Source organism: Microbacterium sp. SWDP-B6 (genome assembly GCF_059803615.1).
In genome coordinates this window covers 1-56,008 of record NZ_JAPFGV010000006.1, presented here as the reverse complement: position 1 = coordinate 56,008, position 56,008 = coordinate 1, and the positions used below count along the sequence as shown (strand labels likewise).

Sequence of the window (56,008 nt, the reverse complement as noted above, 5' to 3'; positions counted from 1 at the left end):
GCGTCGCCACCAACCTCTGGTGGGCGGCATTCACCGAGCTGCCGTTCCTCTTCGTGCTCTGGCGCTACTGGGGAACCTGGTTGCACTATCTCGGCGCCGCGATCGTCGGCATCGTCTACCCGGTGCTCGCCTGGACTTCGTTCAACCTCGGCAGCTTCGAGCTGCCCCTGCAGGTCACGTTCTTCGCCGTGACCCTCGCCAGCTGCCTCGGGGCGACTGCACTCGGCATCCTGATCGCCGACCGCCTGCGCAAGGCCGGCGTGGGAGCACGGCTGCCCCGCTGACCGGGGCAGGACCCCGTCAGGTGCCTGTCGTCCGGACACAGCTTCGGATGCCGACTCGCGGCGTGCCGTGCTCCGGCATCCGGTTCCGGTGCGTCGCTCTTGCCCGCGGAATATGTGCGGAGCGAAGCCGATCCACTCGCCCACGAGCCGACTCGGGGTGGACCCGGCACCACGAGAAAGGGCCCCGGATGCCGACATCCGGGGCCCTTCGAATCTTCGATGCGTCAGCGCTTGCCGACGATCTGACGACCGACGAGGTCGCGCATGATCTCGTTCGTGCCGCCGTAGATGCGGTGCACGCGGGCATCGGTGAAGGCCCGGGCGATCGGGTACTCCATGATGTAGCCGTAGCCGCCGTGCAGCTGCACGCCCATGTCGAGCACCTCCCACTCGCGCTCGGTCGCCCAGAACTTGACCTTCGCGGCGTCCTCGGCGCTGAGCGTGCTGTTCTTGTAGGCGAGCAGTGCGCGATCGATGTACGCCCACATCGCGTCGGTGGTCGCCGCCATGTCGGCGAGCCGGAAGCGGGTGTTCTGGAAGTCGGCGATGCGCTCGCCGAACGCCTCGCGGTCCTTCGTGTAGGCGACGGTCCAGTCGAGGGCGGCCTGAGCGGCCGCGGCCGCGGCGACGCCGATCGAGAGGCGCTCGAGCGGCAGGTTGAGCATCAGCTGGATGAAGCCCTGCCCCTCCTTGCCGCTGATGAGGTTCTCGTCGGGGATGAACACGTCGGTGAAGCTGAGCTCAGCCGTGTCCCAGCCGTGGAAGCCCATCTTGCTGAGCTTCTTGCCCTGGTCGAAGCCCTCCATGCCCTTCTCGACGAGCAGCAGGCTGAAGGCGTCGGGACGGTTGCCCTCGCCGGTCTTGACGAAGGTCACGACGACGTCGGCCGTCGAGCCGGAGGAGATGAACGTCTTCGCGCCGTTGAGGATGTAGCCGCCGTCGACCTTCTTGGCGTTGGTCTTGATGCCGCGCAGGTCGGAGCCGGCGCCGGGGTCGGTCATGGCGAGCGCACCCAGAACCTCGCCGGTGGCCATGCGGGGCAGCCACTTCTCCTTCTGCTCCTGCGTGCCCATGTGCACGAGGTACGGAACAGCCAGATCGTCCTGGATGCCGAAGGCGCCGGCCAGCGAACCCGCGCCGGAGGCGATGACCTCCTCCATCACGACCGTGCGGAATCGGTAGTCCTGCAGCATCCCGGCTCCGCCGAACTCCTCGGGCACTGACAGTCCGATCAGGCCCGCCTCGCCCGCCGCCAGCATGGTCGCCCGGTCGATCTCACCCGCGGCATCCCACCGCTCGATCGCCTCGTTGCTCACGTGGCGCTTGACGAAGTCCTTGACGAGGTCGCGGAATGCCTCGTGATCCTCTTCGTAGATGTCGCGTTCCATTGCGTCCTCCTGAACGTTCGTGCGTCTTTGCTCCGGCGATTCTATGCCGGGTCGCCGACACCACGACAGCCCGTTGTGAGAATGCATCCCACAATCCGTGGGACTGGGTACCGCGATTGTCGGATGCCGCAATCGGGCCGATCCGGACATGCGCGAGACGCGGTCAGTGGGTGTAATCGGGAGCGGCGGGGAGCCCGAAGAACTCCTCCAGCGTGTGATATCCGCCCTGATGGTAGGCGGCCGCGAGCTCGCGTCCGAGGTAGCGCAGATGCCACGGCTCCGGCTTGTACCCGGTGATCCCCGAACCGATCTGCTCGTATCGGACGATGAAGCCGTATTCCCAGGCGTTCGCCGCGATCCACTCGCCCTGCACGGTCGCCCCGAACGACTCGATGGCTCCGCACGACGAGTCGCAGGCCACGAGATCGAGTGCGAGCCCGGTCTGATGCTCGCTGTGCCCGGCACGCGCCGACGAGGCATCCGCCCCCGCCTGGCCGCTGTTGCGCACATGCGATGCGTGGGTCGCGACCTGCAGGTCGTATGACCGGTAGCCGTTGTTCGCGCCGATGCGGCCCGCTCCCTCGGCGGCGGCGGCATCGGCCATCTCTCCGACTGCCGCGGCGACGTCTGTGCGGGCCTGCCCCGAGCGAGTCGTCATCTGCAGCGGAAGGTCGGCGAGGGACGAAGGCGCGAAAGAGAGCGGAGCGAGGGGACGCGCCTTGTTCACGACCACCCAGACATGAGCGGGGTCGTCGAGCGCGATGCAGGGCGCGTTGCCCGCGACGACGGCGGCCCGGAAGCTCTCGCCGCCGCCGAAGCCGGCGATGATCGCCGAATCGTCGGCGACCGCTATCGCCTCGAGCACGCTCGGCTCCGAACACGGATCGGCCGCGGTGGTCGCACCGACCTCGACCGCCGGCACCTCCTGCACCACCAGCGGCTCCGGCATCGCCATCTCCGCGGGCGCGGATGCGGCGATGGGCGCGCCCGCGATCGACAGCAGGACGCCGATCGCCGTCACCGCAAGACCGATGGGCAAGGCGGGTCCGCGGATCGGAGAGCGCTGTGCCGCATGCTGAGGCTGCGGCGGGAAGAACATGCTTCCATTGTCCCTTAAGTCCGATCGAACAGAACTCCCACCCCGGGTTGACGTTCCATCGTAAGTATGTTCGAATTATCGGCATGCGGTGGCAAGGGCAGAAACTCGGCGATGTCGATGACGCCGCCCTGCCCGGCCTCGAGGCACGCACAGGGGTGCTCCGCACGGTGACCACTCCCGACTTCGCGGGCATGACGTTCCATGAGGTGCTGTCGAAGTCCGCGCTCAACCATGTTCCCGGCGCATCGCGCATGCCGTTCGCCTGGACCATCAACCCGTATCGCGGATGCAGTCACGCGTGTGTCTACTGCTTCGCTCGGGGCACCCACGAATACCTCGATCTCGATGGCGGCTCGGACTTCGACTCTCAGATCGTCGTGAAGGTGAACGTCGTCGAAGTGCTGGAGAGAGAGCTGCGCAAAGGCAGCTGGGAGCACGAGACCGTCGCTCTGGGGACGAACACCGACCCGTATCAGCGCGCCGAGGGCCGGTACAAGCTGATGCCGGGGATCATCGACGCCCTCGCCGCGTCGGGCACCCCGATGTCGATACTCACCAAGGGAACGCTGATCCGGCGAGACATCCCGTTGCTGGCGAAGGCGGCCCAGCGGGTGCCCGTCGACATCCAGATGTCGATCGCGATGTACGACGACGAGCTGCAGAAGGCGATCGAACCGGGCACCCCGACGACGCAGGCTCGACTCGACACGGTGCGAGCGCTCCGGGATGCGGGCTTCAGGGTGACCGTGTTCCTGATGCCGATCATGCCCCACATGACGGACTCCGTCGAGGCCATCGACACAGCGCTGCGACGCATCAAGGAGGCGGGAGCGAATCGCGTCATCTACGGCGCTCTCCACCTGCGCGCCGGCGTGAAGCCCTGGTTCATGCAGTGGCTCGGCGAGTTCCGTCCCGACCTGGTCTCGTCGTACCGTGGACTGTATCCGGGCGTCTCGGCCGAGGCACCCAAGGGCTATCGCCAATGGCTCGCCAAGCGGGCGCGGCCGCTCATCAGGCTGCACGGGCTCGACGGCCAGCACGAAGACGACTACCCGGTGCGCGGCATCCGGGCGTCCGCGCCGCACGGACGCCCGGCGCCGGCGTTCACCCCGTCGCCCGCCCCTGCGCAGCCGATGCTGTTCTGAGGGAACAGGACGCGTCGGCGGCCAGCGCCCCGGGCGCGTAGGCTCGGACGATATGGCTATCGGCTCCACCATGCACACGTTCGAAGTCCAACTGGCCGACATGGATCGCGGTGTGTACGACGACTTCTCGCTGCGTGCGGCACGGCATCCGTCGGAGACCGATGCGTACATGCTCACCCGCGTGCTCGCTTACGGTCTCGAATTCGCAGAAGGCATCGCATTCGGCGGCGGGATCTCGCAGACCGACGAGCCGGCCGTCCTCGTCCGCGACCTCACCGGCCAGATCACGGCCTGGATCGAGATCGGAGCGCCCGATGCCGAGCGCCTGCACTACGGCAGCCGACTGGCAGAGCGCACCGTCGTCTACACGCATCGCGATCCCGCGAAGGTCATGGCCCCCTGGGCAGACAAGCGCATCCACCGCTCGGAGGACATCCGGGTCTTCAGCTTCGATGCGGGGTTCATCGACTCCGCCGCACCGCTCATCGAGCGCCGCAACACCATGACGCTCACCGTCACGGAGCAGGTGCTTTACCTCGACCTCAACGGCACGACGTTGACCACAGCGATCCACGAGCACCAGCTCGGCTGAGCGCAGGGCGGAGGGCTGCGCTTCTGGGAGGACGACTGCGCTTCGGGCGGAGGACTGCGCTTCGGGCGGACGACTGCGCTTCCGGCGGAGGACTGCGCTTCGGGCGGACGACTGCGCTTCGGGCGGAGGACTGCGCTTCCGGCGGACGACTGCGCTTCGGGCGGACGACTGCGCTTCCGGCGGACGATTCCGACCGATGAGTCCTCCCGAGGCGCAGATCTCCTCCCGAAGACGTCGCCCCACGCGCCGAAGCAGATCACACGCGCCGAAGAGGGCGGGACCCCACGCCCCGTGCCGCCGATCCGGCGACGCACACAGCCCCGGCGAACCGGACGAACATGACGAAGGCCCTGCCCCCGCGGATGCGGGGACAGGGCCTTCGTCGGCGGCGGATCAGGCCGTGAGGTCTGACGCGGTCGGCATGCGACCGGCGATCTCCTCGATCAGGTCGTCGTTCAGACGAGCGTTCTCGAACGGAGCGTCGATCTCGGCGCGCTGCAGCAGCTCGGTCATGCGACGCTGACGCTGACGCGTGATCAGCGTGACGACGCGGCCCGAGCGACCGGCGCGACCGGTGCGGCCCGAGCGGTGCAGGTACGTCTTGTACTCGTCGGGTGCGTCGGCCTGGACGACCAGATCGATGTCGTCGACGTGGATGCCGCGGGCGGCGACGTCGGTGGCGACGAGCACGTTCACGCGGCCCGACGTCAGACGCTCGAGGTTGCGCGTGCGCTTGGCCTGGTTGAGGTCACCGTGCAGCGAGACCGCGGGGATGCCGGCGTCGTCGAACTGCTCGGCGAGCATGTCGGCATACGCACGGGTGCGGGCGAAGACGAGGGTCTTGCCCGCGCGATCGACCAGCGACGTGAGGATGTCGGCCTTGTCGCGGTGCTCGATGACGAGCACGCGGTGCTCGATGGTGCTCGATTCCTGATCTTCACCTGCGACCTCGTAGACGGCCGGGTCGACGAGGAACTCGTCGACGAGGGCCGCGACCTCACGGTCGAGCGTGGCCGAGAAGAGGAGCTTCTGGCTGCCGTCGGCCGTGTGACGCAGGATGCGCTGCACGGGCTCGACGAATCCGAGCTCGCACATGTGGTCGGCCTCGTCGAGAACGGCGATCCGGCAGTCCGAGAGGTCGAGCTTGCCCTGGTTGATCAGGTCCTCGATGCGACCGGGTGTGCCGATGACGATGTCGACGCCCTTCTTCAGCGCGCCCACCTGGCGGCCCTGGGGCACGCCACCGTAGATCTGCGTGGTGAAGAGGCCGACGCTGCGGGCGATCGGCTGGATCGTGCCGTCGATCTGCAGCGCGAGCTCGCGCGTCGGAGCGAGGATGATCGCGCGGGGCTTGCGGCCGAATTCGCGGCGCTTGCCCGCCTGCGACTGCAGCACACGCTCGACGAGCGGAGCACCGAACGCGATGGTCTTTCCCGAGCCGGTGCGACCGCGGGCGAGGACATCGCGACCCTTGAGCACTGCCGGGATGCTGGCAGCCTGGATCGGGAACGGCGTCGCCGCGCCCATGCCGGCGAGGGTCTCGACGATGTTGGATCCGAGACCGAGGTCGCCGAAGGTCACACCGTCGACCTCGACGGCCGCCACGGACTTCGCCTCGAGGCGCTCGTGCACGACGTCGTCGGTCGGCTCGAACTTCTTGGCGGGGGCCGCACTCGATGTGGCGTTCCAGTCGTTGCGGCTGGGGCGCTCGTTGCGCGACGGCCGTCCACGGGTGTCCGACGTCAGCGGGCGGGGACGATCGGTGCGGTACGCGCCACCGGTCGAGGGACGCGAACGCTCGTCGCGGCCACCCTCGATCGAACGCTGAGTGCGGTCACGGTCGAAGGCACGACGCGCACGGTCGGCGTCGTAGGAGCGCTCAGAACGCTCGGCACCGCCACGGTCATCACGGCGCGGGCCTGCGCCACGGTCGTCGCGACGAGGACGGTCGTCACGGTCGAAGCGGGGACGCTCGGATGCTGCGCGGTCGAAGCGCGGACGCTCGGATGCGCCGCGGTCGTCGCGGTTGAAGCGCGGACGCTCGGAAGCGCCGCGGTCGTCGCGCTGCGGGCGGTCGTCGCGGTTGAAGCGCTGGCCACCGCGGTCGTCGCGGAAGCCACCGGAACGCTGGTCACGGCGGTCGTCGCGACCCGGACGTCCGCCGTCGCGGTGATCGCCATCGCGGAAGCCCTGGCGCTGCGTGCCGGCACCGCGGTCGTCACGGCGCGGACGCTCGTCACGATGGCCGCCGCGCTCATCACGGTACGTGCCGGGACCGGTCGGACGCTGTCCGCCGCGGTCATCGCGGCGCGGACGGTCGAAGCCCGCGGAGGAGCGGTCGTTGTAGCGCGGACGGTCGTCACGGCTGTGCGGTGCCTCACGGCGACCCGACTCGGCACGGTTGCGGATGCCGCGCGACTCGTCGCGACCCGCACGCTCCTGCGACGACCAGCGCTGCTTGGGTGCGGCGCCCTCTTCGGCCGGGCGGTAGCCGCGGTGGCCGACGCTGCGGCTGCCGGGACGACGGTCGTATCCGGCCGCGGGAGTGCGCCGCTCACCGGCATCCGCACGTCCACCGCGTGCATCACGCGAATCGCGGGTGTCGCGCGCGCCGTCACGGCCACCGTTGTGGCGGTCGTGGAACGACGTCTTGTTCGCGCCGTAACGCGGCTCGAAGTTGGCGGAGGGGCGTCCGCCGCGGGGCTTCTTGTTCTTGGGCATGAGTGTGTCCTTCTGAGTTCTCGCCACGAGAACGGCGCCGCGCACACGCGCGGTACCCTGCGCGCGGTGGGATGCGACCACGCGGGGTTTCCGGACTGTCAGCGGCCGGGGCCATTCATGTGATGGTTGATTAGCGTCGAGCGACGCTCACCATCGGCCCCTGGACTCACACTTCTTACACAAAAACGTCCGCGCACTGCGCGGGTGTCCGAAGCCGACGCATCAAGTGTAGCGGTCGCACCTGAAAGACTCCCCTGCCCCATGGCGGATGCGGGTCGCCATACGATTGCGGAGTGAACTCCGCATCCCCCACCGGCACACAGGTGCACCTCCAGCTCGGCGACGTCAGCGCTCAGATCGCGCAGGTCGGCGCCTCGCTCCGCTCCCTCCGCATCGGCGCTGTCGATCTGATCGCTCCGTATCCGCTCGACTCGCCCACCCCCTCCTGCTCCGGCGTGGTGCTCGCGCCCTGGCCGAACCGGGTCAGGGACGGACTCTGGAACGACGAGGGCACCGAGCGGCAGCTGGCGATCACCGAGCCGAAGTTCGGCAACGCGAGTCACGGCCTGCTGCGTTTCGCGGCCTACGACATCGCGGATTCCGCGTCGGCGACGACGCTGAGCGCGACGATCTTCCCGCAGACGGGCTACCCGTATCTGATCGAGACGAGTGTCACCTACGTGCTGCGCGCCGACGGGATCGACGTGACGCACGCGCTGACCAACCGCTCTGCCACCGAAGCACCGGTCGCGCTCGGCACGCACCCGTTCCTCACGATCGGCGACGTGGATCCCCATGACCTCGTGCTGCGGGTTCCGGCGCAGACTGCCATCGACACCGACGAGCGCATGCTGCCCGTGGGCACGCGCCCGGCCGAGGGGGCGCTTCGCGACGGCGTGCGCCTCGGCGACATCACTCTCGACACCGGGTTCACCGACCTCGAGCGCGACGCCGACGGACTCGTTCGTCACTCACTCACCGCACCCGACGGGCGTCGACTCACCCTCTGGCAGGGTGCGGCATTCGACGTCGTGCAGGTCTACACGACCGACAAGTATCCGGGGCAGTCCCTCGCCGTCGCGATCGAGCCCATGACCGCGCCGGCCGATGCACTGAACAGCGGAGTCGGCCTGCGCCGCCTGAATCCCGGTGAGACCTGGACCCTCGAATGGGGCATCACGCTCGACTGAACTCGACTGACCTCGACCGCCCCGGTTCACAACTCAGCAAGAAACGCGCCGATGCCCGCCCGGAAACGCTTCCGGGCGGGCATCGAGCTCAGTCGTGCTGAATCGTGGACGGCGGATGCGGCTACTCGCCGCGCTCGCGAAGCTCGCGCCGCGTCAGCTGGTTCGCGTGCGGCCACTCCGAGGCCGGAGCGGCACCGCCACTGGAGGCACCCGCAAGCGCCAGGCCATCGGCAGGCACGGGCCCGTCCGACGGCTCGGCATCCTTCGTCGGCGCAGACCCGTCGTCACCCGAACCCGCCTTACGGGCCCGGCGTCGCTCTTTCGCACCCTCCACGAGGTTGTAGAGCGTCGGCAGCACGATCAGCGTGAGCACGGTCGACGAGAGGAGTCCGCCGATCACCACGATCGCGAGCGGCTGCGAGATGAAGCCGCCATGACCCGTGATGCCGAGCGCCATCGGTGTCAGCGCGAGGATCGTCGCGAGCGCTGTCATGAGAATGGGTCGCAGACGCTTCTCGCCACCGGCCTTCACGGCGTCGATGGTCGACAGCCCCTTCTCCCGGTACTGGTTCACGAGGTCGATGAGCACGATCGCGTTCGTCACCACGATGCCGATGAGCATCAGCACACCGATCAGCGACGCGACACCGAGCGGCACTCCCGTGACGATCTGCAGCAGGATGGCGCCCGTCGCCGCGAACGGCACCGACACGAGCAGCAGCAGCGGCTGCCGCAGCGACTTGAAGGTCGCGACCATGACGACGTAGACGATCAGGATCGCGGCGAGCATCGCGAGTCCGAGCTGCGAGAACGAGTCGGCCTGCTGCGAGGCGACTCCGCCGACCTCGGCCGATGCGCCGTCAGGCAGGTCGACCGCAGCGAGCGCCTCGGTGACCGACTGGGTCGCCACGGCGAGGTTGTCGGATGCCGGGGGCACCGTGATCGTGGCGGTGCGGCGTCCCTGCTCGGTGGTGATCGAGGTCGGGCCGTTGCGCTCCTCGACGGTGGCGATGTCCTGCAGCTGCACCACACCGGTCGCGCTCGGGACGGCCAGCTCGCGCAGGGCCTGCGCGGTGGTCGGCGGCTCGGACGCCGCGAGGTAGACCGTCAGCGCGGTGTCGTCGATCTCGACGGTTCCGACCTGCTCCGGGCGCATCGTGTTCGAGACGATCGATCCGACGGCCACTTCGGACAGTCCGCGCTGCGCCGCGGCGTCGCGGTCGACGACCACGGCGAGGTAGGGCAGCGCTGCGGCGAGGTTGTCGGTGACCTGTCCGATGCCGTCTCGACCGTCGAGCTCGTCGATGACGGCGGTCGTCGCGGTCTGCAGGTCTTCGGAGTCGGATGCCGAGACCGTGATCTCGATGTCGCTCGAGCCGAGTCCGGCAGACGCGGCGACCGACACCTCTCCGACGTCGGTGAGTCCCTCGATGGCATCCTGCACATCGGCGCGGAGCTTCTCCTGGTCGGCATCCGCGTCGGTGAGCACCGAGTAGGTCACGCCGGCTCCGCCGGAGAACGCGTCGCGCAGAGCGGATCCGCTCGAGCCGATCGAGGCCTGCACGTGGGTGATGCCGTCGATGTCGAGCAGCGCGTCCTCGACGGCGATCGCCGCCTCCGACTTGGTCTCGAGGCTCGCGGTCGGACCGAGGTCCTGCGTGACGGTCATGGTGTTCTGGCCCGAGTCGCTGAGGAAGTTGATCTTCATCAGCGGTGCGGCGGCGAGCGTCGCGCCGAGTACGACGACCGCGAGGATCACGGTCAGCCCGGAGTGCTTCAGCGTCCACCCGAGGATCGGGCGGTATGCCTTCTGGAGCCGCGTCGGCGGCGCGTCGGGGTCTTCCGGGTCGATCTGCACGCCGTTCTCGTCGAGCAGCGGCTTGCCCGGGCGGAGGAACCAGTAGGCGAGCACCGGCACGATGGTCAGCGACACCAACAGTGAGGCGACCATCGCGATCGACACCGTCATGGCGAACGGCCGGAAAAGCTCGCCGACCATGTCACCGACGAACACGATCGGCAGGAACACGGCGACCGTGGTGATGGTCGACGAGGTGACGGCCATCGCCACCTCGCGCACGGCCAGCCGGATCGCGTCTCCCTTGTCGGCATCGCCGACGTAGTGCCTCTTGATGTTCTCGATCACGACGATCGAGTCGTCGACCACGCGGCCGATCGCGATCGTGAGCGCGCCGAGGGTGAGGATGTTCAGCGAGTACCCGAACGCCTGCAGACCGATGAAGGTGATCAGCACGCTGGTCGGGATGGAGATCGCCGTGACCAGCGTCGAGCGGATCGACATCAGGAACACGAGGATGACGATCACGGCGAAGACGAGTCCGAGCAGGCCCTCTGTGGCGAGGGTCTCGATGGACTGCTGGATGAAGGGCGCCTGGTCGAAGATGATCGTGAACTTCGCGTCGGGGAACGCCTCTTCGAGCGTGTCGAGCGCGGCGATGACCCCCTGCGACACCTCGACGGTGTTCGCCGCCGGCAGCTTGGTGATCGAGATCGACAGGGCGTCCTTGCCGTCGACGCGCGAGATCGACGAGACGGGGTCGGTCTCCTGCACGACGGTGGCGACATCGCCGATCGTCTCGCTCGTGCCGACGAGCGGCAGCGCCGCCAGCTCATCGACAGACGTGATCTTCGCACCGGTCTGCACGGTGAGCGTCTGACCGTTCTCGGTGATGTCGCCGCCGGGGAACAGCGTGCCGTTCTGCTGCAGCGCCGTGGTGATGGCCTGCGTGCTCTGACCGACCGCCGCGAGCTTCGCGACGTCGGGCGTGATCGTGATGCGCTGGCCGACGCCGCCGATGATCTCCGCGGCGTTGACGCCGTCGACGTCCTCGAGCTCGGGGATCGCGACGTTCTGCAGCTCCGCCTGCGCGTTCTCGGCATCCTCGAAGCCGGTCACGGCGACCTGGATCACCGGGAAGTCGTCGATCGACACCGTCAGCACCTGCGGGCTCACGTCTTCGGGAAGCTGACCCGAGATGCGGTTGATCGCCTGCTGGATCTTCTGCTCTGCCGTCGCGAGGTTCGTTCCGTAGGCGAACGTCGCCTGCACGATCGAGGCGTTCGTTGTGCTGGTGGCAGTGGTGCCTTCGAGGCCCGGAACACCCTGGATCGCCGACTCGATGGGCGTCGAGACGTCGTTCTCGACGACCTCGGGCGAGGCGCCGGGGTAGGTCGTCATGACCATCAGGTTGGGCAGCTCGAGCGACGGGATGAGCTCCTGCTTGAGGTTCGTCAGAGCGAGCCCGCCGAACACGGCGGCGACGATCGTGATCAACGCGATCAGTGCGCGGTTCTTGAGGCTCAGGACGGCGAGGTTCGACAAGGCGGGTTCTCTCTCTGCTGATCAGGCGGATGCTGCGGCGGTGGATGCTGAAGTGGACGCCTGAGGAGTGAGGATCCCGGCGAGGGCGTCGCGGATGAGCTCTTCGTCGAGCGGCTCGTCGTGGATCTGAGAGTGCCAGAGTACGCCGTCGATGAAGACGGCTGCGGCCCTGGCCCTGTCCACTCCGTGAACGGGGGCGATGAAGCCGACGATCTCGTCGGACCAGAGCCGGGCGAACTGTCGGACGCGCGGGTCGTGCACGGCCGCGGTGACGACGGCACGGTCGGCCTGCACCGCACGCGCGTCGTCGAGCCCTCGGCGCACCAGGCGGGCGATCCCCTCGGGCGTCACTCCCTCGATGATCACGGCTTGCCGGGTCGCGTCGATGCGCGCCTCGATCTCGACGGCCAACGCCCCGATCGCCGCCTCGCGCAGGTCGTCGAGGGTGGCGAAGTACTGGGTCGTCGAGCCGAGTGGAACCCCGGCGCGCGCGGCGACCTTGCGGTGGGTGAGAGCGTCGACGCCGATCTCGACGATCAGCTCGGCGGCCGCGGTGACGATCTCGCGACGGCGCGCTTCAGGGTCGCGGCGGCGGCGCGTGCCATCGCTCATTCCGGACCCCCAGCGATCACCCCTGTACGGGCGTACATGTACTTTTGTACATTCTGCATTCCGAACCTGAGGGTTCGCTCGGGGCGCCGCTGGTGCGACAGCTGCCGCTCGCGCCGCCTACTCGACCTGGCCGCGCTCGAAGTAGGCGACGAGGTCTTCGTCCAGCTGAGGGACCGTGATCGCCGAGCCGTCGCCGCGCAGCGACTCGGTGGCGAGGATCCCGGCCGCCACCGCTTCGCGCGCGGCCACCGGCGAGGTCTCGGTGGCTCCTCCGTCGCGCACGAAGCGCAGGAACTCGGCGACGAGCAGCGCGTCCGCCCCGTCGTGCCCTGCACCCTCCGACTCGGGGACGAGGAACGTCTCGTCGGCGTCGGCCGCACCGCGGTGACGGCGGTTCCACAACCTGACCTCGCTGCCGGCGGTGTCGCCGACGTTCTCGATGCGCCCCTCGGTGCCGATCACCGTGTAGTTGCGCCAGTAGTCGGGTGTGAAGTGGCACTGCTGGTACGAGGCGAGGATGCCACCGGACAGCCGCATGTTGACCATCGAGATATCCTCGACGTCTATCACCGGGTTGAGCCCGGTGAGCGACGTGGGCGGCCAGTTGTCGACGCTGAACCAGTCGGGCATGCGCTCGCCCGTGCGATCCCGCCGGTCGGTGATGTCGCCGTAGACACTGAGCTCGCCCATCGCGGCGACCTGCTCGGTGTAGGCACCCGCCAGCCAGTGGATGATGTCGATGTCGTGCGCCCCCTTCTGCAGAAGAAGACCTGTGGTCCGGCGGCGGTCGGCGTGCCAGTCCTTGAAGTAGTAGTCGCCTCCGTGCCCGACGAAGTGGCGCACCCACACGGCCTTGACATCACCGATCCGGCCGTCCTGGATGAGTCCGCGCATCAGCGTGATCACCGGCATGTGCCGCATGTTGTGGCCGATGTAGAGGCGGCTGCCCGTGCGGCGGGCGGTCTCGAGCATCGCGTCGGCGTCGGCGAGGTCGATCGCGAGCGGCTTCTCGCAGAACACCGCGACGCCCGCCTCGAGGGCCCGGATGCTGAGCGCCGCATGCGTGTCATCCGGCGTCAGCACCATCACGGCGTCGACACCCGAGGCGAGCAGCTCGTCGAGCGAGTCGGTGATGAGAGCATCCGGAAGGAGGCGTCGAGCGTCGTCGCGGGCGCGCTCCGACGGGTCGCAGACCGCGGTGATGCGCGACCCCTGGCCGGGGCGGTGCACCTCCTCGCGCAGTGTGGCGCGCGCGCCGAAGCCGATGATTCCGATGGTGAGATCCACGGTGGTCCTTCTGGGAGTCGAGATGTGCGCGCAGACGGCGGCGTCAGCGCGAGTGAGCGGAGGGGGCGTCGAGGTCGGTCGACGCCCCGGGAAACAGCGACCAGGCGAACTCGTGCAGCTGCCCGGGAGAATCGTCTGCGGCGAGCGCGCGGTCGATGATGATGCGCGCCTGCCTGTCGTAGAACTCGGTCGGGCCGACCGTGGTCAGCGTGGGAGCGACGAGCTGCGCGTCAGGGGTGTTGCCGACGCCGATCACCGCGACGTCGTGCGGCACACGGAGCCCGAGCATATGCGCCGCGTTGATCGCCGCGATGGCCGCGAAGTCGGTGGTCGCGTAGATCGCAGAAGGCCGGTCGTCCTTCGACAGCAGCTGTACGGCCGCCGCGAACGCGCTGGCCTGCCCCTCGGTGTATGTGACGGTCCAGTCCGGATCGACCTCGAGGCCGGCACCGGCCATCTTCTCGAGGTACGGCGTGTATCTGGTGACCTGCGTCGGCGCGAGGCGCACTGCACCCTCGGCGGCGAGACACCCGATCGCCGTGTGCCGCTCGAGCAGGTGCTCCATCGCGAGCTCGCACCCCGGGATCGCATCCGACCGCACGACGTCGAAGCCCGCGGGTTCGAGGTGCTCCGAGAACACGACGAGCCGCTGCCCGCGCTGCACGAGGTCGGCGAGCTTGCGCTCGGCATCCTCGTCGATCCCGACGCCGTCGAGATAGGCGACGTCGCTCTCGACCCTGTCCAGGGCCGCATGCCAGTCGCCGTCGGCGAGGATGAGCGTCGTGAGACCGTGCCTGTTCGCCTCGGCGTTCACGGCGTCGGCCACCGCGAGCGACCACGGGTCGCTCAGCATGTGCAGCGAGAGCTGCACCATGCCGCTGCGCCCGGTGCGGATCGTCCGCGCGGCGATGTTCGGTCGGTAGTTGAGCTCGTCGGCCGCAGCGAGCACCCTGGCCGCGGTGGCCTCGGCGACGCCCGCCCCCGATGCCGCGCCCGAGCGCCCCGAGAACACGTACGACACCGTGGCCGTCGAGACGCCTGCGCGCTCTGCGACCATCTTCAGGGTCGGCCGCCGTGCGGTCGCCGACTGCTGCCTGCGCTCTGCCATGGGTCAGCCCTTCGATCCGCTGAAGGCGATGCCCTGGATGAACTGCCGCTGCAGGATCATGAAAGTGACCAGCATCGGCAGGGTCGCGAGCAGCGCTCCTGCCATCAGCACCGGGTAGTCGGTGCCGTGGATGCCGACGAGCTGCGAGAGCCCGACCGACAGCGGCATCTTGGCGGGGTCGGTCGTCACGATCAACGGCCAGAGCAGATCGTTCCAGGACCACAGCACAGTGAACACCACGAGAGCGATGATGCCAGGCTTCGCGAGCGGAACCATGATCCGCCAGAAGGTCTGCCACGGATTCGCTCCGTCGATGCGGGCCGCCTCCTCGAGTTCGGCGGGCATCGACATGAAGAACTGGCGCATCAGGAACGTGCCGAATGCACTGAAGATGCCGGGCACGATCAGCGCCTGCAGGGTGTTCAGCCACCCGAGCGCCTGGATGATCTCGTACTGCGGCAGCAGGTACAGCTGCGAGGGGACCATCAGCACCGACAGGAAGACCACGAACAGGGCGTTGCGGCCGGGGAAAGGGATGCGGGCGAAGGCATAGCCGGCCATCGTGCACAGCACGACCTGCCCGACCGTGCGCCCCACAGTGAGCAGCACCGAGTTGGCGAACATCTGCGCGAAGGGCATCGACTCGAAGACCTCGCCGAAGTTCGTGAACACCCACTCGCGCGGCAGCAGGCTCGGCGGCACCTGCACCGAGTCGGACAGCGTCTTGAACGAGGTCAGCAGCTGCCAGATGAACGGGAAGACCATGAGGATCGCGCCGACGAGGAGCACGACGTGGACGATCCAGAGCCCCCTGTTGCGAGGCTTTCCGGGACGGGCGGCCGAGCGACCGGTCGGAGCGCCGACGATGGCACGCGTGTCGAGCGAGACGTCACTCATAGTGCACCCACTTCTTCTGCAGACGGAACTGCACGACCGTGAGCACGAGGATGATCACGAGCAGCAGGAAGGCGATGGCGGCGGCGTACCCCCGGTCGTTGTCGAGGAACCCCGCTTCGTAGAACAGGTAGACGACCGTGCGGGTGTTGGGCATGGCCGGGTTGCTGCGGCCGAGCATCATGTAGATGAGGTCGAACACCTGCAGAGCGCCGATCACGCTGATGACACTGACGAAGAAGATCGACGGCGACAGCAGCGGGATGGTGATGGAGAAGAACTTGCGCACCGGACCCGCGCCGTCGAGGTCGGCCGCCTCCATGATCGTGTCGGGAATGCCCTGGAGGCCGGCGAGGAAGATGACGATGTTGGTGCCGAGACCCGCCCAGATGCCGACGACCGCGATGGCGACGAGGGCGGTGTTCGGGTCGGTGAGCCAGCTGCGGCCCTCGATGCCGACCGAGCCGAGGGCTGCGTTGAGCACGCCGTAGTCGCCGTTGTAGATCATGCGCCACACCAGCGCGATCGCGGCGGGCATCGTCACGACCGGGATGAAGTAGAGCGTGCGGTAGGCGCTGCGCCCCTTGAGCCCCGCGGTGTTCAGCAGCGCGGCGATGCCCACGGCGAGCGGGATGCCGATGAGGGCGATCACCGTGTAGAGCGCGGTGTTGCGCAGGGCGCCGATCAGCTCGGGGTCTTGGAGCAGGCGGGCGTAGTTCTCCATCCCCACCCATTCGGAGCCGCCGAAGGGGCCGGACTTCGTGAAGGAGATGATGAGCGTGCGCACCGTCGGCCACAGGTAGAAGACGGCGATGCCGAGTGCGGTCGGCCCGAGGAAGACGAGAGCCCACCACGGGGAGGCACCGGGATTGCGTCGCCGGCGGCGGATGCCGGGGCTCGAGGCCTCCGGCATCCGCTCTGCCTGGGCGCGCGCGGGTGACGCGACGACGGTCATGTCCGGTTACTCCTGCTCGGCGTCCAGCGCGGTCTGCATCTGCTCGGCCAGGTCCTTCAGGCCCTCTGCGGGGGCGACGGCGCCCGACCACACCTGCGAGAGCACCTCGCTCTCGATGCTGGTCCACGCGGACGTGTTCTTCGAGACCGGGTAGGGCACCGCGGAATCGAGCGCGTCGATGTAGACCTGCAGGTCGTACTGCGGCAGTGCGTCGACCCACCCCTGCTGGGTGCCGTTGAATGCGGGGATCACCGTGCCGGTCTCCGCCTGGATCTCGGCGGCCTCTTCGCCGCTGGCGAAGGCCGCGAACGCCTTGGCCTCTGCGACGTGCGGGCTCTTCGCGTTGGCGACGTTGCCCACGCCGTGGATCACGCTCTGGTTGCCCTCGGGGCCCTCGGGCAGCGGCGCCACGTCGACCTTGTCGGCGATGTCGGCGTTGCCTCCGTAGGCGATGGCGGCCCACGAACCGTTCTGGAACATGGCGACCTTGCCCGAGAGGAAGAAGTCCTCGGGGTTGGTGTCGGTCATCTGCTGCGCTGTCGGCGAGGAACCGGCCTCGATGAGGTCGGTCCACAGCTCGATGCCGGCGAGCGCCTCGGGCGAGCCGTAGCCGCTCTCGGTTCCGTCTGCCGAGATGACCTCGCCACCTGCCTGGGCGATCGAGTTGTAGAAGTTCTCCTGCCCGTACTGGCTGGCTGCGACACCGAACTGCCCCGCGGCAGGGTCGGTCAGCGCGGCGGCCGCGGCGGTGAAGTCATCCCAGGTCCAGCCTGCGCTCGGGTACTCGACGCCGGCCGCGTCGAAGAGCTCCTTGTTGTACCAGAGGGCGACGGTGTCGAAGTCCTTGGGAGCGCCGTAGAGCTTTCCGTCGAAGGTGTAGAGGTCGATGAGGCCCTGCGGGTAGTCGGCGGCATCCACCCCCGCATCGTCCAGCGGCGCGAGCTGGCCGTTCGAGGCGTAGAGCTGGAAGTTCGGGCCGTTCATCCAGAACACGTCGGCCGCGGATCCGCCGGTGGCCGCGGTCTGGAGCTTGGTGAAGTACTCCTTGTAGGGCGTCACCTGGATGTCGATCGTGACGTTCGGGTTCTCCTTCTCGAACGCCGCGGCGATGTCCTCCATGGCGGGCTTCTGGTTCTCGTCCCAGATGGCGTAGCTGAGGGTGACATCGCCGCCGGACGAGCTCGCGCCCCCGGCCGACGACGAGCAGGCGCTGAGCGCGAGGACGGCTGCCGCGGAGGCGGCGAGGGCGCCGAGGGCGCGGGGGGAAGTGCGGGGCATCGGTGTCTCCTTCGACGGGTGCAGGGGATCGTCACTGCGTCGGATTCTTGTGTTAAACGATTAGCAGTTAAACGATTAGCAAGGAGACTAGCCCGGTGCGGACGATCGGGTCAAGCATCGATCTCAGCGCGAGGCGGGCAGACCCGCGTCGTCGTCAGAGCATCGAGCCGAGCGCGATCCCCAGCCCTGCCGCGAGCAGACCGAGCAGCAGCATCCCCACGGCATTGAACGCGGATGCCGTTCGCTCGCCGTCGCGCCACAGCGCGACCGTGTCGAGCATCGCCGTGCTGAAGGTGGTGTATCCCCCGAGCAGACCGGCTCCGAGGAGGAAGGCGCCGTCAGGAAGCGCCGCGGTGATGACGCCCAATGCGAACGACCCGCTGAGGTTCACGAGGAGTATGCCCCACGGGAAGCGCCGACCCGCGACCCTCGCGACACCGAGGTCGACGAGATGGCGCAGCGCTGCTCCCACGCCTCCGGCGAGTGCGGCTCCGATGAACAGCAGCGGGCTCATGCGGCTGCTGCTCCGTCGAGGCGGGCGGACGGACGAGGTCGGCCGAGACGCAGCCCCGCCGCGGCCGCGGCAAGGCCGAGAACGAGACTGGCCGCGGCGTAGACGAAGGCGAGCAGCGGAGCATCCGCCCAGAGTTCCACCGCACCGGTCATGAACGCGCTGTAGGTCGTGAAGCCGCCGAGCACACCGGTGCCGAGGAACACCCGCAGGCCCGTGGTCTGCGGCAGCCGAGCGGCGAGGATGCCGATCAGCAGTGCCCCGAGCACGTTGACCGCAAGGGTGGCGACCGGGAAGCCTCCGGCATCCGGAATCCAGAGCGCGACCGCGAGCCGCGCCGCCGTGCCTATGCTGCCTCCCACGAAGACCAGTAGGAGGCTGCGGAGAGTCACGCGACAACTCTAGCCGCGCCGATGCAACGCATCCGCTGATTGTCAACCGGGTGTGGTTGCGCGGCGTCTGGGCGAAGACTGACGCCATGAAGCCACTGTGGAAGCTCGACCGGACCCCGCCCATCGGCACACCGTTCGATCCCGGCGCACGGCACGACGTGATCATCGTCGGTGCGGGCCTCACCGGCCTCACCACCGCAGTCATGCTCACGCGCGCGGGGCTCGACGTGGCGGTGATCGAGGCGGGGGAGGTCGCCGAGCTGGCGACCGGCGGCAACACCGGCAAGCTCACCCTGCTGCAGGGCAAGCGGCTCGCCGAGATCCGCAGGCACCACTCCGCTTCCCTCGTGCAGGCGTACGTCGAAGGCAACCGCGAGGGCATGGACTGGCTGGTCGGCTTCGCCGACCACTCAGGCGTCTCGTACGAGCGGCGAGCCGACCACTCCTACGCGCAGGATCCGAACGGCGTCGACTCGGTGCGCGAGGTGCACGAGGCGGCGCGCGAAGCGGGCCTCGCGACCAGGATGCTCACTCGGGAGGAGCTCTCGGAGGCGGCCTTCCCCGTCGTCAGCGCCGTCGCACTCGACGACCAGGTGACCATCGACCCTGCGCTCGTGACGCAGGCGCTCGCCGAGGAGTTGCTCGCGACCGGCGGCACGTTGCACATGGGAACCCGGGTCACCGCCACCCACGTCCTTCCCGAGCCGCGCGTCGAGACCCCGGTCGGGCCCATGTTCGCGGAGCACATCGTGATCGCGACGGGCTATCCGATCCTCGACCGCGGGCTGTACTTCGCGAAGATGCGCGCCTTCCGGTCCTACTGCGTCTCGTTCCGCGTCGCAGGCGACGTGCCGGAGTCGACCTTCATCTCGCTCGACTCCCCCAGCCGGTCGATCCGTCCGGTCTCGCCCGCCGACGGCCCCGGCGGCACGGCGCAGCTCATCGTCGGCGGCAACGGGCATCCGGTCGGGCGCTCCGACAGCGAGGCCGCCGCGGTCGACGATCTCGTCGAGTGGACGAGGCAGTACTTCCCCGACGCCGAAGAGACCCACCGCTGGTCGGCGCAGGACTACGAGTCGCACAACCAGATCCCGTTCGTGGGGGCGATGCCACGAGGATTCGGCAGCATCCGCTTCGCGACCGGCTACGCCAAATGGGGGCTGTCGAACGCGCCGGCCGCTGCTCTGCGTCTGACCGCAGAGATCCTCGGCGCCAACTGGCACGATCGGCCGTCGTGGATGGTCAAGCTCGGCACGAGGCTGACGGTACCGGCCGATCTCGCCCGAGGAGCCGCAGAAGGAGCGAAGGTCGCGGCCGCCGCGACGAGCGGATGGGTCGAGGCCGAGCGCAACCCCGTGCCGGTTCCGAAGCCGGCGGAGGGCGAGGGTGTGGTCGCCAACCGCAGCGGACGCCCGGTCGGAATCTCGACGGTCGACGGAGTCACCCGCGCGGTCTCGGCCGTCTGCCCGCACCTCGGCGGAGTGCTCGACTGGAACGATGCCGAGTGCACCTGGGACTGCCCGCTGCACGCCTCTCGGTTCGCCGCCGACGGCACCCGCATCGAGGGCCCGGCGCTGCAGGATCTGAAGGTCCTCCCCCGCAAGAGCGGGGGCTGACGCTCAGCTCGTCGGCGGGGCGCCCGCACCCGGCGGCGGCGCGTCCCAGCCCTGCTGGGGCTGGTCGCAGTTCTCGCGGAACACGTACTGCGACGCGAGCTTGCGCTGGTGGCTCGACCAGTCGATCGCCGGGCGGCGCTGCTCGGGTGGCAGATAGCCGAGGCGGTAGACGGCCATGAGCTCGAGGTCATCTGGCACGCGCAGCAGCTTCACGATCTCGTCCCAGCGACCAGGCACCTCCATCGGGAAGGAGATGAACTGGATGCCCATGCCGAGCTCGACCGTGGTGAGCCAGACGTTCTCCATCGCCGCGCCCATGCTGAAGACCGAGTAGAACGATGAGAGCTGGCCCGGTCGGTACTCGCTGCGATCGAGCATCACACCGAGCAGCAGCGGCGAGCCGCCGACCAGCTTGTGGTTCTCCTCGCCCAGGGTCTTGGGCACCCCGAACGTGTTCATCAGCTTCTGGCCGCGCTTGGTGAACACCTGGCTCGTGAACGGGCGGAGGGCTGCAGGGAGCTTGTCGAACAGCATCCCGCTGCGCTTCTCCTCCATCTCGGCCTGGCTGAACCGGAAGTACGGCTTGTAGCGCTCGAAGAACGTCCCGTTCGACATGGCCTCGGTCATGCTCTCGCCTGAGATGCGCGCGATCTGATCGATGGTGTCGCGGTTCTCGATGACCACGAACCGCCACGGCTGGCTGTTCAGCTGCGAAGGGGCACGACCGGCCGCCTCGAGCAGGATGCGCTGATGCTCCTCCGACACCGGGTCGGGCAGGAACGGCCCGTTCGTGGTCTTGCGGCGGCGGATGGCGTCGAGCAGTTCCATGCGTTCACTTCCGGTCGGTGGCGAGGCGCGAGCAGATGAGGCCCGCGACGATGAAGGGGCCCGCGGCGAGCGCGACGAGCGGATGCCGTCGGCTGTGCGTGCCCAGGTAGGGGATGGCGGCGAGCGGAGCGGCGGCGGGCGCGAGCGCCAGGGCGGCGCGGCGGCTCGCATGCTTCGGCCGGCCCCAGATGATCGCCGAGAACGCAGCGGCAGCGGTGGCGCAGGTGGCGACGTAGATCGCATGGTGCAGCCAGCGGAAGTTGCTCGTGTCGATGACCTTGGCGGCGACCGCCGTCCCGAGGGCGACGTTCGCGGTGTAGGCGACGGCCGCCGCGGCGAAGAGCGGCGCGGCGTCGGTGCGTGTGCGGCGGTGGCCCATGACCCGACCCTACGCCCACCCCCGGCATCCGCTCTCGGCCTTGCCCTGGTGTCTCGATCTGTGCAAAGCGGGGCGTCTCGTCGCGCCCCGGTCGTTGAGCGAGCACGGCGAAGCCGAGCGAGACGAAACGCCCCACCGAAACGAGACCGGCCCACTACATTTCGTCTCCGTCGACTCCGTCGTCGTCGCTCAACGACCGGGATGGGTCACAGGTTGCCGTCCGCGTAGATGCGGAGGGCGTCGCGGACGAACTCCGCTCCCTGCGCGCCACCGGCCGACGTCGCGTAGTTCGCGCCGAAGCGCGGGTCGGCGACGTACATCTCTCCGAGCCCGATCACGTATCCCTTCACGTCACCGCCGGGAACGGCGGCGGGGGTTCCCGGGATGCCGGTGAGCCAATCGACGTGGCGACGAGCGACATCCTGGGCCTCGGCGGATGCCGGGTCGATGCCGCTCTCTGCGGCGGCGATCCAGTCGCGACCGAGGTCGGAGACACGCTGCTGCCAGTCGGCGCGCTCGGCATCGGTCATCCCGCGCCACCAGCGGTCGCTGTCGGCGTAGGCCTTGCGACCCCAGCGCTCTTCGACCTCCTCTTTGTACTGGGTGTAGTCGAAGCCGTCGAACATGTTCTCTGCCATGAGTTCTTCACCTCCTTTCAGTGCGTTGATGGTGTTCTCGACCGACGCGATCTGCCGCGCCAGCCGGTTCTGCTCCTCGCGCAGCAGCGCGAGGTGTGTCTCGAGAGCGGACTCCTCGCTCTGCCGCGCATTCACCGGGTTCAGCACCTCCGCGATCTGCGGCAGACCGAGTCCGAGCTCACGCAGCAGCAGGATGCGCTGCAGGCGCACGAGCGCGGCCTCGTCGTAGTGGCGATAGCCGTTGTGCGCGATGCGCGAGGGTCGCAGCAGACCCACGTCGTCGTAGTGACGCAGCGTTCTGCTGGTGGTGCCTGCGAGTCGGGCGATCTCCTGGATCGACCAATCACGACCGGTCATCGAGTCCTCCTTCCGTGGATCCGTTCTTCGATAACTCCACGGTAGAAGTTGACGTTGCGTCAAGGTCAAGCTTGCTGCCCAACCGATATTCTTCATCCGCGCGTCACACGAATCGGCTCGTCGCTCGCTACGGTCGTCTCGTGCCCGAATCACACTCCCCTCTGCATCCGCTCGCCCTCGCTCCCGTGATCGCTCCGCCGAGCACTGCGGATGAGTTCGTCGAGCGCTTCCTGCACAACCTCAACTTCGACCGCGGCGTCGCGCTGTCGGCATCGAGCGCGAATGACCGCTATCTCGCGCTCGCCCACACCGTGCGCGAGTACCTGATGGCACGCTGGCTTGAAGACGTGCGGCACCAGAAGGAGGTGCAGGCGAAGGGCGTCTGCTACCTCTCGGCCGAGTACCTGCTGGGCCGTCAGCTCGAAAACAACCTGCTCGCGGCCGACCTCACCGAGGTCGCCGGCGAAGCCCTGGCGTCGTGCGGCGTCTCGCTCGACGAGCTGCGCGCGCACGAGGTCGAGCCGGGTCTCGGCAACGGCGGACTCGGGCGCCTCGCCGCCTGCTTCATCGACTCGCTCGCCACGATGGCTGTGCCGAGCATCGGCTACGGCATCCGCTACGAGTACGGGATCTTCCGTCAGACGTTCGTCGACGGTCAGCAGGTCGAGCAGCCCGACGCCTGGCTTGCGCTCGGCTCCCCGTGGGAGTTCGCGCGACCCGAAGACGCGCAGACGATCGCGTTCGGCGGCCACACCGAGAAATACGACGACGACGGCGTCACGCGCAGCCGGTGGGTCCCCGCGTGGAACGTGCAGGCCGTGCCCTACAACTACATGGTCCCCGGATTCCGGAACGGCCGCGTCAACACCCTCCGGCTGTGGAGCGCGGTCGCCACGAGCGCCTTCGACCTGCGCATCTTCAACTCGGGCGACTACGAAGAGGCCGTGCGAGCGCAGACGTTCGCCGAGAACATATCGAAGGTGCTCTACCCCGAAGACTCCACCCCGCAGGGCAAGGAGCTGCGCCTGCAGCAGCAGTACTTCTTCGTCGCGGCATCCATCCACGACTTCCTCGACAACATGCTCGCCGACGGCTTCGACCTGGCGAACCTCCCCGAGCGCGTGATCTTCCAGCTCAACGACACCCACCCGGTGATCGCGGTGCCCGAGTTCATGCGCATGCTCATCGACGAGAAGCATCTCGAGTGGGATGCCGCGTGGGCGATCACTCAGCAGTGCTTCGCCTACACGTGCCACACTCTGCTTCCCGAGGCGCTCGAAGTCTGGCCGGTCGAACTGCTGGGCCGACTGCTGCCCCGCCACCTCGAGATCATTTACCGCATCAACGACGAGTTCCTCGTGGCGGTGCGCGAGCGCTTCGGCGACGACGAGATGCTCGTGCGCAACATGTCGATCATCGCCGAGCATCCGGAGCGCTCGGTGCGCATGGCGTACCTCGCGACCGTCGCCGGCGCGAAGGTCAACGGCGTCGCCGAGCTGCACTCGCAGCTGCTTCGCGAGAAGGTGCTCAGCGACTTCGACGCGTTCTTCCCCGGCAAGTTCACGAACGTCACGAACGGGGTGACGCCTCGGCGCTTCCTGCGCCTCGCCAACCCGGAACTCTCTTCGCTCGTCACCGCCGCGATCGGCGACGGCTGGACCACCGACCTCGAACGGCTGCATGAGCTCGAGCCGTTCGCCGAGGATGCCGAATTCCGCACCGCCTTCGCCGCGGTGAAGGCCGCGAACAAGCGCCGCCTGAGCGAGGTGCTGCGCGAACGGGACGGCGTCGAGATCAGCGACGGCCACATGCTCGACGTCATGGTCAAGCGTCTGCACGAGTACAAGCGCCAGCTGCTGAAGGTGCTGCACATCGTCACCACGTACGAGGGCGTGATCTCGGGGCGCATCGCCGTGTCTGACGTCGTGCCGCGAACGGCGATCTTCGGCGCGAAGGCGGCGCCCGGATACGCGATGGCGAAGCGCATCATCCACCTGATCAACGCCGTGGGCGAGGTGGTGAACACCGACCCACGACTCGAGGGCAGACTGAAGGTCGTCTTCCCGCCGAACTACAACGTGACTCTGGCCGAACGCGTGATCCCCGCCGCCGACCTGTCGGAGCAGATCTCGCTCGCCGGCAAGGAGGCGTCTGGCACCGGCAACATGAAGTTCGCGCTGAACGGCGCGCTCACCATCGGCACGGATGACGGGGCCAACGTCGAGATCCGCGAGCTCGTCGGCGACGACAACTTCTATCTCTTCGGCATGAGCGAGCCCGAGGTCGAGGCGCTGAGCACTCGCGGCTATCGGCCGCAGGAGTTCTACCAGGCCGATGACGGCCTGCGTCGGGCGATCGACCTGATCGCCTCCGGCGCCTTCTCTCGCGGCGACCGCTCGGTGTTCGAACCCGTCGTCTCGAACCTGCTCTACGAGGACCGCTTCATGGTGCTCGCCGACTACGCGTCGTACATCACCGCGCAGGATCGGGTGGATGCCGCATACGCCGACCAGGATTCCTGGACCCGCTCCGCGATCCTCAACGTCGCCCGCACGGGGTTCTTCTCGTCCGACCGGTCGATCCGCGACTACATCGACCGCATCTGGCACACTCCGCCCCTCGTCTGAGGTCGCCGTTTCCGCACCACACCCGTGCCGTTTGCAGGACCGACGCACGTCTGCAGGACCATCTCCCCCGAACCGTCCTGCCAACGTGCCCGGATCCTGCAGACGGCCCGTCACCGAACACCTTTGACAAGATCGAGATATATCGTGTTACTCTTGCCGCACACGATATATCGTGTTCCCTCGAACCAGGAGAAGCAGACATGACCGAGAAGTGGCTCATCGCCCCCGGCGAAGAACGCGTCATCGACATCGAGAACGTCACCCGGCTGAAGATCGGTCTGGTCGGCGGTCAGGTCGACGTCATCGCACACGACGACCCCGGCATCCGCATCGAGGTGCACGGTGTCACCACCAAAGACCTCCGCATCGAGGCGAACGACGGCGAGGTCGAGATCGACCACCCGCAGCTCGGCTGGGACAACTTCCTCGAGGTGTTCCGCAACTTCGGCTCGGGCGGCCCCAAGGCCGAGGTCAGCGTCGCCGTGCCCCGCTCGATCGCCCTGAACCTCGGCGTCGTCAGCGCCGGAGCTCTCGTCTCGGGCATCCGTAACGACGCCCGCCTCAACACCGTCTCGGGTGACCTCATCGTCGACACCCTCATCGGCGACCTCACGGTCAACTCGGTGTCCGGCGACGTGCAGGTGCGCGGCCTCACCGGCTCGATCAACGCGAACAGCGTCTCAGGAGATGTCGCCGTCACCGGCACCATCCGCCGCGCCACTGTCGACATCGTCTCGGGGTCGACGCTGGTCGACGCCGCCGGCGACGTGAACGCCATCAACGTCAACTCGGTCTCCGGCGGCACCACCGTGCGCCTCGACGAGTCACTCGCCGCGAACTACGTCGTGCGCTCGCTGAGCGGACGACTGCTGATCGACGGCGTCGAGCGTGGCTCCTCCGGGATCAACAACTACACCGGCTCGACCGGTGAGCTGGCCGGACGTTTCGTCGACCTGCGCGCGAACTCCGTCTCGGGCGGCGTCACGGTCCTTCGCCGCACGCCCAGCTCGATCGAGAACGACCCCGAATGGGAGGAAGCATGAGTCCCGCAGTGTTCTCCCACGGCGATCTCAGGCTCTACCTGCTCTCGCTGCTCGCCGAGGCGCCCCAGCATGGCTACGGCATCATCCAGGCTCTCACCGATCGCACGGGAGGCACCTACACGCCCAGCGCCGGCACCATCTATCCGCGGCTCGCGAAGCTCGAGGAGGAGGGTCTGGTCAGCAAGACCGTCGACGGCCGCACCACGATCTACGCGATCACGGATGCCGGACGCGCCGAGCTCGCGTCCCGCGAGGGCGACCTCGCCGGCATCGAGGCGGGTCTCACCGACTCGGTGCGACTGATCGCCAACGAGGTGCGTCAGAGCGTCAAGGAGGCCATGAAGAGCCTTCGCGCAGACCTGGCCACGGCTGAGAAAGACGACCGCGCCGCATCCAAGTCCCGCCCGCGCACCGCGGGCGACGACGAGCGCACCGTCACTCGCGAGGAGCTGCACCGAGCGGATGCCGTCATCAACGCCTTCCGCGCGCGCGTGCGCACCGACCTTCGCACTCACGTGGCGAAGGGCGGCACCCTGCCGGCATCCGTCGTCACGCAGCTGGAGGACGGGCTGGATGCCGCGGCCCGAGGGATCACGACCGCTCTGGCATCGCTCGGGCGCTGACCTCACCCCGTCGCACGTCCGAAGCCCCTCCCGTCACTCGACGAGAGGGGCTTCTGTCGTGCGGTGGGCTGGCGATCGACCAGCCATCCGAACCGGAAGGAGTCGAACGAGACCTACTCGGTCCAGATCTCGGGCTGAGTGTCGGGAACCGGGTCCTGCAGGGGCACGACGAGCACGGGCCTGTGCTGGCGATGCGCGAGGCGGGCGGCGACGGATCCCGTGAAGAACTCGCGGATCGACTCGCCGATGCCACGTTTGCGTGTGCCGACGACGATCAGCTGGGCGTCGAGCTTGGTGGCGAGCTGCTTGATGGCGAGGGCAGGGTCGCCGACGAGCTGGCGGGCCGTCCACGTCAGGCCTGTGCCGTCGAGCGCCGCAGTGGCTTCGGCCTGCACGGCCTCGAACTCGGCTGCTCCGGCGTCGATGTTGATGTCGATGGGCGCCGAGTGCACATAGCCATCGGGATCTTCGTAGGTGACGAAGCGGGTGACGTCGACGTGGGCCACCACGAGAGGCACCCGGAGGAGCCGCGCGAACCGCGCTGCTTCTTCGATCACCCGCGTGGGCTGCCCCGGCTGCATCCCGACGATCACGGCCTTCTGCAGTGTCGCGTTCTGTGCGGCCTCGTCGGTGGGCGTCGAGGTGTTGTCGGTCATGAGGATCGCTCCCTTCACCAGCTGCCAACGGGCCAGTGCGGTCTGGCCGCGTGCTATTCTGAATGCTACTCTTACCGGCCCTCAGCCGGTGTCGTGAATGACTCGGGCAGATGGTTGCCCGCAGCTTAACTCGTGAGGGGGTCTCAGGCATGGGCCGTGGCCGTCAAAAGGCGAAACACACCAAGATCGCCCGCGAACTGAAGTCGTTCAGTCCGTCGGTGAACTACTCGGCGCTCGAGCGCGAACTCGCGCACCCGAGCGACGCTGAAGACGCATATGTCGACAAGTGGGCCGACGAGTATGCAGACGAAGACGAGGACGAACTCGAAAAGGCCTGACCGCCGATTCGATCGTCGTCGACTCCCCCGTGCGATGCACGGGGGTTTCGTCGTGCCCGGAATGCCGGAACCCGTCGCTGCCGATGTCCTGTCGGTGACGGACGGACCCCTAACAGCCTGAGAGGATCTCCTCATGGCTCGTGTCGTCTCGCTCTTCCATCACCCGATCAAGGGCTTCACTCCCGAATCCGTCGATTCGCTGACCGTGCAAGCCGACGGCCGGATCGCGGGCGATCGCGTGCTGGCGTTCCGCTTCGCCGAGGCGACGGCCCCGGAGCACCACGACGGCCTCGACCACTGGCCGAAGGCGAAGGGCCTCTCGCTGCAGGACTTCCCCGGGCTCGCGGCACTGCGCACCGACTACGACGATGCTCGGCAGCGCGTGCGGATCGAGCACGCCGGAGCAGTGCTCGTCGAGGCGGGACTCGATGACGCCGGCCGTGTGGAGCTCGCGGATGCCGTGACCGAGTTCGTGCTCGCAAGCGCGGAGGGCCGGCGCATCCGACGCCCAGGACGACTGCCGCTCGTGCTGGTGGGCGACGGTGTGACGTCGAGGTTCCAGGACCGCGCTCGCGGATACGTCTCGGTGCACAGTCGCGGCAGCGTCGACGCGCTCAGCGACGCCCTCGGCTTCGACATCGATGACCGGCGATTCCGCTCGAACGTCGTCGTCGATGACGTCGCCCCGTGGTCCGAGCTCGACTGGACGGGTGAGCTGAGCATCGGTCGGGTGTCGTTCCGCACAGCGGGCCCGATCGTTCGGTGCCTGGCGACACACGCCAATCCCGACACCGGAGCCCGTGACGCGAAGGTGCTCAAGACCCTCACGAACGACCTCGGACAGGATGAGCCGACGCTCGGCAGGCTGCTGCTTCCGCCGCGTGCCGCGGCCGACGGATCCGCCGAGTGGGCCGGCGGCACCATCAGCGTCGGCGACGAGGTGCGGGCGCACTGAGGGCGCGCTGAGGTCGCACCGGTGCCGTGACCTCGCCGCGAGTCACCAGCGACCGTGCCGGCGCTCCCAGTCCTCTTCGATGGTGCGACGACGACCCGCGATCCACCCGGCGGGGATCACCGCGATCAGAACGCCGACGAGAAGCCAGAGCGGGATCTGCCAGCTGTCGGTCATGTCGTGCAGCAGACCGATCAACAGCGGGAACACCGCGGCGACCGCGTATCCGATGCTCTGCACGAACCCGCTGAGCGCCACGGCGCTCTCCGGCGTGCGCGCGCGGATGCTGAGCAGCACGAGAGCGAGCGGGAACAGCCCTGGCGCGAGGCCGAAGAACACGACCCAGATCGGCAGCGCCACCGTCGGGAGGAAGATGAATCCGAGGAGTCCGATGAGGCCACAGGCGATCGAGATGACGAACACGGGTCGCGTGGCCTGGAACCGGACGATGAGGATGGGCACGAGCAGGGAGCACGGCAGACCCATCAGACCGAACAGTGAGAGCAGCAGCCCCGCATTCGCCGGCGTCACCCCACCCACGTCGATCATGATCGAGGGCAGCCAGGCGAAGGAGACGTAGGCCAGCGTCGACGACGCCGCGAACACCAGCGCGATGGACCATGCCATCGGCAACCGCCACAGCCGGCCGAAGACCCGGGGGTTCGCAGGCGTCGTCGCGATCGGGCCGGTCGCCACGGATGCCGCGTCGTACCCGTCGCGCTCGACCTCGGTCGAGGCGGGATCGACGCGTGTCTGCGCGGCGGCGACGGCATCCGCTCGGCTCGTGACCAGCATCGCCACCCACGGCACCAGAGCGATCGCGGCGAACACGCCCCACAGGCCGAGCGAGACCCGCCACCCCGCCGAGTCGGCGAGCGGCACCGCGACGAGCGGCGGCACGAACGTCGACACGGCCATGGTGGTCGAGTACACGGTCATCATCAGACCGAGTCGATCGGGGAAGTACTTCTTGACCAGAGGCGGCAGCAGCACGTTGCCCGAGCCGACACCCGCGAACACCACGGTCGTCGCGGCGAGCAGCGACGTCGAGTCGACGGCGAGGCTGCGCAGCAGCAGCCCGGTCGCGATCAGCGCGATCGCGACCACGGCCACGCGCTCGAGCCCGAACCGGCGCTCGAACAGCGGAGTGAGCAGACCGAAGACGGCGAAGCACACGGGCGGCGCGGCACCGATCAGACCCACGACGACCGACGAGACCGCGAAGTCCTCGGCGACGTGGTCGAGCACCGGTGACAGGGATGCCACTGCCGAGCGCAACGAGAAGGCGACCAGCACGATGCCGATCAGCGCGAGGGCGCGACCACGCCAGAGCGGCTGCGCACCCGAGGTCACGAGGTCTGCGACCCCTCCACCCACGCGAGGTACTCGTCGGAGACCGTGCCGGTGACGTACCGGCCGTCGAAGCAGCTCATGTCGAGATCGTTCAGCACGGAGCCCTCGGTGATCGCAGCCTTGAGGTCTTCCACCTCCTGGTAGACCAGGTGGTCGCAGCCCAGCTCGGTGGCGATCTCGGGGATCGTCCGTCCGTGGGCGATGAGCTCATGGCGCGACGGCATGTTGATGCCGTAGACGTGCGGGTATCGCACGGGCGGCGCGGCAGACGCGAACGTCACCGAGGTGGCACCGGCATCCCGGGCCATCTGGATGATCTGCTTCGACGTCGTGCCCCGCACGATCGAATCGTCGATCAGCAGCACGTTCTTGCCCTGGAACTCGGTCGACATCGCGTTCAGCTTCTGACGCACGCTCTTCTTGCGCACGGCCTGGCCGGGCATGATGAAGGTGCGGCCGACATAGCGGTTCTTGTAGAAGCCCTCGCGGTATTCGATGCCCAGCTTGCGGGCGACCTCCATGGCCGCGGGGCGAGACGAGTCGGGGATCGGCATGACGACGTCGATCTTGTCCATCGGCACGTGCTTGGCGATCGTGTCGGCGAGCTTGTCGCCCATGCGCAGACGCGACTCGTAGACGGAGACGCCGTTCATGACCGAGTCGGGACGAGCGAGGTAGACGTACTCGAACGCGCACGGCGCGAGCACGGGATCCTTGGCGCACTGCCTGCTGTGCAGTTCGCCCTCGTTGGTGATGAAGATCGCCTCGCCGGGCTCGACCTCGCGGACCACCTCGTAGTCGGCGTTCTCGAGCACGAGCGACTCGCTCGCGACGACCCATTCGTCGCGGCCTTCCGCGCCAGGGACGGTCGAGGGGCGACGACCGAGGATGAGGGGGCGGATGCCGAACGGGTCGCGGAACGCGAGCAGGCCGTAGCCCGCGATCACGGCGATGACGGCATAGGCGCCCTCGATGCGCTCATGCGTGCGCTCGACGGCCTCGAACACCCGCTCGGCGTCGAGGTCGACCGTCGACGTCGTGTTCTGCAGTTCGCCGGCGAGCACGTTGAGCAGCAGCTCGGTGTCACTCGAGGAGTTGAGGTGACGGCGGTCGCGCTGGGCCATGTCGGCCGTGAGCTCGCGCGTGTTCGTCAGGTTGCCGTTGTGGATGAGGATGATGCCGTACGGCGCGTTCACGTAGAACGGCTGCATCTCCTCTTCGTTCGACGCCGTGCCCTTGGTCGCATAGCGCACGTGACCGAGCCCGACGTTCCCGAGGAGCCCGCGCATGTCGCGGGTGCGGAACGCCTCGCGGACCATGCCCTGCGCCTTGGCGTTGTGCATGACGCCGTTCGCCTCAGCTGTCGCGATTCCCGTCGCATCCTGGCCGCGGTGCTGCAGCAGCAGGAGTGCGTCGTAGATGTCCTGATTGACCGGGGCAGAGCCCACCATTCCGACGATGCCGCACATGGGCTCTTACTTCGCTCCGTCCGCATAGGCGCCGACCAGGCGCACTGCTCCACCGTCGACGCCCTTGGCGCCCTGTTCGAACTCTCCTGCCGGACGCGCGCCGAAGCCCACGGTTCCGACCTGCCACGCGGGCATGCCGTCTGCCGCGAGCGCCGCGATGGCGGCATCCTTCTTGTCGGCCGCGACGATCGCAAGGAATCCGATGCCGAGGTTCCAGGTGCCCTCGGCGGATTCCAGCGTCGACCCTGCGATGTCGCTGAGCACGCGGAAGACCGGGCTCGGCGACCACGTGCTGCGGTCGACCTCGGCCCAGCTGCCCTGCGGGAGCACACGGGCGAGGTTGGCCGCGATGCCGCCGCCGGTGACGTGGCTGAGCGAGTGCACTCCGCCCGCGCCCGTCGCGCCGCCGAGCTGCTCGATCAGACGAAGCAGCGGAAGCGTGTAGAGGCGCGTCGGCTCGAGAAGAGCCTCACCCCAGGTCTTGCCGAAGTCGGCGGCGTTGTCGCCGTAGCCGATTCCGGCGTTCGTGACGATGTGGCGCACGAGCGAGTAGCCGTTGGAGTGCAGTCCGCTGGACTCGACGGCGAGCACGACGTCGCCGTCCTGCACGCGGTCGGCCCCCAGGATGCCGTCGGCCTCGACGACTCCGGTCGCGGCGCCTGCCACGTCGTAGTCGCGCGGGCCGAGGAGCCCGGGGTGCTCTGCGGTCTCGCCGCCGATGAGCGCGGTGCCGGTGGCGGTGCACGCCTCGGCGATGCCGCGCACGATGTCGGCGATGCGCTGCGGGAAGACCTTGCCGCAGGCGATGTAGTCGGTCATGAAGAGCGGCTTCGCGCCCACCACGACGATGTCGTCGACCACCATGCCGACGAGGTCCTGGCCGATCGTGTCGTGCTTGTCGATGGCCTGCGCGATGGCGACCTTCGTGCCGACGCCGTCTGTGCTGGTCGCGAGCAGCGGGCGACGGAAGTCGCGCAGCGCACTCGCGTCGAACAGTCCGGCGAAGCCGCCGACACCGCCGAGCACTTCAGGGCCGTGCGTAGCGCGCACGGAAGACTTCATCAGCTCGACGGCGAGATCGCCTGCAGCGGTATCGACGCCGGCTTCGGAATAGGGATTGGTGGGGGAGGCAGCCACACCTCCAGCCTACCGCCCGCGGGGCCCTCCTCTCCCCGCCCGCGATCTCCTACGATGGGGCCATGGCCGACAAGCCGCAGTGGTTGATCCGCGAGGATGCGAGCGTTCCAGTGCTCGTCGCGCTCGCGCTGCGTCAATCCCTCGGCATCCGGGCCCCCGAAGACCTGCCGAGCCTGCGCGATCTGCCCGTCAGAGCGCCGGATGCCGTCGAGGTGACGCCCGAGCTCGAGAAGCAGTGGCGCGACTTCTGGGACATGACGGTCGAACCTCGGGCGCACCCCTCCGGCGTGCCGCTCGAGCTCGTCGACGGCTTCGACACGCTCGTGGCCCTGCCTGCGACCGGTGCCGAGCAGCTCGCCGACGCGATCGCGCCGCACGCGGAGTCGGCGATGCACTTCGCCCGCGTCGCGCACGACCGCTACGTCGCGTCGATCCGCAGCTCGATGGCGAGCCGGTCGGGCAACGGCAACATCGGCGGCGAGGCGTACCGTGCCTATGCGAGCGCGATCGCCGAGTTCGAGCGCGAGATCGGGCGCCGAGCGCATTCGTTCGAACTCAACGTGCAGGTGCTGCCGTTCTCGCAGCGGGGGATCTGGTGGATCGGCGCTCTCACGGTCGCGGTGACCGACGGGCTGCGCCGCGACGTGGTGTCGTTCGACGCGGCGATCCGGCCGATCATCGCAGAGCTGGCCTGACGCGGCCTGCTGCGCACCGACCGGGTCAGTCGTTCTCGATGATCGTCTCGTGCTCGACCGTGACGACGTGATCATGGCGGCGGGCGAGCCGCTCGAGGATCAGCGCGACGATGCTCGCGAGGGCGAAGCCGATCGGCACCGTCCACAGCAGAAGGAACCCGAACACCTGCCCTGGCGGGTAGACGACGCCGACCGCGTCGGAGGGTTCGTAACTGCCCATCATCGTCAGGATGCCGGCGGCGATGATGCCGAGCACGACGCCGATGCCCATGAACACGCCGAAGCGCGGCACGCGGCGGACGGTCGCCTCGACCGTCTGGGAGGAATCGTGGGAGGACATGCATCCATTCTCCCACCGTTGCCTGTGGGTCGCTCCCCCGTCTTCCGAGCATCTCGACGTCGCTCTGGTGGGGCCCTCGACCTGAGGGTCCTGCGGGCGCTCAGGGTGCTGCGAGTGCTGCGGTCAGGGACGCAGCGGCAGGACGTCCGAGAGGTCCGCGCGGGTGCCCGATGCGCTCACCCGGCCCGAGCCCGCGGCATCCGCCCAGTGCTCCGTGCCCGTGGCGACGGCGATCCAGGTCGCCGGGTCCATCTCGACGACGTTCGGAGGGGTTCCGCGCGTATGCCGAGGGCCCTGGATCACCTGCACGGCGCCGAACGGCGGCACTCGCACCTCGACGCTGTTGCCCGGAGCCTTCTCGTCGAGCAGCTGCAGCAGATAGCGCACGGCAGTGGCGAGCGGGGTGCGCTGCGGCTTCTCGCCCGCGGCATCCGCTCTCCTGACCTCATCGAGCGCCGCGCGGCCATCGATGATGTCGATCTTCCTGGAGGGCATGGGAACAGGGTACGCCGAGCGCAGCACTGCCCTGGAGGCTCTTCGCAGGCATAGGCTCGAGGCGATGAGCCAGAATCCCGACACCCTGCACGGCGCGAGAGCCGAGCTGCTCGCCGCGGCGAAGCGCAGTGAGGGCTGGACGGGGCCTGTGCCACCGGTCGACGGCAGCGCGCATCCGGCGTCCGTGCTCGTGCTGTTCGGCAAGCTCGACAGCACCCCGGCTCAGACCGACGCCACGACCATGGCCGCCGACCTCGACGTGCTGCTGCAGCGCCGAGCGGCCACGCTGTCGTCGCACCCCGGCCAGGTGTCGTTCCCCGGCGGCCGGGCCGAGGATGCGGATGCGGATGCCGTCGCCACCGCCCTGCGCGAGGCCGAAGAGGAGACCGGTCTCGACCCGGCCGGCGTCGAGATCCTCGCCACTCTTGCCGAGATCCCGCTCGCCGCGAGCAACCACATGGTCACCCCCGTGCTCGGCTGGTGGCGTTCGCCATCGCGCGTCGCGGCCGTGGATCACGCCGAGACGGTCGACGTGTTCCGTGTGCCCGTGGCACAGCTGCTCGACCCCAAGACCCGGTTCACATCGACCATTCACCGCATGGGTCGCACCTGGAAGGGGCCGGCGTTCGACGTCGACGGCACGATCGTGTGGGGTTTCACGGCGATGGTGCTCGATGCGCTGTTCGACGCCGCAGGCTGGACCATGCCGTGGGACCGGTCGGCGGAGCGCCCGGTCGAGCTCTGAGCCGCAACCCGCCGAAACGCGCGCGTCCGCCTCGGTAGTCTGGACGGGTGAAGATTCTCGTCCTCGGTTCCGGTGCCCGTGAGCACGCGATCATCCTCGCCCTGCGAGCAGAGACCGCGGAGCACGAGATCTTCGTCGCCCCCGGCAACGCCGGGATCGCGCAGGACGCGACGCCCGTCACCCTCGACATGCTCGACGGCGCCGCGGTGACCTCCTTCGCCAACGAGCACGCCGTCGACCTCGTGGTGGTCGGCCCGGAGGCCCCGCTGGTCGCCGGTGTCGCCGATGTGCTGCGCGCGCACGGCATTCCGGTGTTCGGCCCCGGCAAGGCTGCGGCGCAGCTCGAGGGATCCAAGTCGTTCGCCAAGCGGATCATGGATGCGGCCGGCGTGCCCACCGGACGAGCGGTGCGCGCCACCACGACCGCCCAGGTCGAGGCCGCGTTCGACGACCTCGGAGCCCCCCATGTGGTGAAGGCCGATGGACTGGCGGCAGGCAAGGGCGTCATCGTGACGTCCGACCGCGCCGAGGCGCTCGCGCACGCCGAGCACTATCTGCCCTCGGGCCCCGTGCTCATCGAGGAGTTCCTCTCGGGCCCCGAGGTCTCGCTGTTCTTCCTGAGCGACGGCGACACCGTGCGGGCGCTCAGCCCCGCGCAGGACTTCAAGCGTGCGCTCGACGGCGACGCAGGTCCCAACACCGGGGGCATGGGCGCATACTCGCCGCTGCCGTGGCTGGCCGACCAGTTCGGCAGCGAGCAGGCCTTCGTCGAAGAGGTCACGCGAGATGTCGCCCTGCCCGTGATCCGTCAGCTCGACGAGGAGGGCACCCCGTTCATAGGCCTGCTCTACGCCGGGCTCATCCTGACTCCCGCCGGTGTGCGCGTGATCGAGTTCAACGCCCGCTTCGGCGACCCCGAGACCCAGATCGTGCTGCCTCGTCTCGTGACGCCGCTGTCGGAGCTGCTGTTCGCCGCGGCATCCGGCACTCTCGAAGACCAGCCCGAGCCGGTCTTCAGCGACGATGTCGCCATCACCGTCGTCCTGGCCAGCGAGGGCTACCCCGAGGCTCCGCAGACCGGTCGCCCGATCGAGGGCCTGGCCGACGCCGCGGCCGTCGAGGGCGTCCGTCTCGTGCACGCTGCGACCGCGAGCCCCGATGCGCCCGGCGGCTCGCTGATCGCCACCGGTGGGCGCGTGCTGAACGTCGTCGCTGTGGCATCGGACTTCCGCACCGCGCGCGACCGGGCATACGAGGCCATCGGCCGCATCTCTCTCGAGGGTTCGCACTTCCGCACCGACATCGCGGCCCGCGTCGCGGAGTAGCTCGCCCCTTCGTCGTTTTCCTGCCGACTCGCGCAGGTACTCCGCCTTTCCGGACGCGGACTCTTGACACCAACAACTTTCTTCAAGAAAGTGACTGGATGCCGCTCCGCTCCGACTGGTCGACAGCCACGTGTCCGATCGCCCGCTCCGCCGATGTGCTCGCCGACCCGTGGGTGCTTCTGATCCTGCGCGAGCTGTTCTCGGGTCGCACCCGCTTCGATGAGCTGCGCGATGCCACGGGAGCCGCCGACTCCGTGCTCGCCCGGCGCCTCGCCTCGATGACCGAGGCGGGCCTCGTGCGGCGCGACGACGAACGGGGGTATCTCCTGACGGAGGTCGGCCGAGAGACCCTCCCGATCCTCCACGCCTACGCGAGATTCACGCGCGTCACCGATCCCGACGGCCCCTGGGGGCTGACCGTCAGCTGCGGGCGCTGCGGCGAGCTCGCGGCATCCGCAGACTGGTGCACGACCTGCGCCGCCCCGCTCGACGCAGACACCACCCGGTGGTCGCGTCGCAGCATGGGCGGCGAGCCGTTCGCGCTCGCATCAGGCACCGCCGCATGACCGCCGAATCGGTCGAGGAGCCGACCGACCTTCCGACACCCACGCCGCCAGCGATGCCGCAGCGCCGCATCCATCCCGCATGGATCGTCGCACTCGTCGCGCTGATCGCACTGATCGGAGCCGCCGGGTTCCGTGCTGCACCAGGGGTGCTGATGCTGCCTCTGCAGGACGAGTTCGGCTGGACCACGGCCGAGCTCTCTCTCGCCGTCACGGTCAACCTGCTGCTGTTCGGCCTCACAGCGCCGTTCGCCGCCGCCCTCATGCAGCGCTTCGGCATCCGCGCCGTCACCGTGACCGCTCTGTTCGTGATCGGAGCGGGTGCTGCGCTGAGCGTCTTCGTCGCCACCCCGGCGCAGCTCATCCTGACGTGGGGCGTGCTCATCGGACTCGGCACCGGGTCGATGGCGCTGGTGTTCGCGGCCACGATCACCGATACCTGGTTCGCGACCAGGCGCGGCCTGGTGTCGGGCGTGCTCACGGCCGGAAGCGCCACCGGGCAGCTGATCTTCCTGCCGGTGATCGCCGCGGCGGCCGAGGACATCGGCTGGCGAGGGGCATCGCTGATCATCGCCGGGGGTGCGCTCGCGGTCGTCCCCCTGGTCTGGATCTTCGTGCGCAACCGTCCGAGCGATCTCGGCGTCAACCGCTACGGCGACAGCGGACCCGTCACCGTGACCGCCCGACCGAAGGGCAGCGCGTGGGGAGCCGCTCGACTCGCGATCACCACACTCCGCGACGCTGCGCGCACCAAGACGTTCTGGGCGCTCGCGATCGGATTCGCGATCTGCGGCGCCACGACCAACGGCCTGATCGGCACCCACTTCATCCCCAGCGCGCACGACCACGGGATGCCGACGACGACCGCAGCCGGGCTGCTCGCCGTGGTCGGGATCTTCGACATCGCCGGCACGGTGTTCTCGGGCTGGCTGACCGACCGGGTGAACCCTCGCATTCTGTTGGCCGCGTACTACGCGCTGCGCGGCGTGAGCCTGCTGTTCCTGCCGAGCCTGCTGTCGGCCGACGTGCAGCCGAGCATCGTCGTGTTCATCGTGATCTACGGCCTCGACTGGGTGGCGACGGTTCCGCCGACCATCGCACTGTGCCGTGAGGTCTTCGGCGATCGGGGTCCCCTCGTGTTCGGCTGGGTGTTCGCCTCGCACCAGATCGGCGCCGGCATCGCCTCGTTCCTCGCGGGCATGGTGCGCGACCACACGGGCCAGTACACCGTCGCCTGGTTCGCCGCCGCCGGCCTCTGCGCCGTCGCCGCGCTGGTGAGCGCCACGATCCGCCGGCATCCGGCCGCGGTCACGTCGCCCTGATCGCCCGACGACGAAGGCCCCCACCCGGAATCGGGTGGGGGCCTTCTACACCGGAAGACGCTCAGAGGACCTTCGAGAGGAAGTCCTTCAGGCGCTCGTTCTTCGGCGCGCCGAACAGCTCGGCGGGCGGCGCCTCTTCGACGACGACTCCGCCGTCCATGAACACCGTGCGGCCCGAGACCTCGCGGGCGAAGCCCATCTCGTGCGTCACGAGCACCATCGTCATGCCGCCGGACGCGAGGTCACGGATCACCTGCAGCACCTCACCGACCATCTCGGGGTCGAGCGCGCTGGTGGCCTCATCGAAGAGCATGATCTCGGGGTCCATCGCGAGCGCGCGGGCGATCGCCACGCGCTGCTTCTGACCGCCCGAGAGCGATGCCGGCTTGGCATCCGCCTTCTCGGCCAGGCCCACGCGATCGAGCAGAGCGAGCGCCCGCTCCTTCGCCTCTGCCTTCGACAGCTTGCCGAGCTCGACCGGCGCCAGCGTGATGTTCTCGAGCACGGTCATGTGCGGGAACAGGTTGAAGTGCTGGAACACCATGCCGATGCGCTGGCGCACCTCGTCGAGCTTCACGCTCTTGTCGGTCAGGTCGACGCTGTCGACGATGACATGACCCGACGTCGGCTCCTCGAGCTTGTTGAGGCAGCGCAGCAGGGTGGACTTTCCCGACCCGGACGGACCGATGACCGCGATGACCTCGCCGTCTTCGACCGTCAGGTCGATACCCTTGAGCACGTGGTTGTCGCCGAACGACTTGTGCAGGTCTCTGACCTCGATCTTGCTCATGCGTTGAACTTCCTCTCCAGGCGGTTCGCGAGCAGCGTGAGAAGCGTGATCACGACGAAGTAGATGATGGCGACGATGGTCAGCACCTGGGCCGACAGGTACGTCGAGGCGATGATCTGGCGAGACACGAACGTGAGCTCGGCGAGCCCGATCACGCTGATCAGCGAGGTGTCCTTGAGGGTGATGATGCCCTGGTTCACGAACGACGGGATCATGATGCGGAACGCCTGCGGCAGCACGACCTTCTGCATGGTCTTCCAGTGCCCGAGGCCCAGCGAACGCGACGCCTCGGACTGACCGGGGTCGACGGCCTGGATGCCGCCGCGGATGATCTCGGTCATGTACGCACCGGTGTTCAACGAGAGCGTGATGGCACCCGCGACGAACGGGTTGAACGTGAGCCCGGGGAACAGCTGCGGGATGGCGAAGAACACGAAGAACGCCTGCACCAGGATCGGGGTGCCGCGGAACACGTAGACGTACGCCGTGGCCACCCAGCGGAACGGCGCGAAGGCCGACACCCGGCCGAAGCCGAAGATGAGCCCGAGGATGAACGCCGCCACGATCGCGACCAGCGTCGCGAGGATCGTGAGCCACAGGCCCTCCATCAGAGCGGGCCAGTACTTCACCGCCACGGAGAAGATGTCGGTCGCCTGCGTGCTCTCCTCGCCGCCTGCGAGGTAGCTGTCGACGATCTCGTCGTACTCCCCCGAGGCCTTGAGGTTCTCGAGACCCGCGTTGAACATCTCGACGAGTTCGGGGTTCTGGCCCTTGTTGACCGCGAATCCGTATTCGCCGCCGAGTTCCGGCTCGCCGATCAGGCGGAAGCCGGACCCCTGCTGGATGCCGTAGGCGAGCACCGGGAAGTCCTCGAAGTAGCCGACGGCCTGGCCGGCCTTGACGGCATCGACCATGTCGGTCGTGTCCTGGTACGGCGTGATGCGGAAGCCGAATTCGTCCTGGTTCTCCTCGGCGAACGTCTGCCCCTGGGTGCCGGTCTTGACCGCCACCGCTTCGCCGTCGAGGTCGTCGAGCGACTGGATGTCGCTGGACTCGAGCACTCCGAGCTGGATGCCGCTGGTGAAGTACGGCTCGCTGAAGTCGAACGTCTTCTCGCGCTCTTCCGTGATCGACATGCCCGCCATGACGGCGTCGACCTGGTTGGCCTGCAGAGCCTGCACCGCGGCGTCGAACCCGAGCTGGCGGATCTCGACCTCGAAGCCCTGGTCGTCTGCGATCGCGCGCAGCAGATCCATGTCGATGCCGACGAGCTCGCCCTCGGGAGAGGTGAACTCGAACGGCGCGAACGTCGTGTCGGTGCCGATGACATAGGTCTCGGAGTCGTCGGCCGCGGCGGCCGCGGACGCGCCGCCGAGCAGCGCACCGGCCGCGATGAACGCCGTGAGCGCCATCGCCCCGACGGTGCGTCCGAACGCGCGCAGGCGCGCGGAAGCAGGAGAGGGATGTGGGATCACGACGGGTGCTCCTCGGATCGGATGGGCGACAGGATGCTGCCACCGGGATGGTCGTCGACCATCCACCCTAACCGGCGACGGCGTGTCGCCGTGATCCGAGGGCGGTCCGCGCGCTCGCCTCTAGAGGGTGATCCAGTATCGGCGGAGCATCGCGTGTCCCCGCGCGGACTGGTCGCTGACGTCCTGCAGCACGCCTCCGGCACCCTCGATCGTGCGATACGAGCCGACGTTGTCGTCGTCGCAGGTGACGAGCACGCGCTCGAGGCCGATCTCGCGAGCACGTTCGAGCCCGAGACGCAGCGCCGCAGAGGCGTAGCCCTGTCGGCGGCGAGAGGCGCGCACCGAGTAGCCGATGTGGCCGCCCGCCTCACGGAGCCATTCGTTCAACTCGTGCCGGAAGGAGAGGAAACCGACGACCTCGCCGTCGTCGACGATCCAGTACAGATCGTTGTGCACGGCGTCGTCGGGCAGGTCGGCCGTGGTGTCGGCGAGCAGCGTCGACTTCTCGATCAGGGCCTCGAGCGTCGCGAGATCCGGGGTGACGGGTGCCTGCAGACCCGAACCGTCGACATGACCGTCGCCGAATTCGGCGACGGCAGCCGCCCAGGAGTCGAACAGGTCGGTGGTGGGCCTCGTGAGCTCGATCGTCATCGCCCGATGACATCACAGGGGGGTTCCCGGCCGCAAACCGGGCATTCCCCACGCGTGTGCGGAAGGCCCGGCTCGCAGGCAGGAGAGGCTCACGCCGCAGGCGCGGGCGCCTCCGTGGGAGCCGACGCGACAGCATCCGCCCTGTCGTAGCGTCCGAGGAACAGCGAGGCGACGAGGGCGACGACCATCACGCACGCGGGAAGCAGGATCGCCTGCGACATGCCTGCGGCGAACCCCTCGGCGACCTCGGGCGGCAGCGAGCCGCCGCCGCTGATCCCCGACGGGGCATCCGCGAGACCGGGCAGGTTCGCCTCGAGACGAGACTGCATGAACGTGGCGATGGATGCCGAGCCGATGACCGATCCGATGGTCCGGGTCGTGTTGTAGATGCCCGCGCCGGCGCCCGCCTGGCGCGGCGGCAGCTTGCGGGTCGCGGTGGTCGCGAGCGGCCCCCACATGCCCGCATTGCCGATGCCCATGAGCGCCGACGGCAGCAGGAACATCCAGATGTCGGTGCCCATGTTGATCAGCGTCGAGTACCAGACGAGGGCGACGACGACGCAGAGGAGCCCCGGGATCAGGATGATGCGCGGGTCGACGCGGTCGAGCAGCTTGCCCGCGAACGGGGCGAGCACGCCCGAGAGCACGGCCATCGGGATGAGCAGCAGAGCGGCCTCGGTCGGGGTGAGGCCGCGAGCGGTCTGCAGGAAGAACATCATCGGCAGCGACATGCTCGTCACCGTGAACCCGACCGCGGCGATGGCGACGTTCGCGCCCGAGAAGTTGCGGTCGCGGAAGAGGGCGAGCGGCACGAGGGCCTCACTGCGCGTGCGCGCCTGCTGCACGATGAACAGCCCGAGCACGATGAGGCCCGTGATGATCAGGCTCCACACCGAGATCGGGCCCCAGATCACACCCCAGTCGAACTTCTCGCCTTCCTGAAGACCGAAGACGATGAGGAACAGCGCGACCGCGCTCAGGATGACACCGAGGACGTCGAAGCGGTGCGGACTCGTCTGCAGCTTGGGCACGAGACGCCAGGCGAGCACGAAGGCGACGATGCCGACGGGGATGTTCACGAAGAAGATCCATTCCCAGCCGAAGCCGTCGACGAGCAGTCCGCCGACGAGGGGTCCGACGAGCGTGGCGACACCGGCGGTCGCACCCCACAGGCCCATGGCCGCACCGCGGCGCTCGGGCGGGAACGTGCGGGTGATCACTGCCATGGTCTGCGGCGTCATGAAGGCGGCGCCGAGCCCCTGCACGGCGCGCGCCGCGATGAGCATCTCGAGCGAGCCCGAGAGTCCGCACCAGAGCGATGCGAGTGTGAAGATCGCGAGGCCGATGAGGTAGATGTTCTTGGGACCGAAACGGTCGCCGAGGCGTCCGGTGATCAGCAGCGGCACGGCGTATGCGAGCAGGTAGGCGCTGGTGACCCACACCACGTTGTCGAGGTTGTTCGTGGTGGGGTCGAGGGCCGCCTTGATCGCCGGGTTCGCCACCGAGACGATCGTCGTATCGACGAGGATCATGAAGAAGCCGATGACCAGCGCCCACAGGGCGGGCCACGGGCTGGCGGGTCGGTGGCCCGCCGCGAAGGTGCCGGTCGAGGGACCGGATGACGAGGATGCCACGGGCGTGCGTCCCGTCGAGGGAGAGTCGGTCATTGCTGTGCAGCCTTTCGCTGAGCGAGGTAGCGGTCGGTGTTCTCGAAAGCCGTGGGCCCCCAGGGGAACGCCTCGGCCTCGAGACGATCGAGGAGCGAGTCGAGCCAGCGCAGCTCGGCGTCGAGCAGCACCTCCTGACGCTCGAATTCGACGAGCACCTGCTCGGGGGCGCCCTTGCGGCGGGCGCCGGTCAGTCCGTCGCGGTGCAGAGCATGCCCTTCCGCGAGTGCGACGCGACGGATGCGGAGGCAGTCGACGACGTCGGGGCGCTCGAGGTTGTGCGCTTCCGCGAGTGCGATCCGGAACTCGGCGGGGCGGTCGATGATCGACAGCTCGCGGCGGAGCCAGCCGATGAGCGCGTCACGACCGGCATCCGTGAGCGTGTAGGTGGTGCGCTCGGGGCGATTGCCCTCTCGATCGGTGCCCACCTCGTCGATGAGTCCGCCACGCTGCAGACGACCGACCGTGTGATAGAGCGTCCCGTTGGTGACGGCGAGCAGACGCTCGTCGCGGCGAGCGCGCATCAGACGCACCATCTCATAGGGGTGCATGTCGCCCTCGCGCAGCAGCGCGAGCACCATCACCCCCATCGGGGTCAACCGCTCCGCAGGTTCCTTCGACACGTGTTCCACCTCAAATAGTCCACGTGGACTATACGCTCCTTCGGGCCGGTCGACAAGACGGATGCCGACTGCGGCCGACCTACGCGAGGGCGGCCGCGAGCTGTTCCGGCGTGAGCGGCCGATCCGCGTACACGAGCCGCACCACCCGGGGGTCGGGGTTGCCCGCGTCGGGCGCACGATGCACGAGGTCGAGTCCCAGCTTCCCGGCGACGCGAGCAGAGGCATGGTTGTGCTCGACGAGGTAGGCGATCACGGGCTGATCCGGCGCGATCGCCCTCGCTCTCTCGACTCCGGCCTGCGCCAGCTCGGTCGCCAGCCCCTGACCGTGGTGGTCCCCGGCGATGCGATAGCCGATGTTCCACACCGCTCCGCCGAGCAGGGTGCACCCGCCGTTGCCGACGACCTCTCCGGTGTCGCGCAGACGGGCCACCCACGATCCGAGACCGGCTTCCGACCAGCTGCGCTCCCACCGCTCCATCATCCGGATCGTCGTCTCGGGGTCGGTGTGACGCAGGCTCGGATAGTGCGTCCACACCCGCGGATCGCTCTGGATCGCGAAGACCTCGTCGAGGTCGGCGGCGACGGGGCGCGACAGGCGCAGGCGTGGGGTCAAGGTGTCGTCGGTCACGAGTCCAGGCTAGGCACCCCCGCAGACACCGGGCGCCGCCCTCCGGGGTCGCTCAGCTGCTCAGCCTCCGCAGCGCCGAGCCCTTGTGCGCGGCCTTCTCGCCGCTCTTCTCAGACTTCACGATGTACGCCGGCTCATCGTCCGAAGCCGTGAAGCTCTGTCCGGCGAATCGGAAGTCCTTCGTCCGCTTCTCCTCCACCGTGCCGTGCGTTCGCCCCTGGGGCGTGTTCCAGCTCACCCGGTCACCCGTAGACAGGTCCTTCGTCATGACTCCTCCGCTCCGTCGATTCGAGCGTCGCCGATGCCGCGCCGTTCGCACCAGCCCTTGACACGACACCGGCGCCGTCTACCGGGATAATGGGCGGGTGAGCACTCCTTCGGACAGCACCGCGCAGACCATCCCCGGCTGGCGCCACATCTACTCGGGCAAGGTCCGCGACCTCTACGCCTCGGATAACGCCGCCGACACCCGCATCCTCGTCGTCGCCTCCGACCGGGTGAGCGCGTTCGACTTCGTGCTGTCACCGGGCATCCCCCAGAAGGGCGCGCTGCTCACGCGTCTCAGCCGCTGGTGGTTCAGCCAGCTGAGCGACGTTCCGAACCACCTCGCCGAGGGCGACATCCCGGCGAGCGTCGCCGACCGGGCCATGCTCGCGCAGTCGCTCGAGATGCTGCCGGTCGAGTGCGTCGTGCGCGGCTACATCACCGGCTCCGGCTGGGCCGAATACACCGAGAGCGGCACCGTGTGCGGCATCCCGCTGCCCGCCGGTCTGGAGAACGGCGACCGCCTGCCGGAGCCGCTGTTCACTCCGGCCTACAAGGCGCCGATGGGCGAGCACGACGAGAACATCACCTTCGAGCAGACCGTCGAGCTCGTCGGCGCCGACCGCGCAGCCGAGTTGCGCGACGTCTCACTCGCCCTCTACACGCGGGCCGCTGCGATCGCCGAGGAGAAGGGTCTGATCCTCGCCGACACCAAGTTCGAGTTCGGGACGGATGCCGACGGCGTGCTGCACCTGGCCGACGAGGTGCTGACGAGCGACTCGTCGCGCTACTGGGATGCCGAGGCCTGGCGCACCGGCTCGACCCCGAGCGAGCGCATGGCGAGCTTCGACAAGCAGATCGTGCGCGACTGGCTGGCCTCGAACTGGGACAAGCAGGGCGAGCCGCCCGTGCTTCCCGAGGACATCGTCGAGCGCACCGCCGCGCGCTACCGCGAGCTGATCGAGCGCCTCGGGGCCTGACGCGCGCACCCTCTCGGGAGGGAAACTGCGCCTCGGGAGGAGAGATTCTCGGGAATTCCCCTCCCGAGGCGCAGAAGTCCGCCTGAAGGAGCGACCGCGCGCACCCAGGGAACACTCAGGAATCGGTAGTGTTGCTCCAGCACTCCCACTCCCCCCGATCCTGAGGAGCCCGCATGCCCCTGTGGAAGACCCACGGAAACGGCCGCACGGTCGAACCCGGCGCCGTCGTCAAGCCCGAAGAGCGCCTGAACTGGCCGGCCACGATCGCGATCGGCGCCCAGCACGTCGTCGCGATGTTCGGCGCCACGTTCCTGGTGCCGACGCTGACCGGCTTCCCGGTCTCGACCACGCTGCTGTTCAGCGGTCTCGGCACCCTCATCTTCCTGCTGATCACCAAGAACCAGCTGCCCAGCTACCTCGGATCGTCGTTCGCGTTCATCGCGCCGATCACCGCCGCGGTCGCCGCCGGCGGCACCGGATCCGCCCTGGCGGGAGTCGTCGCGGTCGGCATCCTGCTCACCGTCGTGGGCCTGGTCGTGCAGTTCGCCGGCCTGCGCTGGGTCGACGCGCTGATGCCTCCGGTGGTCGCCGGTGCGATCGTCGCGCTCATCGGCTTCAACCTCGCCCCCACCGCGTGGAACAACTTCCAGCTCGACCCCGTGACCGCGACCATCACCCTCGTCGCGATCATCCTGTTCGCAGTGCTCTTCCGCGGATTCCTCGGGCGCATCTCGATCTTCCTCGGCGTCGCGGTGGGCTTCATCTACGCCGCCTTCACCGGGTCGTTCGAGGTGCCCAACGCGCTGCGCGGAGGCAAGACGCCCGCAGAGCTCATCGCCGACGCGCCGTGGGTGGGCCTGCCCGAGTTCCAGCTCCCCGACTTCGTCGCGCCCGGCACGTGGTCGACCATCGCCATGTTCCTGCCGGTCGTGCTGGTGCTCGTCGCCGAGAACGTCGGCCACGTGCGCGGTGTCGCCACGATGACGGAAGACCCCGCGATCAACAGGCACACCGGCCGCGCCCTGATCGCCGACGGCGTCGCCACGACGATCGCCGGCGGCTTCGGCGGGTCGGGCACGACGACGTACGGCGAGAACATCGGCGTCATGGCCGCGACCCGCGTCTACTCGACCGCCGTCTACTGGGTCGCCGGCCTCTTCGCGATCCTGCTGGCGTTCTCGCCCAAGGTCGGCGAGGTGTTCAACTCGATCCCCGCGGGCGTGCTCGGGGGTGCGACGACCGCGCTCTACGGCCTGATCGGCATCATCGGCATCAAGATCTGGGTCGACAGCAAGGTCGACTTCTCGCGTCCGGTGAACCAGTACACCGCCGCGGTGTCACTCGTGATCGGCATCGCCGGGTTCTCGATGCAGCTCGGCGACTTCGCGTTCGGCGGCATCGTGCTCGGCACGGTCGCAGCTCTCCTGATCTACCACGTGGGCAACGCGATCGCCCGCGCGCGCAAGACCGGTGCCGACGACCCGAGGCCGCTCGAGGCCGTGGGCCCGCTGGGCGGCGACCCCGCATAACCACGCTCGACCCGCGAACCCGAAGATCCCGGATGCTGCAGCTGCGGCATCCGGGATCTTCGCCGTCCGGCGGCGATCGCGATCAGGCGGCGATCGCGCTCAGTCGATGACGGCGATGACTCCGTCCGGCGCGATCGCCGCGGAGAGCTCGGCGCGGTGCGACAGGACGCCGGCGCGATGAGCGGCGACCGTGGTCTCCATCTTCATCGCGTCGAGCACGGCGACCGGATCGCCCTCGGCGACGTGCGCCCCGTCATCAGCGAGCCAGCGCACGAGTGTGCCGGGCGCCGGCGAGCGCAGTTCGGCCGGGTCGGATGCGGAGGGCGCGGGCCCGGCATCCGCCAGCCCGCCGAGTCCCGCGAGCAGGGCGATCGGCAGCCCGAGCACGACCCGACGTCCGTCGATCTCGACGGGGAAGCGCTGGAGCGCGGCATCCGGGGCGGGAGCCGGGCGCAGCTGAGGCTCGAGCCTCGGCAGCAACGTGCTCTCGATCCACTGCGTGTGCACTGCGAAGGTGTCGGTGGCGAACGCCGCGTCGTCGAGCGCGAGCAGATCGAACGGGATGACGGTGGCCGGCCCCTCGACCACGAGCTCGCGCAGCGCCCGTCGTGCCCGCACGAGTGCCGCATCTCGGCTGTCGGCGTGCACGATGAGCTTCGCGATCATCGAGTCGAACGCCGGCTGAACAGCATCGCCCGCCTCGATCCCGCTGTCCCAGCGCACACCGGGTCCGCCGGGGATCCGCAGCGACTCCACACGACCGGGACTCGGAAGGAACCCGCGACCAGGGTCTTCCGCGTTGATGCGGAACTCGAAGGCGTGCCCTGTCGGCGTCGGGGTCTCGGTGAACGAGATGCCCTCTCCGAACGCGATGCGGAACTGCTCGCGCACGAGATCCGTGCCGGTGACCTCTTCGGTGACCGGGTGCTCCACCTGCAGGCGGGTGTTCACCTCGAGGAAGGAGATCGTGCCGTCTGCGGCGAGCAGGAACTCGACGGTTCCCGCACCGCGGTACTGCACCTCGGCGCAGATCGCCCTGGCCGCGTCGTGGAATCGCGTGCGCTGGTCACTCGACAGCCCCGGCGCCGGGGCCTCCTCGATGAGCTTCTGATTGCGTCGCTGCATCGAGCAGTCCCGGTCGCCGACGACCACGATGCCGCCGAGTCCGTCGCCGAGCACCTGCACCTCGATGTGACGCGGGCTCTCGAGGAACCGCTCGACGAAGCACTCGCCGCGGCCGAAGGCGGCGATGGCCTCCCGGGTCGCGGCGTCGAAGGCATCGGCGACCTCCGACAGCTCCCGCACCACCTTCAGGCCTCGCCCGCCACCGCCGAATGCCGCCTTGATGGCGATCGGAAGCCCGTGCTGCTCGGCGAAGGACACGGCCTCCGCAGGGCCGGCGAGGGGCTGGTCGGTGCCGGCCGCCAACGGTGCTCCGACGCGCTGCGCGATCCGGCGCGCGGTCATCTTGTCACCGAGCGCGTCGATGCTGTCGGGCGATGGTCCGATCCAGACGAGCCCTGCGCCTTCCACGGCTCGCGCGAACTCCGCGCTCTCCGAGAGGAATCCGTAGCCGGGGTGCACGGCATCCGCCCCGCTCTTCCGCGCCGCAGCGAGCAGCGCCTCGATGGAGAGGTACGTGGCGGCAGCGGTGTCTCCGCCCAGACCCAGCGCCTCGTCGGCGAGTCGCACGTGCAGGGCGTCGGCGTCCTGATCGGCGTAGACCGCGATCGACGTGTATCCGGCTTCGGCGCAGGCGCGGATGACGCGCACGGCGATCTCTCCGCGATTCGCGATCAGCACCTTGGTCATGAGGTCTCCTTGACGATGAAACGAACTCGCGCACCGGGCGGCAGCTGCCCGGCGAGGTCGAGGCTGCGATCGGTGAGGGCGCCGATGATCGGATACCCGCCGGTGAGCGGATGGTCGGGCAGGAACAGCACGGGCTGACCGTCCGGAGGCACCTGGATCGCCCCGGTGACAGCACCCTCGCTGGGCAGCTCCCCGCCGACCGACCGTTCCAGGGGCACGGCTCCCTCGAGCCTGATGCCGACCCGATCCGAGCGCGGGGTCGCAGTCCACTCCTGAGCGGCGAGGGTGGCGAGCGCTGCCGCCGTGAACCAGTCGTCGCGAGGACCGAGAGTGATCTCGAGCTCGACCAGCTCGCCGGGTGCGGGAAGCGCCCGCGGCATCGCATCGGGCTCGACGGGATGCGGTGCGCGATCGCCGACACGGAGCACGTCGCCTGCGGCGAGCGCCGCCGGGCCGAGACCGGCGAGGGTGTCGCTCGCGCAGCTGTCGAGCGCGGGTTCCGCCGCCACACCGCCGCGGACGGCGATGACGTAGCGCAGCCCGCTCGCCGGGTGCCCGAGAGTGAGCTCGTCACCGTCGACGGTGGCGAAGGGCACTCCATGGGCGATCTGACGCGCGACGCCACCGGCATCGATCAGTTCGAGGGAGCCGACGGCACCCGCGACGGCGGCGACCCCGGCACCCCGGAAGCGCAGCACCGCGCCCCCGACGCTCTCGAGCACGGCGGCACCGGTCTCGTTGCCCACGGCACGGTTCGCGTCTCGCATTGCACGACGATCGGCGACGCCTGACGCCGAGACGCCGAGCGCCGCGAAACCCGGGCGACCGGCATCCTGCACCAGCAGCTGCAGTGACGGCCGCACGATCTCGACGGCGGCCGGCATGGGAGAACCCGGGTCCGGCGCACCGGCGACGGCGGGTCGATCGGCGACACCTCGCTCGTCGGCCCGTTCATCTGCGTCGCCCGACGTCACGACCTGCTCGCGCACACGTTCGAACCGCACGGTCGTGCCCGGCGACAGCAGCGCAGGCGGGTCGCGGTCGATGTCCCACATCAGGGCATCCGTGCGACCGATGAGCTGCCACCCACCGGGACTCTCACGCGGGTACACCCCGGTGAACTGCCCGGCGAGCGCCACGGACCCTGCGGGCACACGCGTGCGGGGCGACGAGCGGCGCGGCACGTCGAACAGCGGATCGCTGCTCACCACATAGCCGAAACCGGGAGCGAAGCCCGAGAAGGCCACCTTCCAATCGGCACCGAGATGACGGTTCACGAGCTCTGCCGCCGACACGCCCAGCAGGGCTGCGGCCTCGTCGAGGTCTTCGCCGTCGTACCGCACCGGCACCGTGACCTCGCCGGTGACCGGCAGGTGAGCGGTGTCGATGTCCGTCGCCGCGAGCGCCTCTGCGAGATCACCGGCCGAGACGACGAGCGGATCGAAGCGCACGAGCACGGTGCGAGCGCCGGGGATGCGCTCGACCACACCGCGCACTCCGTCCCAGGCGAGGTTCAGGCGCATCGCCTCGTCGAGGTCGGCCGCCTCGACGAGAAGCGCGTGATCGGATGCGGTGAGGATGCGCATCAGACGAGGTACTCGGCATCCGGCACGTCGGTGATGAACATGTACCCCGGTGCATGGGTGATGGCGAACGGCGGCTTCGAGGCCATGATCGCGGCCTGAGGGGTGACGCCGCAGGCCCAGAACACCGGCACTTCGCCGTCGCGCACCTCGGGGGCATCCCCGAAGTCGGGCCGGGCGAGGTCGAGGACTCCGAGGGATGCCGGGTCGCCGACGTGCACCGGAGCACCGTGCACAGCGGGGGTTCGGCCCGAGATCTGCACGGCATCCGCCACTCGGTCCGCCGCGATCGGCCGCATCGACACGACCATCTCACCGCTCAGGCGACCCGCCGGTGCGCAGGGCACCGAGGTGCGGTACATCGGCACATTGCGACCGAGCTCCTGATGACGGATCGGGATGCCGGCCTCGACGAGTCCGGACTCGAACGTGAAGCTGCATCCGATGAGGAACGAGACGAGGTCCGGATGTTCCGCCCAGGCCGCCGTCGCGTCGGTGACCTCTTCGGCCAGTTCGCCGTCGCGCCAGATGCGATACCGGCCGATGTCCGTGCGGATGTCGCTGCCCGGCGCGAGCCGTGACTCCACCTCTCCCTGCTCAATGACCTCGAGCACGGGGCACGGCTTCGGGTTGCGCTGTGCGAAGAGCAGGGTCTCGAAGGCCCAGTCCGCGGGCACGGAGATGAGATTGGCCTGTGTCAGCCCGACCGCGACCCCGCTGGTCGGCTCGGCGTGCCCTGCCCGGATGGCGGCACGGGCCGCGCGCGCGTCGGCGAGCTGGGCTGCGGTGGCGAGGACGGTCATGTCAGACGCCCGCGAACGGTGCGATCGTGATGCCCGCTTGCTGCAGCATCCGCTTCGTCTCTGCCGCCATGGCCACCGAACCAGGGCTGTCTCCGTGCACGCAGATCGACTGCGCGCTGACGGGCACGTCGGTGCCGTCGATCGCGCGGATCACTCCTTCGCCGGCCAGGCGCACCATGCGCTCGGCGACCGCCGCGGGATCGTGCAGCACAGACCCGGGCTCGGTGCGCGAGACGAGCTGCCCGTCGGGCTGATACGCCCGATCGGCGAAGGCCTCTGCCGCAGTCTGCAGCCCCGCCCGCTCGGCGACGTCGAGCACGACGCCTCCGGCCAGGCCCAGCAGCACGAGGCTCGGATCGATCGCGCGGATGGCTGCCACCACGTCCTTCGACTGCCGCTCATCGCGGGCGATCGTGTTGTAGAGCGCTCCGTGCGGCTTGACGTAGGCGACCTTTCCGCCCACCGCGGCGGCGAGACCGATCAGCGCCCCGAGCTGATACTCGACGTGGGCCTGCAGGGTGGCCGAATCGATGTCGACCTTCGTGCGGCCGAAGTTCTCGTAGTCGCGGTAGCTGGGGTGCGCGCCGATCACGACGCCTCCGGCCACCGCGCTGGCGAGGGTCGCGCGGATGCCCTCGGGGCTGCCCGCATGGAAGCCGCACGCCACGTTCGCACTCGTCACGAGGTCGAGCATGCTCTCGTCGTCGCTGACGATCCGGTCGGCGACGTTCTCGCCGAGGTCCGAGTTCAGGTCGATCGATGCCATGGGGTCACGCTCCGGTTCCGAGGAAGGCGAAGATCGGGCCGACCGAGACGATGCCCATGTACCAGGTGAGCAGCGTCACGACCGTGCCCGCGATGAGCAGCCACAGCGGGTACTTCTTCGAGCCGAGCAGGTCACGACGGAACCAGCCGATGTACATGAAGACCGTGAGGCCGATGGGGAGGATGAGGCCGTTGAAGCCGCCGACGAACACGAGGATCGCAGCCGGCGCCGTGCCGATCGACAGGTAGACGATCAGCGACACGACGATGAAGGCGACGGTGGCCAGCTGCAGCGGCCAGCCGCCCCTGAGCTTCTTCGTGAAGGTCGAGAGGAAGGTCGCCGACGTGTATGCGGCGCCGATCACCGAGCTGATGGCCGCGGCCCAGAAGATCGCACCGAAGATGCGCAGCCCTGCGTCGCCGAGCACGGCGCCGAAGGCCTGCCCTGCCGGGTTGGCGGCCTGGCTCGACAGGTCGAGCGAGACGCCGGAGGCGACCACACCGAGGATCGCGAGGAACAGCACGTAGCGCATGATGCCGGTGACGAGGATGCCGTTCGCCGCGGCGCGCATCACCGGGCCGGCCTGCTCCGGACCGGTGTGTCCGGAGTCGAGGTAGCGGTGGGCGCCCGAGTAGGTGATGTATCCGCCGACCGTTCCGCCGACGATCGTGGTGATCGTGGCGAAGTTCAGCTCGTCGGGCACGAACGTCTGTCGCAGGGCCTCGCCGATCGGCGGCTGGGCGATCACCGCGACGATCACGGTCATCACGATCATGCCCACGCCGAGCACGATCAGCACGACGTCCATCACCGGGCCCGCCTTCTTGACGAGGAAGATGATGATCGCGAGGGCCGCGGTGAGTGCGCCGCCGAGCTTGGGATCGATGCCGAGCAGGGCGTTGAGGCCCAGTCCGCCACCCGCGATGTTGCCGATGTTGAAGGCCAGGCCGCCGATCACGACGAGCACGGCGATCAGGTGTCCGGAGAACGGGATGGCGCTGTTGGCGAGCTCTCCGGCGCGCTTGCCCGATGAGGTGATCATGCGCCAGACGTTCAGCTGCACTGCGATGTCGATGAGGATCGAGACGAGGATCGCGAACGCGAAGGCGGCCCCCATCGTCGCGGTGAACGTGGCCGTCTGGGTGATGAATCCTGGGCCGATGGCGCTGGTGGCCATCAGGAAGATCGCGCCGATCACGGCGCTGCGGCCTGCCCGCCTCTTGGCTCCGGCGAGGCGGACTTCGTCTTCTGCGGACAGCGGGGCTGCGGTGTTCTCTGACATTGCGGGGGATTTCCCATCGTCGTTGGTGGGTGTCGAGTGACATCCAGTGTAGAACGGATCGAGCAATATTGTTCAACAACTTTGTTTCAGCTGTGCTACGACCGAGTTGCGTTCGCGTGATGCCGCGGTCGCCTCCTCGAACGATCCGCCGCGCCCGCCGCCTACGATAAAGGCATGAACCAGCAGGGCATGCTCGCCGATGCGCTCCGTCAGCAGATCATCGACGGCGCCTTCGCCCCCGGTTCACGGCTGTCGGAATCGGCCCTCGCCGAGCACTTCGGCGTCGCGCGCAACACGCTGCGAGAGGCGTTCCGCGCGCTCTCCGAGCAGGGTCTTCTCGAGCACGTGCCGCACCGGGGCGTCTCCGTCGCGTCGCCCTCGATAGCCGACGTCATCGACATCTACCGAGCACGCCGCGTCATCGAGTGCACGGCGCTCCTGCATTCCGAGCCCGAGCACCCCTCGGTGCAGCGGATGCAGCAGGCGGTGCTCGCCGCCGAGAAGGCCGCCCAGGATGCCGTCCACGACGACGCGGGCGCCTGGCGCGAGGTGGGCAGCGCCAATATGGCATTCCACGTCGCCCTGGTCGATCTCGCCGACAGCCCCCGCCTGGCCCGCACCTATCGCGACCTGGCGGCCGAGCTGCGGCTGGCGTTCCTGAAGATCGACGATCCGCGATCGCTCCACGAGCCGTTCGTGCGCAAGAACCGCGCGGTGCTCGACACCTTCCTCACGCAGGGTGCGCAGGAAGGCGCGGCCGAGCTCGAGCGCTACCTCGTGCAGTCGGAACGCGTCGTGCTCGGTGCGTTCGCCCGGATGCAGCTGGGCTGATCCCGACCCTCGCCGATCGATGTCGGTGCCGGGGTCATTCCTCCGCGCGCAGCGCGCCGGACGCTCTGGTCCTCGCGTCGGGGTCCCGCGGGGCGAGCTGGAGAGGAAGCGGCGCCTGCGGCTCGGGGAGCCCGTAGAGCCGGTGCATCCAGCGGCGAGCGTCTTCGAGAGGATACGTGTCGCCGTAGACGGCGTACTTCATGAAGATGCCCTCGAGGGTGCTGCGCAGCATGATCTCCTCGAGCGCCGGATCCGCGGCGCCGCGTTCGCGGAAGACCCCGCGAACGATGTCCTCCGACGCCCTCGCCTCCTCCGCGTGGCGCTCTTCGGCCTCCGCATACAGGCGGTGGGTGGTCGGCTGCTGCTGCATCGCGAAGACCGCGCGCTGCACCGGAAGGGCGTAGCCCGTGGCGGTGAGGGCGCCGTCGATGATGCCGGCGAGACGGTCGTCGGCCGACCCCTCGGCCTGGGGGATGCCGAACAGCGTCTCGAACCACCGGTCGAGCACTGCGGCGATCAGCCGCTCCTTGTTCCCGAAGTGATAGTTCGCGAGGCCCTGAGCCACTCCGGCTCGCCGCGTGATCTCAGCGATGCTCGCGCCCGAGACGCCGCGCTCGGCGAACAGATCGACCGCTGCCCGCAGGATGGCTTCGCGGGATCGTTCACGCGCCGCCCGGTTGTGTTCGTCTGAACGTGCCATTCGTGTCCCGCTCCCCAGCATCGGACGACTTCGATTTCTCCCCCCGGACGCTATATATTAGCGACTGAATAGCTGTTCAAGCTATGAGCTACGCCAGGCCTCACCCTCAGGAGTGTGATGAGCGCGACAGGATGGTTCATGCGACCCCAGAGGCTCGCACCCTCCGAGCTGTACTCCACGGATGACACCGAGGCGAACGAGATCGCCCTGGGCCTGCTGCAGATCAGCAGCCTGCCGTCCGGCCCGTGGAACGACCCGACGGCCCCCGGCCTCGGAACCGAGGAGAAGTCGCTGCTCGCCGAGCAGTGGGGCATCCACGATCGCGCGGACTGGCTCGGCATGATCGACCACCTGACCACGGTGCGACGACGACGTCATGCCTGGATGCTCCATCTCGCCGTGCGCAACGACCTGCACACAGCCCTCGGGCGGGTGCCGACAACGGAGGAGTGGCTCGCCGCGATCGCCGATGAGGGCGGGGACCGACGCGACGCACGACCTTTCGTCCGCGGCATCGAGCACATCGAGCAGGAGGTGCGCAGGCGAGTCGTCCAAGACGTCGTGACGCCCGACCTCTACGTCCGCACCCTCGACGCGTACGCACTCGGCCAGGCCGTGGTGATGACGACCTGGGGTGTGGCGCTCGGATACGCCGACGTCGCCGAGGCGCGTCGCATCATCCACCGGATCAGCGTCGACACCCGCCCGTCGTTCGTGTCGTGGGCCGATTTCGGCCTGAGCTACATCGCCGGACGCGTCATGCACTGGAGCGACGGCGATCTCGACGAGGACTCGTTCGAGAAGTACGGCGATTCGTCGCCCGTCTTCGCGAGTGCATCCACCGCGAAGCGGAACGGCCCGTGGGCGACGATGCCGTGGCCCGCGGTCATCGATCAGCGGTCTCGGCGCCGTCACCAGTACCGGATCACCTGACCGACCCAGACCCACGGATGCGGGCCGACCTGGAGGGGCGTATGGTCCGCATCCGTGTTCACTTCCGCGCCGGCGGAGACGCGGATCGCGTGGAGCGGCTACGACGAGGCGCGCACCACGAGCTCGGTCGGAAGGATCGTCGTGTGCGCGGGGTCGCGACCGGCGAGGCGCGAGAGCAGCACTCCGGCCATCGCCTCCCCCTGCGCATACATCGGCTGTCGCATCGTGGTCAGCTGCGGTTCGGTGCTCAGCGCGACGGAGGAGTCGTCGAATCCGACGAGCGCGACGTCTTCGGGAACGCGGATGCCGGCGGAGCGCAGCGCCGTCAGGGCGCCACGGGCCATGAGGTCGCTGGCGACGAAGATCGCGTCGGGGCGGCCCTCGGCGAGGA

General features: G+C 68.7%; 54 protein-coding genes (1 of these 54 cut by a window edge). 19 read left to right on the top strand and 35 right to left on the bottom strand.

Annotated features, from left to right (window positions below):
- Window positions 1-284, top strand: partial view of an ECF transporter S component gene (locus OPU70_RS09905; protein WP_056375490.1) — the end only. Its footprint begins 292 nt before the window's first position; the window shows 284 of its 576 coding nt (coding positions 293-576); its start codon lies off the left edge, out of view; the stop codon is at window positions 282-284.
- Window positions 285-508: 224 nt separating this feature from the next.
- On the opposite strand, the gene OPU70_RS09900 is transcribed toward OPU70_RS09905, so the two are convergent.
- Window positions 509-1,672: an acyl-CoA dehydrogenase family protein gene (locus OPU70_RS09900; RefSeq protein ID WP_042537950.1), complete on the bottom strand. Its 1,164-nt coding sequence runs from the start codon at window positions 1,670-1,672 to the stop codon at window positions 509-511.
- 163 nt (window positions 1,673-1,835) lie between these two features.
- A complete protein-coding gene (locus OPU70_RS09895) occupies window positions 1,836-2,771 on the bottom strand; it encodes a M15 family metallopeptidase (protein ID WP_042537952.1) in 936 nt (311 codons plus the stop codon).
- A gap of 83 nt (window positions 2,772-2,854) precedes the next feature.
- On the opposite strand from OPU70_RS09895, the gene OPU70_RS09890 reads away from it, so the two are divergent.
- Window positions 2,855-3,916, top strand: coding sequence for an Rv2578c family radical SAM protein (locus OPU70_RS09890; RefSeq protein WP_498557651.1), 1,062 nt, complete (start codon window positions 2,855-2,857; stop codon window positions 3,914-3,916).
- Between the two features lie 52 nt (window positions 3,917-3,968).
- Window positions 3,969-4,508, top strand: coding sequence for a YaeQ family protein (locus tag OPU70_RS09885; protein WP_042537956.1), 540 nt, complete (start codon window positions 3,969-3,971; stop codon window positions 4,506-4,508).
- Between the two features lie 393 nt (window positions 4,509-4,901).
- Here OPU70_RS09885 and OPU70_RS09880 read toward each other — a convergent pair whose 3' ends face one another.
- Complete coding sequence (locus OPU70_RS09880) at window positions 4,902-7,229, bottom strand: DEAD/DEAH box helicase (protein ID WP_079113894.1); 2,328 nt, start codon at window positions 7,227-7,229, stop codon at window positions 4,902-4,904.
- Window positions 7,230-7,522: 293 nt separating this feature from the next.
- On the opposite strand from OPU70_RS09880, the gene OPU70_RS09875 reads away from it, so the two are divergent.
- Window positions 7,523-8,419, top strand: a complete 897-nt coding sequence (locus tag OPU70_RS09875; RefSeq protein WP_056375485.1) for an aldose 1-epimerase family protein — start codon at window positions 7,523-7,525, stop codon at window positions 8,417-8,419.
- A gap of 121 nt (window positions 8,420-8,540) precedes the next feature.
- Here the strand turns inward: OPU70_RS09875 and OPU70_RS09870 are convergent, their stop codons facing one another.
- From OPU70_RS09870 to OPU70_RS09830, 9 genes are all read right to left on the bottom strand, one after another.
- Entirely contained in the window at window positions 8,541-11,762 is a 3,222-nt protein-coding gene (locus OPU70_RS09870; protein WP_042537960.1) for an efflux RND transporter permease subunit, read from the bottom strand.
- Between the two features lie 21 nt (window positions 11,763-11,783).
- Window positions 11,784-12,374 (bottom strand): TetR/AcrR family transcriptional regulator, encoded by a 591-nt coding sequence (locus OPU70_RS09865; RefSeq protein WP_042537962.1) that lies wholly within the window; start codon window positions 12,372-12,374, stop codon window positions 11,784-11,786.
- Window positions 12,375-12,491: 117 nt separating this feature from the next.
- Window positions 12,492-13,661, bottom strand: coding sequence for a Gfo/Idh/MocA family protein (locus OPU70_RS09860; RefSeq protein WP_309693506.1), 1,170 nt, complete (start codon window positions 13,659-13,661; stop codon window positions 12,492-12,494).
- A 43-nt stretch (window positions 13,662-13,704) separates the two neighbouring features.
- The gene (locus OPU70_RS09855; RefSeq protein ID WP_498557650.1) at window positions 13,705-14,769 is read right to left on the bottom strand and encodes a LacI family DNA-binding transcriptional regulator; all 1,065 of its coding nucleotides are present in this window, start codon (window positions 14,767-14,769) and stop codon (window positions 13,705-13,707) included.
- Window positions 14,770-14,772: 3 nt separating this feature from the next.
- Window positions 14,773-15,666: a carbohydrate ABC transporter permease gene (locus tag OPU70_RS09850; protein ID WP_197065957.1), complete on the bottom strand. Its 894-nt coding sequence runs from the start codon at window positions 15,664-15,666 to the stop codon at window positions 14,773-14,775.
- Window positions 15,659-16,618 (bottom strand): carbohydrate ABC transporter permease, encoded by a 960-nt coding sequence (locus OPU70_RS09845; RefSeq protein WP_475433617.1) that lies wholly within the window; start codon window positions 16,616-16,618, stop codon window positions 15,659-15,661. Before OPU70_RS09845 ends, OPU70_RS09850 begins: the two co-directional genes overlap by 8 nt.
- Window positions 16,619-16,624: 6 nt before the next feature.
- Entirely contained in the window at window positions 16,625-17,896 is a 1,272-nt protein-coding gene (locus OPU70_RS09840) for an ABC transporter substrate-binding protein (protein ID WP_475433615.1), read from the bottom strand.
- Between the two features lie 154 nt (window positions 17,897-18,050).
- Entirely contained in the window at window positions 18,051-18,410 is a 360-nt protein-coding gene (locus tag OPU70_RS09835; protein WP_079112158.1) for a fluoride efflux transporter FluC, read from the bottom strand.
- Window positions 18,407-18,799 carry a fluoride efflux transporter FluC gene (locus tag OPU70_RS09830; RefSeq protein ID WP_498557649.1) on the bottom strand — a complete coding sequence of 131 codons (393 nt, stop codon included), beginning with the start codon at window positions 18,797-18,799 and terminating at the stop codon, window positions 18,407-18,409. The genes OPU70_RS09835 and OPU70_RS09830 overlap by 4 nt, the downstream gene beginning before the upstream one ends.
- A gap of 86 nt (window positions 18,800-18,885) precedes the next feature.
- Between OPU70_RS09830 and OPU70_RS09825 the strand changes: the two genes are divergently transcribed.
- Window positions 18,886-20,415, top strand: coding sequence for an FAD-dependent oxidoreductase (locus OPU70_RS09825; RefSeq protein WP_475433610.1), 1,530 nt, complete (start codon window positions 18,886-18,888; stop codon window positions 20,413-20,415).
- A gap of 3 nt (window positions 20,416-20,418) precedes the next feature.
- Here the strand turns inward: OPU70_RS09825 and OPU70_RS09820 are convergent, their stop codons facing one another.
- The 3 genes from OPU70_RS09820 to OPU70_RS09810 form a co-directional block, all read right to left on the bottom strand.
- On the bottom strand, window positions 20,419-21,243 hold the full coding sequence (locus OPU70_RS09820; protein WP_498557648.1) for a nitroreductase family protein: 825 nt from the start codon (window positions 21,241-21,243) through the stop codon (window positions 20,419-20,421).
- A gap of 4 nt (window positions 21,244-21,247) precedes the next feature.
- On the bottom strand, window positions 21,248-21,622 hold the full coding sequence (locus OPU70_RS09815) for a hypothetical protein (protein WP_498557647.1): 375 nt from the start codon (window positions 21,620-21,622) through the stop codon (window positions 21,248-21,250).
- A gap of 206 nt (window positions 21,623-21,828) precedes the next feature.
- On the bottom strand, window positions 21,829-22,617 hold the full coding sequence (locus OPU70_RS09810; protein ID WP_498557646.1) for a MerR family transcriptional regulator: 789 nt from the start codon (window positions 22,615-22,617) through the stop codon (window positions 21,829-21,831).
- A 140-nt stretch (window positions 22,618-22,757) separates the two neighbouring features.
- On the opposite strand from OPU70_RS09810, the gene OPU70_RS09805 reads away from it, so the two are divergent.
- The 3 genes from OPU70_RS09805 (at window position 22,758) to OPU70_RS09795 (ending at window position 26,910) form a co-directional block, all read left to right on the top strand.
- The gene (locus OPU70_RS09805; protein ID WP_498557645.1) at window positions 22,758-25,244 is read left to right on the top strand and encodes a glycogen/starch/alpha-glucan phosphorylase; all 2,487 of its coding nucleotides are present in this window, start codon (window positions 22,758-22,760) and stop codon (window positions 25,242-25,244) included.
- Between the two features lie 200 nt (window positions 25,245-25,444).
- Window positions 25,445-26,287 (top strand): DUF4097 family beta strand repeat-containing protein, encoded by an 843-nt coding sequence (locus OPU70_RS09800; protein ID WP_498557644.1) that lies wholly within the window; start codon window positions 25,445-25,447, stop codon window positions 26,285-26,287.
- Window positions 26,284-26,910, top strand: coding sequence for a PadR family transcriptional regulator (locus tag OPU70_RS09795; RefSeq protein ID WP_042537989.1), 627 nt, complete (start codon window positions 26,284-26,286; stop codon window positions 26,908-26,910). The genes OPU70_RS09800 and OPU70_RS09795 overlap by 4 nt, the downstream gene beginning before the upstream one ends.
- 113 nt (window positions 26,911-27,023) lie before the next feature.
- Here OPU70_RS09795 and OPU70_RS09790 read toward each other — a convergent pair whose 3' ends face one another.
- Window positions 27,024-27,566: a universal stress protein gene (locus OPU70_RS09790; protein WP_056375471.1), complete on the bottom strand. Its 543-nt coding sequence runs from the start codon at window positions 27,564-27,566 to the stop codon at window positions 27,024-27,026.
- Between the two features lie 149 nt (window positions 27,567-27,715).
- Here OPU70_RS09790 and OPU70_RS09785 point away from each other — a divergent pair, with 149 nt between their 5' ends.
- Together OPU70_RS09785 and OPU70_RS09780 are read left to right on the top strand one after the other, a co-directional pair.
- Window positions 27,716-27,904, top strand: a complete 189-nt coding sequence (locus OPU70_RS09785) for a DUF3073 domain-containing protein (RefSeq protein WP_042537993.1) — start codon at window positions 27,716-27,718, stop codon at window positions 27,902-27,904.
- 133 nt (window positions 27,905-28,037) lie between these two features.
- Window positions 28,038-28,859 (top strand): MOSC domain-containing protein, encoded by an 822-nt coding sequence (locus tag OPU70_RS09780; RefSeq protein ID WP_498557643.1) that lies wholly within the window; start codon window positions 28,038-28,040, stop codon window positions 28,857-28,859.
- A 42-nt stretch (window positions 28,860-28,901) separates the two neighbouring features.
- Here OPU70_RS09780 and OPU70_RS09775 read toward each other — a convergent pair whose 3' ends face one another.
- The 3 genes from OPU70_RS09775 to purM are packed head-to-tail and all read right to left on the bottom strand — an operon-like array spanning window position 28,902 to window position 32,815.
- Window positions 28,902-30,233, bottom strand: coding sequence for an MFS transporter (locus tag OPU70_RS09775; protein WP_228385640.1), 1,332 nt, complete (start codon window positions 30,231-30,233; stop codon window positions 28,902-28,904).
- Window positions 30,206-31,678 carry an amidophosphoribosyltransferase gene (gene purF / locus OPU70_RS09770; RefSeq protein ID WP_042537998.1) on the bottom strand — a complete coding sequence of 491 codons (1,473 nt, stop codon included), beginning with the start codon at window positions 31,676-31,678 and terminating at the stop codon, window positions 30,206-30,208. The genes OPU70_RS09775 and purF overlap by 28 nt, the downstream gene beginning before the upstream one ends.
- A 6-nt stretch (window positions 31,679-31,684) precedes the next feature.
- Entirely contained in the window at window positions 31,685-32,815 is a 1,131-nt protein-coding gene (gene purM, locus OPU70_RS09765) for a phosphoribosylformylglycinamidine cyclo-ligase (protein WP_042538000.1), read from the bottom strand.
- Window positions 32,816-32,877: 62 nt separating this feature from the next.
- Between purM and OPU70_RS09760 the strand changes: the two genes are divergently transcribed.
- Entirely contained in the window at window positions 32,878-33,510 is a 633-nt protein-coding gene (locus tag OPU70_RS09760) for a hypothetical protein (RefSeq protein WP_042538002.1), read from the top strand.
- 25 nt (window positions 33,511-33,535) lie between these two features.
- Here OPU70_RS09760 and OPU70_RS09755 read toward each other — a convergent pair whose 3' ends face one another.
- A complete protein-coding gene (locus tag OPU70_RS09755; protein WP_042538004.1) occupies window positions 33,536-33,850 on the bottom strand; it encodes a hypothetical protein in 315 nt (104 codons plus the stop codon).
- 123 nt (window positions 33,851-33,973) lie between these two features.
- On the bottom strand, window positions 33,974-34,345 hold the full coding sequence (locus tag OPU70_RS09750; protein WP_042538320.1) for a sterol carrier family protein: 372 nt from the start codon (window positions 34,343-34,345) through the stop codon (window positions 33,974-33,976).
- Between the two features lie 64 nt (window positions 34,346-34,409).
- Between OPU70_RS09750 and OPU70_RS09745 the strand changes: the two genes are divergently transcribed.
- The 4 genes from OPU70_RS09745 (at window position 34,410) to OPU70_RS09730 (ending at window position 38,300) form a co-directional block, all read left to right on the top strand.
- The gene (locus OPU70_RS09745; RefSeq protein ID WP_079112150.1) at window positions 34,410-35,090 is read left to right on the top strand and encodes an NUDIX hydrolase; all 681 of its coding nucleotides are present in this window, start codon (window positions 34,410-34,412) and stop codon (window positions 35,088-35,090) included.
- 47 nt (window positions 35,091-35,137) lie between these two features.
- Window positions 35,138-36,415, top strand: coding sequence for a phosphoribosylamine--glycine ligase (gene purD / locus OPU70_RS09740; protein WP_455904141.1), 1,278 nt, complete (start codon window positions 35,138-35,140; stop codon window positions 36,413-36,415).
- Window positions 36,416-36,513: 98 nt separating this feature from the next.
- Complete coding sequence (locus OPU70_RS09735) at window positions 36,514-36,981, top strand: winged helix-turn-helix transcriptional regulator (RefSeq protein WP_042538011.1); 468 nt, start codon at window positions 36,514-36,516, stop codon at window positions 36,979-36,981.
- Window positions 36,978-38,300, top strand: a complete 1,323-nt coding sequence (locus OPU70_RS09730; RefSeq protein ID WP_079112147.1) for an MFS transporter — start codon at window positions 36,978-36,980, stop codon at window positions 38,298-38,300. The genes OPU70_RS09735 and OPU70_RS09730 overlap by 4 nt, the downstream gene beginning before the upstream one ends.
- A gap of 61 nt (window positions 38,301-38,361) precedes the next feature.
- Here the strand turns inward: OPU70_RS09730 and OPU70_RS09725 are convergent, their stop codons facing one another.
- From OPU70_RS09725 to OPU70_RS09695, 7 genes are all read right to left on the bottom strand, one after another.
- Window positions 38,362-39,090 carry an amino acid ABC transporter ATP-binding protein gene (locus tag OPU70_RS09725; RefSeq protein ID WP_498557642.1) on the bottom strand — a complete coding sequence of 243 codons (729 nt, stop codon included), beginning with the start codon at window positions 39,088-39,090 and terminating at the stop codon, window positions 38,362-38,364.
- Window positions 39,087-40,565 (bottom strand): amino acid ABC transporter substrate-binding protein/permease, encoded by a 1,479-nt coding sequence (locus OPU70_RS09720; RefSeq protein ID WP_498557641.1) that lies wholly within the window; start codon window positions 40,563-40,565, stop codon window positions 39,087-39,089. Before OPU70_RS09720 ends, OPU70_RS09725 begins: the two co-directional genes overlap by 4 nt.
- A gap of 120 nt (window positions 40,566-40,685) precedes the next feature.
- A complete protein-coding gene (locus OPU70_RS09715) occupies window positions 40,686-41,216 on the bottom strand; it encodes a GNAT family N-acetyltransferase (RefSeq protein WP_079112146.1) in 531 nt (176 codons plus the stop codon).
- An 89-nt stretch (window positions 41,217-41,305) separates the two neighbouring features.
- Window positions 41,306-42,883 carry a DHA2 family efflux MFS transporter permease subunit gene (locus tag OPU70_RS09710; RefSeq protein ID WP_498557640.1) on the bottom strand — a complete coding sequence of 526 codons (1,578 nt, stop codon included), beginning with the start codon at window positions 42,881-42,883 and terminating at the stop codon, window positions 41,306-41,308.
- Window positions 42,880-43,506 (bottom strand): PadR family transcriptional regulator, encoded by a 627-nt coding sequence (locus OPU70_RS09705; RefSeq protein ID WP_197065959.1) that lies wholly within the window; start codon window positions 43,504-43,506, stop codon window positions 42,880-42,882. The genes OPU70_RS09710 and OPU70_RS09705 overlap by 4 nt, the downstream gene beginning before the upstream one ends.
- A gap of 79 nt (window positions 43,507-43,585) precedes the next feature.
- On the bottom strand, window positions 43,586-44,134 hold the full coding sequence (locus OPU70_RS09700; protein WP_498557639.1) for a GNAT family N-acetyltransferase: 549 nt from the start codon (window positions 44,132-44,134) through the stop codon (window positions 43,586-43,588).
- Between the two features lie 52 nt (window positions 44,135-44,186).
- Complete coding sequence (locus OPU70_RS09695; RefSeq protein ID WP_042538029.1) at window positions 44,187-44,402, bottom strand: hypervirulence associated TUDOR domain-containing protein; 216 nt, start codon at window positions 44,400-44,402, stop codon at window positions 44,187-44,189.
- Between the two features lie 97 nt (window positions 44,403-44,499).
- Between OPU70_RS09695 and OPU70_RS09690 the strand changes: the two genes are divergently transcribed.
- Window positions 44,500-45,378, top strand: a complete 879-nt coding sequence (locus tag OPU70_RS09690) for a phosphoribosylaminoimidazolesuccinocarboxamide synthase (protein ID WP_498557638.1) — start codon at window positions 44,500-44,502, stop codon at window positions 45,376-45,378.
- Window positions 45,379-45,551: 173 nt separating this feature from the next.
- A complete protein-coding gene (locus tag OPU70_RS09685; protein ID WP_042538034.1) occupies window positions 45,552-46,907 on the top strand; it encodes a uracil-xanthine permease family protein in 1,356 nt (451 codons plus the stop codon).
- Between the two features lie 99 nt (window positions 46,908-47,006).
- On the opposite strand, the gene OPU70_RS09680 is transcribed toward OPU70_RS09685, so the two are convergent.
- Genes OPU70_RS09680 through OPU70_RS09660 form a run of 5 tightly spaced genes read right to left on the bottom strand, consistent with a single transcriptional unit; the run spans window position 47,007 to window position 53,153 of the window.
- Entirely contained in the window at window positions 47,007-48,719 is a 1,713-nt protein-coding gene (locus tag OPU70_RS09680; protein WP_498557637.1) for an acetyl/propionyl/methylcrotonyl-CoA carboxylase subunit alpha, read from the bottom strand.
- Window positions 48,716-50,305, bottom strand: a complete 1,590-nt coding sequence (locus OPU70_RS09675) for a 5-oxoprolinase subunit B/C family protein (RefSeq protein ID WP_498557636.1) — start codon at window positions 50,303-50,305, stop codon at window positions 48,716-48,718. Before OPU70_RS09675 ends, OPU70_RS09680 begins: the two co-directional genes overlap by 4 nt.
- Window positions 50,305-51,105 (bottom strand): putative hydro-lyase, encoded by an 801-nt coding sequence (locus OPU70_RS09670; RefSeq protein ID WP_309693429.1) that lies wholly within the window; start codon window positions 51,103-51,105, stop codon window positions 50,305-50,307. The genes OPU70_RS09675 and OPU70_RS09670 overlap by 1 nt, the downstream gene beginning before the upstream one ends.
- A gap of 1 nt (window position 51,106) precedes the next feature.
- The gene (locus OPU70_RS09665) at window positions 51,107-51,871 is read right to left on the bottom strand and encodes a LamB/YcsF family protein (protein ID WP_498557635.1); all 765 of its coding nucleotides are present in this window, start codon (window positions 51,869-51,871) and stop codon (window positions 51,107-51,109) included.
- Window positions 51,872-51,875: 4 nt separating this feature from the next.
- Entirely contained in the window at window positions 51,876-53,153 is a 1,278-nt protein-coding gene (locus OPU70_RS09660) for an NRAMP family divalent metal transporter (RefSeq protein ID WP_042538044.1), read from the bottom strand.
- Window positions 53,154-53,327: 174 nt separating this feature from the next.
- Here OPU70_RS09660 and OPU70_RS09655 point away from each other — a divergent pair, with 174 nt between their 5' ends.
- Window positions 53,328-53,984 carry a GntR family transcriptional regulator gene (locus OPU70_RS09655; RefSeq protein WP_042538046.1) on the top strand — a complete coding sequence of 219 codons (657 nt, stop codon included), beginning with the start codon at window positions 53,328-53,330 and terminating at the stop codon, window positions 53,982-53,984.
- 34 nt (window positions 53,985-54,018) lie between these two features.
- Here OPU70_RS09655 and OPU70_RS09650 read toward each other — a convergent pair whose 3' ends face one another.
- Complete coding sequence (locus OPU70_RS09650) at window positions 54,019-54,684, bottom strand: TetR/AcrR family transcriptional regulator (protein WP_042538048.1); 666 nt, start codon at window positions 54,682-54,684, stop codon at window positions 54,019-54,021.
- A 117-nt stretch (window positions 54,685-54,801) separates the two neighbouring features.
- On the opposite strand from OPU70_RS09650, the gene OPU70_RS09645 reads away from it, so the two are divergent.
- On the top strand, window positions 54,802-55,617 hold the full coding sequence (locus tag OPU70_RS09645; protein WP_042538050.1) for a DUF1266 domain-containing protein: 816 nt from the start codon (window positions 54,802-54,804) through the stop codon (window positions 55,615-55,617).
- A gap of 98 nt (window positions 55,618-55,715) precedes the next feature.
- On the opposite strand, the gene OPU70_RS09640 is transcribed toward OPU70_RS09645, so the two are convergent.
- Window positions 55,716-56,008 (bottom strand): substrate-binding domain-containing protein (locus OPU70_RS09640; protein WP_498557634.1); only part of this gene is annotated, 293 nt, incomplete at its 5' end.

Bases quoted from the DNA above. Each gene is read 5' to 3' on its own strand.
- OPU70_RS09855 (WP_498557650.1), bottom strand. From the start codon at position 14,769: ATGGCAGAGCGCAGGCAGCAGTCGGCGACCGCACGGCGGCCGACCCTG.
- OPU70_RS09750 (WP_042538320.1), bottom strand. From the start codon at position 34,345: ATGCCCTCCAGGAAGATCGACATCATCGATGGCCGCGCGGCGCTCGAT.
- OPU70_RS09840 (WP_475433615.1), bottom strand. From the start codon at position 17,896: ATGCCCCGCACTTCCCCCCGCGCCCTCGGCGCCCTCGCCGCCTCCGCG.
- OPU70_RS09880 (WP_079113894.1), bottom strand. From the start codon at position 7,229: ATGCCCAAGAACAAGAAGCCCCGCGGCGGACGCCCCTCCGCCAACTTC.
- OPU70_RS09730 (WP_079112147.1), top strand. From the start codon at position 36,978: ATGACCGCCGAATCGGTCGAGGAGCCGACCGACCTTCCGACACCCACG.
- OPU70_RS09675 (WP_498557636.1), bottom strand. From the start codon at position 50,305: ATGCGCATCCTCACCGCATCCGATCACGCGCTTCTCGTCGAGGCGGCC.
- OPU70_RS09850 (WP_197065957.1), bottom strand. From the start codon at position 15,666: ATGAGTGACGTCTCGCTCGACACGCGTGCCATCGTCGGCGCTCCGACC.
- OPU70_RS09815 (WP_498557647.1), bottom strand. From the start codon at position 21,622: ATGGGCCACCGCCGCACACGCACCGACGCCGCGCCGCTCTTCGCCGCG.
- OPU70_RS09795 (WP_042537989.1), top strand. From the start codon at position 26,284: ATGAGTCCCGCAGTGTTCTCCCACGGCGATCTCAGGCTCTACCTGCTC.
- OPU70_RS09820 (WP_498557648.1), bottom strand. From the start codon at position 21,243: ATGGAACTGCTCGACGCCATCCGCCGCCGCAAGACCACGAACGGGCCG.
- OPU70_RS09680 (WP_498557637.1), bottom strand. From the start codon at position 48,719: ATGACCAAGGTGCTGATCGCGAATCGCGGAGAGATCGCCGTGCGCGTC.
- OPU70_RS09745 (WP_079112150.1), top strand. From the start codon at position 34,410: ATGAGCCAGAATCCCGACACCCTGCACGGCGCGAGAGCCGAGCTGCTC.
- OPU70_RS09845 (WP_475433617.1), bottom strand. From the start codon at position 16,618: ATGACCGTCGTCGCGTCACCCGCGCGCGCCCAGGCAGAGCGGATGCCG.
- OPU70_RS09710 (WP_498557640.1), bottom strand. From the start codon at position 42,883: ATGACCGACTCTCCCTCGACGGGACGCACGCCCGTGGCATCCTCGTCA.
- OPU70_RS09900 (WP_042537950.1), bottom strand. From the start codon at position 1,672: ATGGAACGCGACATCTACGAAGAGGATCACGAGGCATTCCGCGACCTC.
- OPU70_RS09660 (WP_042538044.1), bottom strand. From the start codon at position 53,153: ATGTCAGAGAACACCGCAGCCCCGCTGTCCGCAGAAGACGAAGTCCGC.
- OPU70_RS09685 (WP_042538034.1), top strand. From the start codon at position 45,552: ATGCCCCTGTGGAAGACCCACGGAAACGGCCGCACGGTCGAACCCGGC.
- OPU70_RS09800 (WP_498557644.1), top strand. From the start codon at position 25,445: ATGACCGAGAAGTGGCTCATCGCCCCCGGCGAAGAACGCGTCATCGAC.
- OPU70_RS09890 (WP_498557651.1), top strand. From the start codon at position 2,855: ATGCGGTGGCAAGGGCAGAAACTCGGCGATGTCGATGACGCCGCCCTG.
- OPU70_RS09645 (WP_042538050.1), top strand. From the start codon at position 54,802: ATGAGCGCGACAGGATGGTTCATGCGACCCCAGAGGCTCGCACCCTCC.
- OPU70_RS09670 (WP_309693429.1), bottom strand. From the start codon at position 51,105: ATGACCGTCCTCGCCACCGCAGCCCAGCTCGCCGACGCGCGCGCGGCC.
- OPU70_RS09650 (WP_042538048.1), bottom strand. From the start codon at position 54,684: ATGGCACGTTCAGACGAACACAACCGGGCGGCGCGTGAACGATCCCGC.
- OPU70_RS09885 (WP_042537956.1), top strand. From the start codon at position 3,969: ATGGCTATCGGCTCCACCATGCACACGTTCGAAGTCCAACTGGCCGAC.
- OPU70_RS09785 (WP_042537993.1), top strand. From the start codon at position 27,716: ATGGGCCGTGGCCGTCAAAAGGCGAAACACACCAAGATCGCCCGCGAA.
- OPU70_RS09735 (WP_042538011.1), top strand. From the start codon at position 36,514: ATGCCGCTCCGCTCCGACTGGTCGACAGCCACGTGTCCGATCGCCCGC.
- OPU70_RS09835 (WP_079112158.1), bottom strand. From the start codon at position 18,410: ATGAGCCCGCTGCTGTTCATCGGAGCCGCACTCGCCGGAGGCGTGGGA.
- purF (WP_042537998.1), bottom strand. From the start codon at position 31,678: ATGTGCGGCATCGTCGGAATGGTGGGCTCTGCCCCGGTCAATCAGGAC.
- OPU70_RS09695 (WP_042538029.1), bottom strand. From the start codon at position 44,402: ATGACGAAGGACCTGTCTACGGGTGACCGGGTGAGCTGGAACACGCCC.
- OPU70_RS09655 (WP_042538046.1), top strand. From the start codon at position 53,328: ATGAACCAGCAGGGCATGCTCGCCGATGCGCTCCGTCAGCAGATCATC.
- OPU70_RS09810 (WP_498557646.1), bottom strand. From the start codon at position 22,617: ATGACCGGTCGTGATTGGTCGATCCAGGAGATCGCCCGACTCGCAGGC.
- OPU70_RS09715 (WP_079112146.1), bottom strand. From the start codon at position 41,216: ATGACGATCGAGCTCACGAGGCCCACCACCGACCTGTTCGACTCCTGG.
- OPU70_RS09725 (WP_498557642.1), bottom strand. From the start codon at position 39,090: ATGAGCAAGATCGAGGTCAGAGACCTGCACAAGTCGTTCGGCGACAAC.
- OPU70_RS09895 (WP_042537952.1), bottom strand. From the start codon at position 2,771: ATGTTCTTCCCGCCGCAGCCTCAGCATGCGGCACAGCGCTCTCCGATC.
- OPU70_RS09755 (WP_042538004.1), bottom strand. From the start codon at position 33,850: ATGTCCTCCCACGATTCCTCCCAGACGGTCGAGGCGACCGTCCGCCGC.
- OPU70_RS09825 (WP_475433610.1), top strand. From the start codon at position 18,886: ATGAAGCCACTGTGGAAGCTCGACCGGACCCCGCCCATCGGCACACCG.
- OPU70_RS09665 (WP_498557635.1), bottom strand. From the start codon at position 51,871: ATGGCATCGATCGACCTGAACTCGGACCTCGGCGAGAACGTCGCCGAC.
- OPU70_RS09780 (WP_498557643.1), top strand. From the start codon at position 28,038: ATGGCTCGTGTCGTCTCGCTCTTCCATCACCCGATCAAGGGCTTCACT.
- OPU70_RS09865 (WP_042537962.1), bottom strand. From the start codon at position 12,374: ATGAGCGATGGCACGCGCCGCCGCCGCGACCCTGAAGCGCGCCGTCGC.
- OPU70_RS09760 (WP_042538002.1), top strand. From the start codon at position 32,878: ATGGCCGACAAGCCGCAGTGGTTGATCCGCGAGGATGCGAGCGTTCCA.
- OPU70_RS09790 (WP_056375471.1), bottom strand. From the start codon at position 27,566: ATGACCGACAACACCTCGACGCCCACCGACGAGGCCGCACAGAACGCG.